The sequence below is a fragment of the Marinomonas sp. NPDC078689 genome (genome assembly GCF_044542435.1).
Taxonomy (GTDB): Bacteria; Pseudomonadota; Gammaproteobacteria; order Pseudomonadales; family Marinomonadaceae; genus Marinomonas; species Marinomonas arenicola.
Map to the genome: position 1 here is coordinate 545 of NZ_JBITUJ010000015.1, position 40,972 is coordinate 41,516.

Consider the following 40,972-nt stretch of genomic DNA (forward strand, 5'->3'; position numbering starts at 1 on the left):
GTAGGAACAGTAGGAACAGTAGGAACAGTAGGAACAGTAGGAACAGTAGGAACAGTAGGAACAGTAGGAACAGTAGGAACAGTAGGAACAGTAGGAACAGTAGGACATCAGAATAAGTTAGCTGAACCCCTTTCTCAAGCAGCTACCTAAGAAAAACATTCAACCAACCTAATCATTAGATGAGGCCAAAGAAAAACCGAATAATACAATGGAGTCTCTTTTGGCCTTATCTATTCACCCTATAAACGAAGCGTTTTACGCTTTACGCTCAGGACGACCTTCTTCTTGCCAGAAAGTATGGTATTTCTGACTCGGATCATCGTCTACTCGAGCATAAGTATGAGCACCGAAGTAATCTCGTTGCGCTTGCAATAAATTCGCAGGCAACACTTCTGAACGATAGCCATCGAAGTACGCTAGTGCAGAAAAGAATGAAGGTGTTGGAATACCTGATTGAGCCGCCAATACTACTGCTTTACGCAAGCCGACTTGTTTCTCAGCCATGGCATTCGCGAAATAATCGCTCACCAACAGATTGTCTAACGCTGGGTTCTCAATAAAGGCATCGGCGATCTTTTGTAAGAAAGATGCGCGAATAATACAACCACCACGCCAAATTTTGGCAATGTCCGTAAAGTTTAGCGTCCAGTCGTATTCTTTTTCTGCCGCTCGAAGCAATTGGAAGCCCTGCGCATAAGCACAAATCTTAGCGCAATAAAGCGCTTCTTCAATGGCCTTCTCTACGTCTGCCGCTTCAATATCACCACTTTCAACATCCGCCGTTAAAATACCAGCAGCATGTTCACGCTCAGCCGTTAACGTACTAAGTGCACGAGCATAAACAGATTCGCTGATAATGCCAGCAGGAACACCCATTTGCGTAGCGCTGATAGAAGTCCAACGACCTGTGCCTTTTTGTCCAGCACTGTCGAGAATCATATCCACCAATGGCGCACCGGTTTTATGGTCATATTGTTGAAGGATATCTGCGGTAATCTCAACCAAATAACTATTAAGAACACCCTGATTCCACTTTTCAAACAACTTACCAATTTCAGCAGGCTCGTAACCCAATAGCGAACGCAACAAATGGTAGGCTTCGCAAATAAGCTGCATGTCTGCGTATTCGATGCCGTTGTGCACCATTTTAACATAATGCCCAGCGCCATTTGGCCCAAGATAAGCAGTACAAGGCTCACCTTCAGTCACAGGTTTACCAGGGATATTGCTAACAATAGGCTTGCCATCTGCGTCAACTTTCGCCGCAACCGCTTCCCACATTGGCTGTAGATATTTCCAAGAGTCCGCATCACCACCTGGCATGAGAGAAGGTCCGAATCGCGCACCAACTTCACCACCAGAAACCGCCGTACCAAAGAACTTAAGGCGATCTTTATATTCTGATTCACGACGGATAGTGTCCGTCCATTGACTGTTACCACAATCAACAACAATGTCATCAGGTTCTAGGCCAGCTTCAATTAAACTGTCGCATACTGCGTCTACTGGTTTTCCGGCAGGCACTAGCACAACAATCACTCTAGGTTTCACTAAGTTATCAAGCAGTTCTGTTAAATTAGAACAACCAATGATACGGGCTTCATTCTGTGAGTCTGGACGCTCACGCTCCTCAGTATCAAGAACGTCTTTAATTTTACCTGCGTCAAGATCAAAACCTGCAACTCGATAGCCATGGTCTGCGACATTTAAAGCTAGGTTTTTACCCATTACGCCGAGACCGACAAATCCAATATTGCAGTTCTGATTCGTTTTTAACATAAGTTCGATCAACCTTTAAAAAGAGGGGGAATTCGAGAAATAATCTTACCATGAAGCACGGGGATTCAGGGGCAACTAAAACAAGAAAAATGCAAATAATTATGAATTTTTTGGGGGTTTTGTAGAAGATATCCTCACTTTAATGAGGGTTTTACCATAAACATCCCCCTATCCATATAATCAGGGTATTTCGATATTCCAAGTAATTATATTTCGCTTTAGAAAAATACCAACAAAATAGAAAGAAAATAACAGAAATGTAGCAACCTAATTATAGGAGCGCGTAAAAAAGAAGGCCGAAAATAGCACGAATTGCACTTTTCACTTTAAAATCAATAGGTTAATAGATATTAGTTTTTTACTAAAAAGTAATAAAATAACATATCGCTATAACAATATTTTTTTTTAGATTGTTTTGTTACTATCGATTTCAACCTAATTCCCCCATAAAAAACAACAATAATAATTAGACCATATTTTATAGATCTGAGGATTTTACGACATGCGTTCTGCATCTAAAGTAACAGCAATTCATTCAAATTTGACAACCCCACAACTTGTTGAAAAAGCGCTACAAAATGGCGAAGGCGTTCTCGCCGACAATGGCGCATTGGTTGTTGAAACCGGCGCCCGCACTGGTCGCTCTCCGATGGATCGCTTCATCGTAGAAGAAGCATCCAGCAAAGACAGCATCCACTGGGGGCCTGTTAACCGCCCTTTCCCAGAAGAAAAATTCGCACCTTTGTGGGATCGCGTTGAAGCCTATTTGAATGAAAAAGAATCCTTTGTATCAAACATTCATGTTGGTGCTGGTGACACGTATTACCTACCTGTCATCATGCGCACTGAAACAGCATGGCACCACTTGTTTGGTCGCAACCTATTTATCCGTCCTGAAACATACAACCCAGCCTCAAAAGGTGAGTGGCAAATTATCAACGCCCCTGAGTTCGTTTGTGAACCAGAGCGTGATGGCACCAACTCTGAAGGCTGCGTTATTCTAAACTTTGCTGAGCGCAAAGTGCTTATCGCTGGTATGCGTTATGCCGGTGAAATGAAAAAAGCCATGTTCTCAGTACAAAACTACTTACTGCCTGCTCACGACGTATTGCCAATGCACTGTGCGGCAAACGTTGGTCAAGACGAAGACGTTACTTTGTTCTTTGGTCTATCTGGAACAGGTAAAACAACATTGTCTGCAGACCCAGAACGCTTCTTGATCGGTGACGACGAGCACGGTTGGGGCAAAGACACTGTGTTCAATATCGAAGGCGGCTGTTACGCGAAAACCATCGATCTATCCCAGAAAAATGAACCTATCATTTGGGATGCCATTAAATTCGGCACGATTGTAGAAAACGTTGTACTAGATCCGGAAACTCGCATTGCCGATTACGCGGATACATCACTATCGCAAAACGGTCGTGCTGGTTACCCACGCGAGCACATTGAAAAACGTGCAGCTGGAAACCGTGCTGGTGAGCCAAACGCGATCATCTTCCTAACATGTGACTTAACCGGTGTTTTACCTCCTGTTTCTATCTTGTCTAAAGAAGCAGCGGCTTATCATTTCTTAAGTGGTTACACTGCGCTAGTTGGCTCCACTGAAGTGGGCGCAGGCAGCGGTATCAAATCTACCTTCTCTACTTGTTTTGGTGCTCCTTTCTTCCCTCGCTCTGCCGATGTTTACGCGGATCTATTGATCAAGCGCATCGAAGAGTTCGGTAGCAAAGTTTACCTAGTGAACACAGGCTGGACTGGCGGTGCGCATGGTCAAGGCGGCAAGCGTTTCAGTATTCCTACGACTCGCGCGGTGATTGCTGCGATTCAATCTGGCGCTCTTATTGACGCTGAAACAGAACACCTAGACGACGTAAACCTAGATGTTCCAACTCAGGTTCCTGGTGTAGACAGCGTTCTGTTGAACCCTCGTAACACCTGGTCAGACCAAGGCGCATACGCAGATCAAGCACAGAAATTGATTGCTCAGTTCGTGGAAAACTTCAAGAAGTTTGAAACAGTGTCTGAGACTATTGTGAAAGCAGGCCCAGCGCTTTAATCAGCCCGCGTTCAGAAATACGTAACCCCCGTATTTCCCTTAACCCAGTGTGTTTTCACACTGGGTTTTTTATGCTTTTCTCTTAACACCTTCAATCCACAAGCCACTTATTTTTACCCCAGATCGCTAAACCGATCCAAAAATGACTCAGTAGAGAAAACAAGCCAACAATATTCCGCAAAAAAAAGGCCTCTATTCTTTCGAATAGAGGCCTTTCAAGATCACGTTAACGTTAAGAACTTAGCCTAACCACTTTCTTGCGTTTTGGAACAAACGCAACCATGGTGCTTGTTCTTGCCACTCACTTGGGTGCCAGCTATGTTGAACGGTACGATAAACACGCTCAGGGTGAGGCATCATGATAGTCACACGACCATCTTCTGATGTTAAGCCTGTCACACCCTCTGCTGAACCATTCGGGTTGAACGGGTAACGTTCCGTTGCTTGACCGTAGTTATCCACATAACGCAATGCGATCTGCGATGAAGACGCCAGTGCCGCCATATCTTGATCATCACGGTATTCAGTTTGACCTTCACCGTGAGCCACAGCGATTGGCATACGCGAACCTTCCATACCTGCCAACAAAATAGAGTTCGATTTCTGAACTTCTACTTGCACAAGACGCGCCTCAAATTGAGCCGATTGGTTACGAACAAATTTCGGCCAATGAGCAGCACCTGGAATAAGCTCATGAAGATTAGACAACATCTGACAACCGTTACACACACCTAGAGAGAAGGTATCTGGACGATTAAAGAAGGCTTCAAACTGCTCGCGTGCAACTGGGTTGAAAAGAATAGACTTCGCCCAACCTTCACCTGCACCCAAAACGTCTCCGTAAGAGAAACCGCCACACGCCACTAAACCACTGAACTCATCAAGCGTAGTACGACCAGACAAGATGTCGCTCATATGAACGTCGATCGGAGTAAAGCCTGCTTTATGGAACGCTGCCGCCATTTCGACCTGACCGTTCACACCTTGCTCACGCAATACGGCAATCTTAGGTTTCACACCCGATGCAACAAAGGCTGCAACAATGTCTTCATTCTGATCGAAGCTTACCTTAGCAGACAAACCTGGATCCTTGGCATCCAACAAGTTATCAAATTCTTGTTGAGCGGATTCTGGATTGTCACGCAACGCTTGAATGCGGTAGCTGGTTTCAGACCAAACACGCTGCCAGTTGATACGTGTTTCTTCCAAAACAGTGTCACCAGCAAAACGAACACGAATGCTGTCATCGCCAGACAAGGTCGCAATAGAAGTGGCAGTAACGCCCACTTTCGCGTAAGCCGCAATAATATCCGCGACATCCGCTTCCTTGACCTGAACCACAGCACCCAACTCTTCGCTGAATAAAGCGGGCGCCACTTGAGCACGCTGGCTGACAGTCTCATCAAGATCGATGTTCAGACCCAAATGGCTGGCGAATGACATTTCTGTCAAGGTCGCAAACACACCACCGTCGGAACGGTCATGGTAAGCCAACAATTTGCCTGCGGCGTTCAATGCTTGAGTCGTATCAAAGAAACCAGCCAATGCCGCTGCATTATCAACATCTGGTGCTTGCTGCCCCAATTTGTTGTAAACCTGCGCAATAACAGAACCACCAAGACGGTTTTGACCCGCGCCTAAATCGATCAATAACAAACGTGTATCAGCGTTATTTTGCAATTCTGGTGTTAAGGTTTTACGTACATCTGCTACTGGAGCAAACGCGGTAATAACCAAAGACAATGGAGAGGTTACCGCTTTTTCTTCGCCGTCTTCTTTCCAAACTGTCTTCATCGACATGGAATCTTTACCGACAGGAATCGCAATATCCAACGCAGGACACAATTCCATACCAACCGCTTTTACGGTTTGGTAAAGTTTTTCGTCTTCGCCTTCATGGCCGGCCGCAGCCATCCAGTTAGCAGACAACTTAATGTGGTTACGCTTAGTGATTTGCGCTGCCGCTAAGTTCGTCAAGGCTTCACCGACCGCCATACGACCTGAAGCAGGCGCGTTTAACAATGCAATTGGCGTACGCTCACCCATGGTCATGGCTTCACCAGTGGTGCTGTCTAATGAAGACGTTGTTACCGCCACATCTGCCACAGGCACTTGCCAAGGACCAACCATTTGATCGCGCGCCACCATGCCAGTGATCGAACGGTCACCAATGGTGATCAAGAAGTTTTTGCTGGCTACCGTTGGCAAACTTAAAACACGTTTCGCCGCCTCAACAAGATCCACGTCTACTGCCGTGAAATCATCGCCTTCAATAACCGCTTTGGTCGCTTCACGATGCATTTTAGGTGGCTTGCCAAACAACACAGACATTGGCAAATCAACAGGCTTATTACCGAAATGCTCATCCGCTACTTCTAAATGAAGCTCTTCTTTTGCATCACCGACAATCGCAAATGGGCAGCGCTCACGCTCACAAATCGCAGTAAACTCTTCAATACGCTCTGGCGATACCGCCATAACATAACGTTCTTGAGATTCGTTACACCAGATTTCTAACGGCGACATACCAGGCTCATCATTTAGAACCTTGCGCAAATCGAAGTTGCCGCCACGATCACCGTCTTTCACCAATTCCGGTAAAGCGTTCGACAAACCACCAGCACCCACATCGTGGATAAAGCTGATTGGGTTGTTGTCGCCCAACTGCCAGCAGCGATCGATCACTTCCTGACAGCGACGCTCCATTTCTGGGTTGCCACGCTGAACAGATGCGAAATCTAAGTCTTCGTTGCCATCCGCAGAAGCCATAGAAGAAGCCGCACCGCCACCAAGACCAATCAACATCGCAGGACCGCCAAGCACAATCAGCTTAGCGCCTACTTTGATTTCTTTTTTCTCTACGTGCTCACGACGAATATTGCCCAGACCACCCGCCAACATGATTGGCTTATGGTAACCACGGACTTCTTCTTGTGTTGCACCTTGGATTTTTTGCTCGTAGCTACGGAAGTAACCCAACAAGTTTGGACGACCAAACTCATTATTAAAGGCAGCACCACCGATAGGACCTTCGATCATAATATCCAAAGGCGTGACGATACGAGAAGGTTTGCCATAGTCGCTCTCCCATGGCTGTTCAAAGCCTGGGATTTTAAGATCGGATACGGTATAGCCGCTCAAGCCCGCTTTTGGTTTTGAACCAATACCAGTCGCGCCCTCATCACGAATTTCACCGCCAGAGCCGGTTGCAGCGCCAGAAAATGGTGAAATTGCCGTTGGGTGGTTATGGGTTTCAACTTTCATCAAGATATCGATGTTTTCTTGGCTAAAGTCGTATTCACGCGTACCCGGTGCAGGGAAGAAACGTCCTGCAAAGCTACCTTCCATCACAGCCGCATTGTCTTTGTAAGCCGACAAGGTGCCATCTGGATTATGTTCGTGAGTGTTCTTGATCATTTTGAACAAAGAGCGTTCTTGCTCTTCGCCGTCAATGGTCCAAGACGCATTAAAGATTTTGTGACGACAATGCTCAGAGTTTGCTTGCGCAAACATCATCAACTCGATGTCGATTGGGTTACGGCCCAACTCAATAAAAGATGCCACAAGGTAATCGATTTCATCGTCTGCCAAGGCCAAGCCTAGCGTTTGGTTTGCCTCAACCAACGCCGCTCGTCCGCCCGCTAACACATCGACCGCAGTCATTGGTGCAGGCTCTGCATGAGAGAACATGTCAGACGCGTCGCTCAATGCCGGAAGCACGCTTTCTGTCATACGGTCATGCAACATTTCTGACAACAGATCCAGCTCATTCAGTGTCAATGGTGACGCACTGTGGATGAAATACTCCACACCACGTTCAACACGAGACACGGTCGCTAGACCACAGTTGTGAAGAATATCGGTTGCTTTTGAAGACCAAGGTGAAATCGTGCCTAAACGAGGAACGACTAATACACTTTGCTCAGATGAACTGACTTGGGAGGATTTAGGACCGTAGGCTAAAGCGCGCTGAAGAACGGTTTCTTGTTCTGTAGAAAGCGCTTGGCCGTCATGCAATTCAACAAAATGAAGAAATTGCGCATCTACGTCCGTTACGGATGGTACAGATGCTTTCATGTTGGCCAACAACTTTGCCTTGCGAAACGCTGATAGCGCTGCGGAACCATGCAGGGTTAGCATGTCGAGTATTGCCTCACTTGGTAGTTTTGGGGGAAATGGTGCGGGTATTTTAAATCAATGACCCAAATAGAGGCCAGCAGTGTCTGAATTTTCTGCACTAAATGCAGAAAAAAAACGACTATATGGCCTTTTTCGCCAATTGTTTGAGCTTCTTTTTTTGCTCACGGCGATATTGAAAGAACTGTGTTAGTTGCAGCGAGGCTTTTTCCGCCAATACACCACCACTCACTTCGACTTTATGATTCAAAAATGGCGCCTCAAAAAAAGCACCTTGGCTTTCTACAACACCACTTTTGGGTTCGGTGGCCGCGAACACGACGCGCGCCACACGAGAATGAACAATGGCACCTGCACACATAGAACAAGGCTCTAATGTGACGTACAGCGTTGCTCCAGTTAAGCGATAGTTATTCACCTTTTGACAGGCATCGCGAAGCGCTTGGATCTCAGCGTGAGCCGTTGGGTCGCATTGTGAGATAGGCGAATTATAACCCGCGCCAATCACCTCACCGTCCAAAACAACGATCGCCCCCACCGGAATTTCACTGTCGGCCGCCGCCTGCTCTGCTAATAATAGCGCTTTCGCCATCCACTCTTCATCGCTGATCATTTACTCGCCCTATTGTTGATTTGACTCATGGCAATATAATTGCTTTTGAAGACAGCTTGCACCACACTTGCTGGAATAAAAATTGGGAAAAAAGGAAGCTCAAACTATGATAACCGTTGCAGATTTGATGGTGACAAATTTAGCCACACTCGAAGCAGACAGCTCGTTAGCCGCAGCAAAAGAACTCATGCACGACAAAAACATTCGTAACTTGCCAATTGTTAATCAAAGCGGTGAATGCATTGGCATGCTAACGCAACGAGAATACCTTCGTTATGCCTTCTACTTAGTCAGTCAATTTGGCACTCAGCAACTGGCGAAAAAAGAAGAGCAAACACCTGTTTCCAAAGTAATGAATAAAGACATTCTTACTATTGAACCAGGTGTCAGTTTGGATACGGCAGCCGAATTTTTTATCGAAAATAAATATGGCTGCTTACCGGTTGTCGAAAACAACAAGCTACTGGGCATTTTAACGCCGGTAGACTTTGTTAAGCTTGCGCACAAAATGCTACTCGAAAAAAACCAGTAAGCCGTTACGCGTTCGCAGTCCGATACTCGTCTTCTTGCACAGCAGAAGACGACTCTTCTTCTAAACGGACTTCTATCGCCTGATGACCAAACTCAGTCGTAGCCAATTCAAAGGTCACAGATTGACCTTTCTTTAGCGTTTTATGGCCGTCCAATAAAATGGATTTGTAATGCACAAAGACATCACTGTCCGCTTCTCTTTTGATGAAGCCAATGCCTTTAGAGTCATTAAACCATTTTACTTTTCCAGAAATTCTTTCCATTACGTATTGCCTCTTTTTTTATTTTTATAGAATGCAACGAATGCCAGACACAAAACATGTCTGGCATTACTACTTACTTATAGCGATTCAATGCTCGCTTTTTGTTCTTCCAGTTTGCTTACTGTCAGACGAAGATCGTCGCACTTCGCACGCTCTTTATCGACCACAGCCGCTGGGGCTTTCGCCACAAAGCTTTCGTTTGATAATTTGCCTTCAATGCGTTCTAAATCTTTCGTCGCCTTATCTATTTCTTTTTGCAAACGGGCCAATTCTGCATTTTTATCAATCAGACCTGCCATAGGCACCAAGACTTCCATATCGCCGACCAACGCCGTCGCCGACATAGGTGCGTCATCGCCTACGTTCAACCAGGTTATGGTTTCTAGCTTGGCCAATTTTTGCAAGAAAGCCAGGTTGGCGTCTAAGCGAGCTTTGTCTTGTTCAGTGCCATTGCGGAATAATACATCCAGAGGTTTTGATGGCGCGATATTCATTTCTCCACGAATATTACGAACCCCTTCAATCACCCCTTTCAGCCATTCAATATCGGCTTCAGCTTGCGCGTCTTTTTTCGCTTCGTTGGCTTCTGGGTATTCCATCACCATCACAGTGTCACCTGCAACACCGGCCAATGGTGCCACACGTTGCCAAATTTCTTCTGTTAAGAACGGCATCATTGGATGCGCCAAACGCAAGAAGGTTTCCAACACACGAACCAAGGTACGGCGTGTTCCTGTTAACTGAGCGGCCGTGGCATTTTCATCCCAAAGTACCGGTTTAGATAACTCTAAGTACCAATCACAGTACTCGTGCCACATAAACTCATACAGGGCTTGTGAAGCAAGGTCATAACGATGAGTTTCAAACGCGCGATTTACCGCATCTTCCGTATGTTGTAAGCGAGAAATGATCCACTTATCCGCCAATGACAACTCAACATCCGCACCATTTTGACCACAATCTTGATCTTCTGTGTTCATCAGAACGTAACGGGTAGCGTTCCAAATTTTGTTACAGAAATTACGGTAGCCTTCAAGTCGATTCAAATCGAACTTGATATCACGACCGCCAGAAGCAAGAGAACAAAGCGTAAAGCGAAGCGCATCGGTACCATAAGCTTGAATGCCTTCTGGGTAGGTGTCGCGCGTATTCTTCTCTACTTTTTCAGCAAGACGCGGCTGCATCATGCCGTAAGTGCGTTTCTTAACAAGGGATTCAATATCGATACCGCCAATCAAATCCAATGGATCGATTACGTTGCCTTTCGACTTCGACATTTTATCACCGCGTTCATCACGGATTAGACCGGTAATGTACACCGTTTTAAAAGGTACTTTCTTCGTGAACTTCAGAGTCATCATGATCATTCTGGCCACCCAGAAGAAAATAATATCGAAGCCGGTGACCAACACATCCGACTCACTAAACTCTTTAAAGTCTTGGGTTTCTTCAGGCCAACCTTGAGTCGCAAAGGTCCACAATGCCGAAGAGAACCAGGTGTCTAATACGTCTTCGTCTTGGGTCAGTGTCACATCATCGGCTAGGCTGTACTTAGTACGGACTTCCGCTTCGTCTTTACCGACGTAGAACTTACCGTCTGCATCGTACCAAGCTGGAATTTGATGTCCCCACCATAACTGACGAGAGATACACCAGTCGTTCAGATCACGCATCCAAGCAAAGTAGGTATTTTCCCACTGCTTAGGCACAAATTGGATATCGCCGTTTTCAACCGCTTCAATAGCTGGTTTGGCCAAGGTTTCAACGGCCACATACCATTGCTGAGTCAGGTACGGTTCGATTACGGTATTGCCACGCTCACCGCGAGGCACTTTTAACTTATGGTCGGCTACTTTTTCCAACAAACCTAACGCATCAAAGTCTGCAACAACGGCTTTACGCGCTACAAAACGATCCATACCACGGTATTTTTCTGGCGCCGTGTCATTGATGGTCGCATCGTCCGTTAAGATGTTGATTAACGGCATGTCGTGACGCTTACCAACTTCGTAGTCATTAAAGTCATGGGCTGGGGTGATTTTCACGCAACCAGTACCAAATTCTTTATCGACATACTCATCGGCGACAATAGGAATACGACGATCAACAAGCGGCAATTCAACGAACTTACCAACAAGGTCTGTAAAACGCTCATCATCCGGTGCAACCGCCACCGCCGCATCACCAAACATGGTTTCTGGGCGAGTCGTTGCCACCACTATGTAGTCTTTACCATCGGTGGTTGTCGCGCCATCTGCTAATGGATAACGGAAATACCACATGAAGCCATTTTCTTCTTCTGAGATAACTTCCAAATCAGAAATGGCCGTGTGCAAAACTGGGTCCCAGTTAACAAGACGCTGACCACGGTAAATGATGCCTTCGTCGTACAAGCGTACAAACACTTCTTGTACCGCCGCAGACATACCTGGGTCCATTGTGAAGCGCTCTTTCTGCCAATCAACAGAATCACCCAAGACACGCATTTGATCAGAAATCGTGCCGCCTGACTGGTCTTTCCATTCCCATACTTTTTCTAGGAAATTTTTACGACCAAGGTCATGACGTGTGGTGTTTTGAGCCGCCAGTTGGCGCTCTACAACCATTTGCGTTGCGATACCAGCGTGGTCACAGCCTGGCTGCCACAAAGTGCGTTTGCCCTTCATTCGCTCACGACGAATCATAGCGTCCATTAAGGTATGCTGAAACGCATGCCCCATGTGCAGACTGCCAGTGACGTTTGGTGGCGGAATCATGATGGAGAAAGGGGTGCCGTTGCCTTGAGGAGCAAAATAGCCGCCCTCTTCCCAACGTTTGTAAATAGGTTGTTCAATACTCTGTGGTTGGTAGGTCTTTTCCATTATGGTGTCTTAAAGCTCTTGTAGAGAGGTAAATTGAATTTGGTGAATTATAGCGCGTCATCGCGAGATAAAGAATAACCTGAGGCTGGTCGATGGTCTCGAATCTGCCAATCGCGTCATTCATTTCTCTTGCGTCGATAATTCGTCCATCGCCTGAAGCACTTCTTGCACGAGATCCGGCAAGCGTTTCTCAAGCACGGCCGTCACTGCCTGTGCAATGAGCGCCTGCCTGTCGTCTGCTTCACTGTCTTGTTGTGTTGTTTCAACCATGCTTTCAAGCCTTGTTTCAGGCTCAATCAATGGTGTCGCTTGCTCTTCCTTCAATAATACTGGAATAGCGTCATTTTGAGCGCTACTAAAACCTTCCATTGCCTCAGAAAGCTGACCTTCCTGACTGGCTGATGCCGCCAATTTCTCAGCGACTATGTCCATAAGAATTGGAATATCGTCTTGGTTTCGCAGCGCCGTAATCAAGGTGTCTTCATCAGGCTCAAACTCATTGTCTGTGAATTCAGCGTCCTGAAAAGCACTGCCCTCTAAAACAGAGCCATCTATTGCAAGGTCGTCCAGAACACTCTCTTCAATTTGTGAGGCTAAATCAGGCATAAGACACTAACCAATAAAATAGTAAATAAAGAAACAGAAGCGATAACAAATAAACAACAAGGCTTAATTGATCGGAATTTATTCCATCAACTTTCGCACTCAAGGCTTAAAATGTCTACCCTCTCACGCTTAACAAGCCGCAAAGGACGCCTTTTAACCTGTCTCGAAAAACCCACTCGAACGCTTTACCTTACTGTTTTGACGCATAAAAAAAGCAACAATGGACACCATTGCTGCTTTTCAGAAAAGATTATCGTAGTAACAACGCTGTGCTTAGTTGGCTTTATCCAACAAGTAGCGAGTCAAGAGAGCAACAGGACGACCCGTCGCGCCTTTAGCCGCGCCGCCGCTCCACGCCACACCCGCGATGTCCAAGTGCGCCCAAGGGTAAGAACCGGTAAAGCGCGACAAGAAACAAGCCGCGGTCACAGAACCCGCTTCTGGGCCACCAATGTTGCCAATATCAGCAAAGTTACTATCAAGCTGTTGCTGGTATTCTTCGTTAAGAGGCATTTGCCAAATTTTATCGGCAGAAATCTGGCTGGCTTCTTTCAATGACGCTGCAACCGCATCATCGTTTGCGTACATACCAGAGTTCACACTGCCTAGTGCTACAACGCAAGCGCCTGTCAGAGTCGCGATATCCACCACAGACTTAGGCTTAAAGCGTTCGATGTAAGTCAGTGCATCACACAAGACAAGACGGCCTTCGGCATCGGTATTAAGCACTTCAACCGTTTTACCAGACATGGTTTTCACAATGTCGCCAGGCTTGGTCGCGCGCGCACTTGGCATATTCTCAGCCGCAGCAACAACCGCCGTGAAGTTAAGCTTAGGCTTCAATTCACAAATGGCTTTCATGGTGCCGAATACGCTCGCTGCACCGCACATGTCGTATTTCATTTCGTCCATTTTTGGACCTGGTTTCAACGAAATACCGCCCGTATCGAAGGTAATCCCTTTGCCCAGCAAGACGTGAGGCGCTTCATCTGCTTCGCCACCACGGTAATGCATCACGATCAAATAACTTGGCTGATCACTACCACGACCCACAGACAGTAGACAATGCATGCCTAACTCATCCATTTTGGTTTCATCTAGCAATTCAACATCAATGCCATATTCTTCGCCAAAGTGTTGTGCTTTCGACGCAAGGTAATTCGGTGTACATACGTTACCTGGCAGATTGCCTAGCTGGCGAGCAAACGCGGAACCGTTTGCCGTTGCCGTACCAATCGCTAGCGCCGCTTCGTCATCGCCTTCGATCAATAGATTGGTGACTTTCGTGCTTTTCTCTGCGTCGTCTTGCTTAAAGCCTAGGAAGTTGTAGAAACCTTCATTCAGCCACTGCGCGATCAATGCCGTTACTTCACTTTGTGAACGCTGCTTCAATACTAGAGCACGGCTAGCAAGCGCTACCGTAGCGTATGGCAGGGATTTGATTTGAGCCGCTACCGCTGCAATGACTTTGCGCGCTTGCATATCACTCAACTCAGCCTCTTTACCAATACCCACTAATAACACTGGCTGAGCAAAATCTTGGGTGACGCTTGGTAACAATAATGTTTGCGCTAAACCGCCTTTGAAAACGCCGCTTTCTCGCAATTGTGACAACTGGCCATCTGCATTGCCATCAACCCAAGCAGTAGACTCAGGGAACGCACCTTCACTTGGCACAAAGGTGACAAGTAGGTCTGCTTGAACCGCAGAGGCGCGATCAAATAATGTCGTATTCATGAGAGATTCCTCAAAATAATAACTTTTTAAAAAAAACTGGATAATGTCCTTCTTACCACGAGATAATGGGGGCTTTAGATTTGTAATCAACTCTCCGCACGTTGCGGCATCCAATTGAGGTGACTTTGAGACTATTCAGATACTTGGCGAAAGAAGTGTTAGTGTCAACTGCCGGAGTGACGCTAATTTTACTTCTCGTTATTTTAAGCAGCCGTTTTGTATCCTATTTAGGGCGAGCGACCGAAGGAAAAATGACCTTCGAGTTCCTTTTTACGATTCTCGGCTTTCATATCCCATCGTTTGTTCAAATCATTTTGCCGATTGCGTTTTTCCTATCGCTGCTACTGACCTTTGGCCGCCTTTATATTGAAAATGAAATGTCTGTGTTGTTTTCAAGCGGCATCAGCAAGTTAAAATTAGCCGGTTATACGTTAGGAATTGCAGGCATCGTTCTGGCCCTTAGCGCGGGATTAAACTTTTGGCTCACGCCAACCAGCGAATATCACGCCGTCAAAGCCGCCGATGAACAGGGACAACTCTCTACCTTCTCTTTCTTATTGCCGCGACGCTTCCAAGGCGATGGGCAACGCACCACTTATATTGACAGCTTTACCCCTGACGAAGGTTGGATGAACGATGTTTTCTTGTCCGACTTTGTGCGAGAAAATGGCAAATCCATTCCTGTTCAGATGCTCGCATCCTACGCCGAAGAAATCAAAATGGACTCCAAAAACGGCCAAAATTATCTGGTCTTTAAAAACGGCGTACGATACGAAGGCGTGCCCGGAACGGCCACTTATCGGGTAACAGAATTTGATACGTATGCGATGCGTATGGAAAGCGCCCCGCAAGCGTCGATAACCGATCCAGAAACACGCAGCACCTTGTCTTTATTAGGCAGCGCTGACCCAGAAGACCAAGAAGAACTGCAATGGCGAATCGCCTTGGTTGTGATGATCCCCATCCTTTCGATCATTGGTTTATCCTTGAGTCAGGTTAACCCAAGGCAAGGACGTTTCTTCAAAATGCTGCCCGCCATCTTACTCATGATTCTCTATATGGCCCTGTTAATTTGGGGAAAAACGGCCATAGGAAAAGGCAAAATCCCTGATTATTTGGGACTTTGGTGGATTCATGGCATATTCCTCTGCATCGCAATAGGACTGTTTGTCCAATACAATCAGATGTTTAGTCGAAAAAATGCGCGATTACCAAACGCGCAATCGCCGGACCCTCAAGATACGAGTCTAAGTAATGAATAAAATAGACAGATACGTCGCCACCAGTGTTCTCTGGTCCTTCTTAGTCGTTATGTTTGTACTTCTTGGACTGGATACCGCCATCGCGTTTATCGATCAAATCAAGAAAGTAAGCGATGACTATACTGTGCAGTCTATTCTTCAGGTGCTCTTATACCGCCTGCCAGGTAAGTTTGCAGAGTACGTTCCAATCTCATCGCTTATTGGCACTCTAATGGGCCTAGGGACATTGGCCTCAACGTCTGAATTAACGGTCATGCGCGCTGCCGGCATGCCGATTTGGCGCATTGGTCTGTCCGCCTGCCAACCGATTATCTTTGTTGCCTTATTTGGCATGGGACTGTCCGAATTTGTGGCCCCTGTCGCGGAACAAAAAGCCAACCTAGTGGAGAAACTACAAGATCAAAAAGAAGGGAATTTTGCCTTAACCGGTGGTGTCTGGCTCAAAGCAGACAATAACTTTGTCTACATTAACGCAGCAGATCGTTCTGGCAAGCTGTACGGCATTAAAATCTTTTCACCCGACGGGCAGCACTTAAAAAGCATTACCGATGCAAAATCCGCCATTCACATCAATGACACACAGTGGCTATTAGCGGACGTGAAAAAGACCGTGTTCTACCCAGACCACATTAAAGTACAAACACTTCCCTCTGAGAAGTGGTCGGTTAGCATCAAACCTGAGCATCTGTACCTAGCATCGCAAGAGCCTGACTTTTTGTCACTAAGCCAGCTGCGTACTTACCAGCTGTATTTGGAAACACAAAAGCAAGATGGCGCGCAATATGCCCTTGAATTCTGGAGCAAAGCCCTGCGCCCTATCGCCTGCATTGCTTTAGTACTGGTCGCGCTTTCTAGCGTTTTCGGCCCTTTACGATCATCCACCATGGGTGGGCGGATCTTTTCTGGCGTTATGATTGGTTTGGCGTTTCAAAACGGCCTCAACCTATTTGGCCGCATGAGCGTCGCAACAGGCTTTCCACCTGCCGTCGGTGTCAGTATTCCTATTGTTATTTGCTTGCTGTCCGGCATTCTCTTAATGAGAAGACGCGGCTAACACTTATTAGCCGCGTCTAAGCGCTTGCTAGGATTGGATAAAACGTTCAATTCTAGCCAGTGCCTCATTCAATCGCGATTCATCACAGGTATAAGCAAAGCGCACATATTTATGGGCGTTTTTAAGCCCGAAATCCGCTCCTGGTGTTAATGCCACCTTCTCTTCTTCCAGCAATTGCAAACACCATGACATGGCGTCATCCGTAATGCCTGAGACATCCACATAGGCATAAAATGCCCCTTGTGCTGGCGCCACAACAGGCAAACCAATGCGCTCCAGCCCTTCTAATAATGTTAAACGACGGCGATTTAATATTTGGCGTCGAGTTTCACACTCTTCAAGAACCGCAGGCTCAAAAGCCGAAATAGCCGCGTGTTGCGCCACACTAGAGGCCGAAATAAACAAGTTTTGCGCCAGTTTAGTCGCCCCTTCAATCGCCCATTCGGGCACCACGATCCAACCTAGTCGCCAGCCAGTCATGGCAAAATACTTAGAAAAACTATTGATCACAAAAATATCGTCATCAATCGACAAGGCCGTAAAATCGTCCCCTTCAAACACCAGCCCTTGGTATATTTCATCCACCAACAGATGACCACCTAGTGCTTGCGTCTGCTGCCAAGCCTGAGCGAGATATTCCTTGCTCAACACAGCGCCAGTAGGGTTTGACGGAGAAGCCAACCAAAGCCCTGATGTCTTTTCACTCCAGTAAGACGGCAGAGCTTCAAGATCCACTTCAAACGCCTGCTCAGGTAAGGTCTCAATCATCTTCGCTTGAGCGCCAGCCTGTATTAAAAAATGGCGGTTACATGGATAACAAGGATCAGGCATCAACACCTCATCCCCTTCGTTTACCATCAAGGACGCCATCAACAACAAGGCACCAGACGCTCCCGGTGTCACGATAATCCGCTCAGGCGCCACCTCGACTTGATAACGCGTTTGGTAATGCTGACTAATTTTGCGCTTTAATTCCGGTAGCCCAGTCGCTGAGGTATAACCTGTTTTAGCGTCTTCAATAGACTGAATACCCGCGTCATTGATCGCTTGTGGCGCGACAAAATCAGGCTCGCCTACTTCAAGATGTATTACATCGTTGCCATCCGCCTGTAACTGCTTTGCTCTCTCCATCACAGCCATGACTTGGAATGGTGAAATTTTCTCAACTCGCGAGGCTAACTTTTGCTTAGACATATCTGTTTCTCAACCTAATTCAACATTTTCATGAATATTTGCGCAAAAAATGTGGTTTAACGCCAAATTATCTGGTAAGTTTCCGGCCGAAAAATAAACCACTTAATCTTTATAGTTTACAGGTTACCATAAAGGGCAACCTGCGAAATGAGGCAATGCGTATGCCAAGTACGAACCCGGAATCATTAATGAAGGACTTCACACCTTACGTTGCTAAGGACGGTGAAGAATACATGAACGAGAACCAGTTGGCGCATTTCAAAAGCATTTTGCTTAACTGGAAGCAGGGGCTAATGGAAGAGGTTGACCGCACCGTTAACCACCTTAAGGAAGAAGCAGTAAACTACGCAGATCCTAATGACCGTGCCAGCCAAGAAGAAGAATTCAGCCTAGAACTGCGCGCGCGCGATCGTGAACGCAAATTGGTTAAGAAGATTTCTCAAACCATTGAGCGAATCAATGAAGATGACTACGGCTTTTGCGACGAATGTGGCATTGAAATCGGCATCCGTCGATTAGAAGCTCGCCCAACGGCGACCATGTGCATCGATTGCAAAACATTGGCCGAAATCAAAGAGAAACAAATCGGCGGTTAATTTGATTTCATCAAGTTACCGTGGCCGTTTTGCTCCCTCGCCAACCGGCCCACTCCACTTAGGCTCGCTTGTCACTGCACTCGCGAGCTATGTGGATGCAAGGAGCCATCACGGCACCTGGATAGTCCGCATAGAAGACGTCGATGCGATTCGCTGTCGCCCTGAATTCACACAACAGATTCTCGCCACGCTAACCAGTTATCAATTAATCAGCGATGAGCCGGTACGTTTACAAAGTGAGCATTCCGCCACCTATGAAACGTATTTAACCAAGCTTAAGCAGACCGCTCATGCTTTTCCCTGTAATTGCACGAGACAATCATTACAAGCCTTCTCCGGTTTACACCCGCAAATCTGTCAAAGCGATGTCGAGCACCCTCACTCTTGGCGACTCAAAATTAATCGCGAACAGTACCAGTACCAAGATCTTATTCAAGGCGACATGTTTTTTCCCGACGATCTGGATGGCAACCACCCCGTACTCAAACGTAAAGACGGTTATTTCTCTTACCAGCTCGCGGTTGTGGTCGACGATCATTTGCAAGGCATTACCCACCTAGTGCGTGGCGCTGACCTCATTGAAACCACCGCACAACAACTGCACCTCTACCGTTTATTCGGCTGGCAAGCTCCGGCCATTGGCCACATACCTCTTGTCGTCAATCAAGCGGCCGAGAAAATCAGCAAGCAAAATCATGCCAAAGCCATTTTAAACGGCGATTTAACCACCTTAAAACGCGCGCTAAGCTACCTAGACATCAACGCAGACAAAGCAAGCAATATAGAAGAAGCGCTGAACCTCGCGGTTCAACAATGGCAACCTCAGCGACTCGCTCAAAAAACCACCACCGTCATTGCACCAGAAGATCTTCACTTCTTATAAGGCTTCCAGCACAGACACACCTACTCTGCTCTAGCTGTTAACCGGCCGATGTGTATAATCGTTACATTGGTTACAAGAGGTGACACCTGAAATGCATCATATAATGATAATCTGTCCTGAAGACTCACCACTCAAAGACGCAGACCGCTGGCTTTCTCGCTACGGATTTCAAGTCAACTTAAGCTACTCCCTTGAGCAAGCGAACAAGTATTACGAGCTGGCAGACTTTGACCTTTTGCTGATTGATCAAGTCATTCTAGCCGCATTAGAAAACACCCAATCGGCACTAGCAGGCACACCGCCGCGCCTAGTCTTAGACGCTCGCCCTAGCCTCAATAACGGTATAGACGCGATGGCAATGGGTGCAAAATATTATCTCCCCTTGCCGACTGACTCAGAACAGCTTTTAAAACACGTTATTGATGCCTTAGAAAACACCACGCCACAACACAAACAAAACGCCGAATCAGAACCTGAGCTCGCGGCGCCACTCTTGTTTGCGCGCTCCGAAAAAGAAGAGGAAGCGGAAAACTTAGGCGCCTTAGACAGCGGCATTATAGGCAACTGCCCTCCCATGCAAGAACTCTTCAGCGACATCAGAAAAGTCGCTGGTACAGATGTGACCGTACTGATCCGCGGCGAATCAGGAACCGGTAAGGAGTTGGTGGCGAAAGCCCTGCATAATTTAAGCACCAGACATGACAACCCTTTGATCAGCGTAAACTGCGCCGCCATCCCAGAAAACCTAATAGAATCAGAGTTATTTGGTCATGAGAAAGGCGCCTTTACCGGTGCGGTTTCTGCCCGCGACGGGCTTATTTTCGCAGCGGACAATGGCACACTCTTCCTCGATGAAATAGGTGAGCTACCCCTTGAAGCCCAAGCTAGATTATTGCGCGTCCTGCAAGAAGGTGAAATACGCCGTGTGGGCGCCATTCAATCGACCAAGGTCAATGTCCGCTTAGTCACGGCGACACACAGAGATCTAATCGACATGGTCCGCAAGGGCTATTTCCGAGAAGATTTGTATTACCGCCTCTATGTCATGGAACTGCTTATTCCGCCTTTACGTGAGCGCAGCGACGACATTTCTATGATCGCCAAATTCCTGCTTGAAAAGGCCTGCAAAAAACACAATCGCGCCGCGTTGGATTACAACAAAGAGTTTGATAAAGCGATTCGCGCCCACAATTGGCCTGGCAATGTACGAGAGCTCGAAAACGCCATCGAACGCGCCGTTATTCTCAGCCCTACTCATAGAGTAGAGGCGGCCAACCTAAAGCTAGCAAGCCATTTAGCCAGCCCTAAAGCGAACACCACAAGCGCTGAACTATCTACACCATTAGATGGCACCACGCTGGACGATTACTTCAAACATTTTGTTCTGACGCACCAACACAAGATGACCGAGACCCAACTTGCACAATCTTTGGGCATCTCTAGAAAAAGCTTGTGGGAAAGACGACAAAAACTTGGCATACCCAAAAAAGTAACAAATAATAAGTAACACTTGTTACCAAATAACACAAAAAATAAGCAAGATATTGTAAAAAATATGAACAACAAAATGGCAAATCCTATACAATTCAATGAATTATCATTTTTGGCACAAGAAATGCCTTATATAGATCACAACGATAATAAGATTGACCAAGAATAAGAATAAGTTAGTCGTCGTGTGTAAGTTCTTAACAATAAAAATAAAATATAAGAACACCGTAGCCTCTTAAAACAAAAATAAAAACTTGAGGCTATGGATAGAAAATCGCTTTGGATAATTGATTTTTTTAGATATAGAAGCCTTCGGGCAATGAAAACATTGCAATAATAAAAATAAAACCTGAGTAGAACTGCATAAGCAGCACCCACTTTGTTTTCGGAACTAGTATCTTCATGTATCCAAAGCGATTATTTTGTTTTTGAATAATCGCTTCCCCCCTACGCTCGTCACACTAAAATCTTCCAATTTGAATACTCTAATACTCGTGTAACTTTTTAGCCACACGTGTAGAATACAGTTTTCGCTAACTAAAATTTGTCGTCTAATGCTTACAGGATTAAAATCTCTGGTACGTAAAGCCACCTCAATCTTTGCCTCCCCAAAGGCTCAGACTTACCCCATTATTATTCCGCGCAGCGATCACAGCTTATCTCGCCAAAATTTAAGCCCGAACGCAGTCAAAGTGCTCTATCGCCTAAACAAAGCTGGCTTCGATGCTTACCTTGTTGGTGGCTGTATTCGCGACCACCTTATTGGTGTTGACGCGAAAGATTTCGATGTCGTGACGAACGCGACCCCAGAAGAAATCCACGACCTTTTCTCAAATTCACGACTCATTGGCCGACGCTTTCGCCTTGTTCACGTGACATTTGGCCGTGAGATTATCGAAGTCTCTACCTTCCGAGCACCCTCCGCTCAAGAAGACAGTGCAAGCAAGCCACAAGAGTCCCTGAAAGGGAAAGACTCAGCCCGCTCTGCCCATGGCATCGTGCTACGTGACAACGTGTACGGCAGCATTGAAGAAGACGCCGAACGTCGCGACTTTACTTTTAACGCCCTGTATTACAATGTCCAAGATTTTAGCATCCACGATTATTGTGGCGGCCTAGAAGACATTGCGAATAAAAAAATTCGCATCATAGGCGACGCGAGACAACGCTACCAAGAAGACCCTGTACGCATGTTACGTGCGATTCGCTTCGCGGGTAAATTAGGCTTTGATATTGACGAAGAAACCGCCGCCCCGATCAAAGAAATGGCGCATTTACTAGACCATATTCCGCCTGCCCGTTTGTTTGAAGAAGTCCTCAAATTACTTGGCAGCGGCAACGGCATCAAAACCTTCCATCTGCTACGTCAATACGGCTTATTCAAGTACTTATTCCCTGACACAGAAGCACTGCTGGTTAGCGGCTGGAAACGTGACGATCTCAACCCTGAAGCGTTTATCCTTCAAGGTTTAGAAAATACCGACAAGCGACTTCAAACAGGCAAAACAACAGCGCCCTACTTCTTGTATGCCGTGATGTTGTGGCCAAGCGTTGTGCTGCGTCATGAAGAATTTCAGTCACAAGGCATGCCTGCGACTCCAGCACTTCATCAAGCCGCAAGCATGGTACTGGATAATCAAGTGGCTTCTACTGCGATCCCTAGACGCTTCTCAACGCCAATGCGTGAGATTTGGGATATGCAGTTCCGCTTACCAAAGCGCTACGGTAAACGTGCCTTTGTCTTGCTTGATCACCCTCGTTTTCGTGCGGCCTTTGATTTCTTGCTGATTCGCGAATTAAGCGGCACTGAACTAGGTGGCCTTGGCGCATGGTGGGAATCTTTCCAATTTGCCAATGAAAACGAACAAAGAGAACTAATTAAGAGCATTGACCTTCGTGCGAACGACAAAGAAGGGCCGAAGAAACGTCGCCCTCGTCGTCGTAAAAAGAGCAATGCACCGCAAAGAGAAACTCCTGAAGAATAAGAGGGACCAGAGTGAAACTGGCTTATATTGGACTTGGTAGTAATTTAGAAGAGCCAATAGCTCAAATGCACAGCGCTATTGAGCACTTGTCTGCACACCCAGATTTGGCCGATTTTCACGTTTCCACACTCTATTCCAGCAAACCGGTTGGTCCTCAGGATCAACCGGACTATGTCAACGCAGTGGCTTCCGTGCGAACCCAGCTAACCCCGATCGAACTACTCGACGTCTTGCAAAGTATTGAGCAAGCGCACCATCGCGTCCGAGAACGTCATTGGGGGCCGCGCACACTCGACCTTGATTTATTGCTATATAACAATGAGACCATTGATTTACCTCGCCTCACTGTTCCTCATCCTTACATGCTAGAAAGAGGGTTCGTCATCCGTCCCCTTATGGATCTGGCACCAGAAATGCTTCTGGCTAACGGCAAAACCGTGGCAGAGCATTTACGCCAACTTGATACCAGCGATTTGGTTTCTATAGAAGAAGAATGATCTATGTATTCAAACAACTCTGAAAAAAAGCTCGGCCGTCCAATCTCTTTGTCTGATCTTCAAAAAATGAAGGAAAACAAAGAAAAGTTCACCTGTTTGACCAGCTATGATGCCACCTTTACTCACGTCATGAACGAAGCAGGTGTTGAAACTATTCTGATTGGCGACTCTCTTGGCATGGTTATTCAGGGGCACGACAGCACGTTACCCGTCACCATTGAAGACATGTGTTACCACACGGCGGCAGTCAAACGCGGCAACACCAATGCCTTTATTCTGGCAGACATGTCTTTCATGACGTACAACTCCACCGAACATGCACTGGAAAACGCTGGCAAACTCATGCAAGCCGGTGCCAACATGGTAAAAATAGAAGGCGCTGCTTGGCTAAAAGACATCATTCAAGCGCTCAGTAATCGTGGCATCCCTGTGTGTGCGCATCTGGGTCTAACGCCTCAGTTTGTTAACAAACTCGGCGGCTACAAAGTACAAGGTAAAGGCCAGCAAGCGGCAGACTTATTACTCGCAGACTCGCTTGCTTTGGTCGAAGCCGGTGCCGATGTATTGCTTTACGAATGCATTCCAACTGAGCTTGGTAAAACCCTAACAGACGCGGTTTCCGTGCCGACTATCGGCATTGGTGCAGGCCCACACACAGATGGACAAGTGCTGGTTATGCACGACATGCTGGGGGCCAACATAGGCAAACGTCCTCGTTTCGTGAAGAACTTTTTAACCGACGGCCGTAGTATCCAAGACGCTTTTGAAGCCTATGTTTACGAAGTAAAAAACCAACAATTCCCTGCAGCAGAACACGGATTTAAATCATGAAAACCTTTCACACAGTTGCTGAACTTCGTGCCGCACTAAAAAAAGAACGCCTACAAGACAAAAGCATTGCGTTCGTGCCAACCATGGGCAATTTGCACGATGGCCACATGTCCCTTATTCGACGTGCGGTGACAGAAGGCGATGTAGTGGTCTCTTCCATCTTCGTTAACCCTATGCAATTTTCCGCAAACGAAGACTTAGAGCGCTACCCAAAAACACTAGAAGAAGACAAAAAAGTGCTTGAGGCCAATGGCTGTCAGTACTTATTTGCCCCAGACGCAAAAGAAATGTACCCAGATGGCAAACGCAGCCAAACACAAATCGAAGTTGTCGGTTTATCTGATATTTTGTGTGGCGCTTCTCGCCCAGGACATTTTGTTGGTGTTTCCACCGTTGTGACAAAATTGTTTAACATTGTTCAGCCAGACTGTGCCATATTCGGCAACAAAGACTTTCAGCAACTTAAAGTCATTGAAGATATGGTGCGCGACCTAAGTTCTAACGTTCGCATTATTGGCGTCGATATTGCGCGTAACGATGATGGCTTAGCCATGAGTTCGCGTAACGGCTACCTAACAGAAGAAGAAAGACGCATCGCCCCTGCCATGTACCAAACCTTGTTGTGGGCAAAAGACGCGCTATTAGAAAACCGTGCGAGTCACGAGGACATTCGCGAACAAGCTCAACAGAAGCTTGAAGCGGCTGGTTTCCGTCGTGATTATTTCGAAATCCGCGCACAAGATAATTTACAAACACCGTCAGAAGAAGAGAAAAGCCTGGTCATTTTGGCCGCGGCATACCTAGGCAACGCACGTTTAATCGACAATATACGCATTGAACTGGCCTAACTCACTTTAAGACCAAGGGAGATTGTAATGCATTCACCTACCCAACTTAGTGCTTGGCAAGCACTGGCAGAGCACCAAAAAGAAATCGACTCTGTTGAAATGAAATCCTTGTTTGAAAAGGATAAAAATCGTGCCGAGAAGTACACTACCAAAGCCGCTGGCTGGACATTAGATTACGCAAAAAACCGCGTTAATGAAAAAACCTTAGCACTGTTAATTGAACTGGTTAAAGAAGCCGGTTTAGAGACGGCGATTAAAGGCATGTTCAGCGGCGAACACATTAACAACACAGAAGACCGTTCTGTGTTGCACATTGCCTTGCGCGCGAGCCAAGCACAAGAATCGCTCATGGTAGATGGCGTTAATGTCCTAGCAGAGGTTCGTGACACCCTAGAGCAAATGGGCAAGTTTGTTCAGCAGCTACACAGTGGCGAATGGCGCGGCTACTCTGATCAGCGCATCACTGATGTGGTTTCGATCGGTATCGGTGGCTCTTACCTAGGACCAAAAGTCGTAGCGGAAGCGCTTACACCCTACAAAAAAGACGACATCAAGGTCCATTTCGTCGCCAACATTGATGGCTCCGATATCACTGGTAAGCTAAAACAGCTCAATCCAGAAACCACCGTTTTTGTGATCTCTTCTAAGACGTTTGGCACTCTAGAAACCTTATCAAACGCCAATGCAGCACGCGATTGGTTCTTAGCCAATGGCGGCTCCCAAGAGACCGTTAGCAAGCACTTTGCTGCGGTCAGCTCGAACGTCGAAAAAGCCGTTGCGTTTGGCATGGCCAAAGAAAACATCTTCCCGATGTGGGATTGGGTGGGCGGACGTTACTCCCTTTGGTCAGCAATTGGCTTGCCGGTTGCGATCGCCGTTGGCATGGATAACTTCTACGCGCTGCTAGACGGTGCTCACCAAATGGATGAGCATTTTCGCACCGCACCATTTGAAGAAAACATCCCCGTCATCATGGGCGCTTTGGGCGTGTGGTACATCAATTTCCACAACGCACAAACTCACGCTTTGATTCCTTATGACCACTACCTACGTGCAATGCCTGCTCATATTCAGCAGCTTGATATGGAAAGTAACGGTAAAGCGAATTTATTGAATGGCGATGGCGTTGAGACAGACACAGGGCCAATCATCTGGGGCGGCGCTGGCACCAACGGTCAACACGCTTACCACCAGTTATTGCATCAAGGCACGCGCCTTGTGCCTGTGGACTTCATTGCACCATTAGCATCGCATAACCCAATTAAAGATCATCACGCACAATTGTTCGCTAACTGCTTAAGTCAGTCGCAAGCCTTAATGGTCGGCAAAACGCTTGAACAAGCAAAACAAGAACTGCGTGATGCAGGCGCGACGCCTGAACAGGTCGAAGCCATTGCACCGCACAAAGTGATCAAAGGCAATCGTCCAAGTAATACGCTGCTTACCGATAAAATGACACCAGAAACCGTCGGTGCATTGATTGCCCTTTATGAGCACCGTACTTTTGTACAAGGCACCATTTGGGGCATCAACTCATTTGACCAATGGGGTGTTGAACTAGGCAAAGTATTGGGAACCGACATCTTCAACCGCCTTGTTAGCGACAGCGACAACAGCGCACTGGATGCCTCTACCCAAGCCTTGATCAATGCCTTCAAAAAAGCACAAGCTTAATGGCCTAATCATTAAGCCATAAACGCTCAGTTTTCTGATAGCACCACTAAAAACACCAGCCTCGGCTGGTGTTTTTGTTTATCGGGTTTACCTCTTACCGCTCCCTGCTAAAGATATGGCTAGGCTTTTTTCACGAACTTAGCGGTCACCATCATTTCGCCAGCACCATCCACCCGACAGTCGAGCTGATGATCTTTTTTATCAAAAATGCGCCTGATCACGGCTTTTGTGCCTATTTTCAGCACCAAAGAACTGCTTTTCACTTTGAGGTCTTTGGCAAGAGTGACCTTATCGCCTTCTGCTAACAGGGTACCGTTGGCGTCTTTGACCGCCAGGCTTTCTTGCTCTGTGGCAACTTCTTCAGGATTCCACTCATGACCACATTCTGGACACAGTAAATTCGTTTGATCTTGGTAAACATACTCAGACTGGCACTTTGGACAAGGAGGATAAGACATAATCTGTGGTTTCTACTTTCCTAAATAACGGGGTGATAGCGTCAGCTTTCATTTTGAAAGGAACCGACCTAAGGCCTCTATTTTGCCACATAATTCTCTTCTCCCCCATTAATTACACTATTTGTGCGTCAGGTAAACATTACTGACAAAGCTAGAAATTACACATCATGCAATTGACGCAGATCACCGCGAAGCAGGAGAATCAACAATCGTACTGATAACAATTATCACTACTCATTTACTTTGGACAAAGCCTTCGCTTTTCTAAAACAAAGAGAGAAACCTCATGCTATTACGTTGTTTGCTTTTAGCCTCTATCTTTTCAGCACTTAGCTTACCGGCTTACGCAGAAAGACTTACCCTTCAATTGCAACTCAATGCTGACGGATTTTCTCCGAAAACACTCACAGCCCCACCAAATAAAGCCATCAAAATCGAACTAATCAACAACACAAACAAGGTGGCAGAGCTTGAAAGCTACGACATGAAGTTTGAAAAAATCATCGTACCTAAGGGAAAAATATCTGTGTATACCGGACCGTTAAAAGTAGGTAAATACCACTTTTTTAATGACTACGCCTCCAACGTAGTCGGCATAGTTAACGTTAAACTCCCATAAGGACACCCGCAGGCATGGTTGCTGTTTTACTCATCGTATTTAGAGAAGTACTCGAAGCTGGATTGATTATTTCCATCGTCGCCGCGGCCTGTAAAGGCTTAACCATTCGCCTTCAGGTGGTCTCTGGCATCGTTCTTGGCTTACTTGGCGCAGTGCTGCTAGCAAAATTCACCAGCTTAATAGAAGACTCTCTGTCAGGCTACGGACAAGAAGTTTTTACCGCGTCTATTCTAGCCGTTGCTACCTTGATGCTCGCTTGGCAAAACATCTGGATGTCGGTAAAAGGCCGCGAAATGGCCGAAAAAAGTCGTCAGAACATCAAGGGCCTACTGTTGGAAGGAAAAGGCAGCTTCGCCATTGTGATCGTGATTGCCATTGCGGTATTACGAGAAGGGTCTGAAGTGGTGCTGTTTTTATACAGCCTCTTTTTATCGTCTGGTTTAACCGAAAATTCCATGCTGCTTGGTGGCTTACTTGGCACCGCTCTGGGCGTTTTAGTCACCTACTCCCTGTACCGCGGCATAGTGATGATTCCTCTGCGTTACATTTTTTCGTCCAGCAACATAATTTTATCCTTGATTGCAGCCGGTTTATCCAGCCAAGCCGTTGGTATTCTAGCGAACATAGGCTTTTTGCCCCAGTTAGGCTCGCAAGTTTGGGACAGCTCTTTTCTCTTATCCAGTAACGGTTGGGGCGGTGTATTAGCCCATTCTGTTATTGGCTACACCGCAACCCCTATGGGGGTGCAAATACTCACCTGGTGTGCCGTTTTGTGCGTTATTTCTCTAACCACTCAACGACTTAAACAAAGCCACAACCAAAATAAGGACACTCTAAATGCAACTCACTAATAATGTGAAAAAAACGCTCTCCTTCACAGCGTTACTTTGCAGCGCCGCCCTCATGAGTCAATACGCAAGCGCCCGAGAATACCCAGTTGGTGGTCCCATCCATAAAGATGGCATGGAAATCGCCTCGTCTTATCTAGTTGATATTAAGACTGATCCTTCTCCAGCATCAATGATAATGGGCAAGGACGTAGTGCATCTCGAATCTGATGTGCATGCAACTCAAGACAACCAATGGGGCTTTCCTAATGGCGCTTGGATTCCTTACATGAGCATAGATTATGTCGTGACGAAAGTTGGTGACCCAAGCTTTATGGAATACGGTCAGATGCTGCCAATGACCGCTGGCGATGGTCCACACTATGCGCATTCGGTACAGCTTAAAGGCAAAGGCACTTACATTGCCCACCTTCAATACACGGCACCAGACGAAAAAGGCTTCTTACACCACGTAGACAAAGCCACTGGCGTACCCTCTTGGTTCAAACCATTCAAAGTCGATTTTAAATTCAAATACCCACAGTCTTAACCATTACTTAAATAAGACGCTATAAACAAAAACACCGGCGAGGCCGGTGTTTTTGTTTAGTCAGCTCACTTGGCGCTACTCTACTCAGATAACATCAAGCCTGACTCAAACAGAAGACTTAATAGTGATATCTTAGCTGCGCTATCAATATGACATCGTCTTGATATTTATAAACAATTCGGTGTTCATCATTAATCCGGCGAGACCAATAGCCCGCAAGACCATGCTTTAAAGGTTCAGGCTTACCAATCCCTTCATAGGGTTCGCGCTGAATATCTTTAATCAGTAAGTTAATACGCTTTAGTACTTTTTTATCCGTGCTCTGCCAATAAAGATACTGATCCCAAGCCGCAGTTGAAAACGTCAGCTTCACTCAATCAATTCTCTTTCAATGCCTTTACCTGCTTCCAGCTCGGCAATGGATTCCAGCAATACTCTTGCGTTTGCTGGTGAACGTAGTAAGTAGGTGGTCTCTTGCATGGCCTCATAATCTTCTAGCGACATCATGACAACTGGGCTCTCGCTTTTACGCGTAATAATGACTGGCGAATGATCATCACAAACCTTAGCCATCGTCTTCGCTAAGTTGGCCCGAGCTGTGGTATAACTGATAGCATCCATTACTTATTTCCTGTACTTAATTCTGTACCACTGAGTATAAAGTAAACACTCAAAGCAAATCAACAAATCACACTCAGGACATGATCAGCGGACTCCCTTAATCAGGTAACACCGCCCCATACCTCGTATTTCTGCCGCCACCTTCAAAACAGTCGGACCCTGCATTCAGACAAGCGACCAGCCTCTAACGCGTACTGATACAAAGCATCTCGGCATTGCGTTTCGTCAAAGGTGAAATTTGGCCAATCAGGGTTCTGCCAGCTGTATTTCATAGTAAAACAAAAAGCCACCTTGCTTTCACAAGATGGCTTTCTATATTCGCGAGAAGTGTCTAACGGTTCGATTAGGCTGTAGCGATAATATCGTCCATCGCTAGGCGGGCTTTTGGTAGACCGTGGTTCCAGTCGTCGCCGTCTTTGTGGTAACCCATTGCCAAGGCTACTTCACACACATGACCGTCTAATTCTGCTGCAAATTTTTCGCCAATCAAGTCAGGATCAACACCTTCCATTGGCGTAGAGGCAATACCTAGGCGCGCTAGAGTGTGCAGTATGTTTCCTAATGCTAAGTAGACCTGTGCTTTAGTCCAGCTCGCGTTATTACCTGCTTCATCCATGTTCATTTCAGCGAATGCATAAGCGCCCATGAAGGTATCGTACATTTCAGCAGGCAGGTGACCTGAGCTTACTTCAGCGTCTACACGTTTTCTAAATTTGTCTTTGGTAAACGCAGGATCGTATGCCAGTAATAAAGTATGTGAGGCTTCTTTCGCATGCAGTTGATTGAACTGATGTTTATTGGCAAAAGTATCATGTAAACGCTGTTTACCTTCATCACTTTCTACCAAAACAAATTTCCATGGCTGAGAGTTGATCGAAGAAGCTGACAAGCGGATCGCTTCTTTAATCACATCCAAGTTTTCAGGCGAAATGCGCTTATCCGCATCGTATTTTTTAGCCGTATAGCGGTTGTTCAAGTCTTGAATAATTTGGTGAGCCATCATCTTCTCCAACGAGTCATAAGGGTAATAACGAATTGGAGCCATTATAAATACATCACTATACATTGATAATTAGGCATAAAGACTAAACTCTTTAAGTTTTTTGTTAATAATCTACGTTCTCGTTAGATACACAAAAAGGCCACGATGTTTTCACACCGTGGCCTTTTTAAAGAGAAGCTATGAGCCTAATACAGATTAAATGTATTCGACTTTTTCGATCTCATACGTTGCTTCACCGCTTGGAATTTTAACAAGGACTTCATCACCCTCTTCTTTCCCAATGATGGCTTTCGCGATTGGTGAAGCGTAAGAAATCTTCTTCAACTTCACGTCTGCTTCGTCATCCCCTACGATTTTGTAGGTTACCGTTGCTTCTGTATCCACATTGAAAAGTGTCACGGTAGTACCGAAAATCACTTTGCCAGAAGCAGGTACAGATTTCACGTCGATAACTTGCGAATCAGACAGCTTGCCTTCGATCTCTTTAATACGACCTTCAGCAAATCCCTGTTCTTCACGTGCAGCGTGATATTCCGCATTTTCTTTTAAATCGCCGTGTTCACGAGCGGTTGCAATATCAGCAATCACTCGTGGACGAACTACGGTTTTAAGGTGATTTAGCTCTTCGCGTAAGCTAGCTTCACCTTCTACCGTCATTGGTACTTTTTTCATTATTTCCCCAAGTGCAAATCTTGCAGTCTTCTAACTTTGGTTTCACCCTTCAAGCTGATCGCCATGCTAGTCGCTTCAGCGCCGGCCAATGTAGTAGTGTAACAAACCTTGCGCTGCAATGCTGTGCGGCGAATGACCGAAGAGTCAGCAATTGCCTGAGTGCCGGAAGTAGTGTTGATAATATAATCAATTTCACCATTTTTCAGCATATCGACAATGTGTGGACGACCTTCATTCACCTTGTTGACTTTATTTACCGCTACGCCATGCTCTGCTAAGTATTTCGCAGTACCTTCGGTACCAACGATATCAAAACCTAGCTCAGAAAGACGACGCGCTACGTCAACCGCCCCTTCTTTGTCCATGTCACGAACACTGATAAAGGCACGTCCAGACGTTGGCAACACAGTACCACCACCTAGAACCGCTTTGCCAAAGGCTTCAGCGAACGTATCGCCAACACCCATGACTTCACCAGTCGATTTCATTTCAGGGCCAAGAATAGGGTCAACACCTTGGAATTTATTGAACGGGAAGACCGCTTCTTTCACGCTGTAGTAAGAAGGAATGATTTCACTTGTGAAACCAAGCTCTGCTAGCGTTTTACCAGACATAACCAATGCCGCGACTTGCGCTAAAGAGCGGCCGATGCACTTAGAAACAAACGGTACAGTACGTGAGGCACGAGGGTTTACCTCGATCACATAGATTTCGCCATCTTGTACAGCAAGCTGAGTGTTCATCAAACCGATAACACCAAGCTCAAGCGCCATGTTTTTAATCATTTCGCGGATGTCATCTTGAACATTCGCAGGCAATGAGTAAGGAGGCAAAGAACACGCAGAGTCACCAGAGTGAACACCCGCTTGTTCGATATGCTGCATGATGCCGCCGATAACCACTTGATTACCATCACTGATACAGTCGATATCGATCTCAATCGCCGCATTCAAGAAGTGATCCAACAACACTGGGCTGTCGTTTGACACTTTCACAGCCGTGGTCATGTAGCGCATCAATTCTTTTTCGTTATACACGATTTCCATTGCGCGTCCACCCAGTACATAAGATGGGCGAACCACTAGAGGGTAACCGATTTCAGCGGCTTTCATTGCGGCTTGGTCAACGCTACGAACGGTCGCATTATGCGGCTGTTTGTAACCCAAGCGCTGAATCATGCTTTGGAAACGCTCACGGTCTTCTGCACGGTCAATCGCTTCTGGCGTCGTACCAATGATAGGCACGCCTTCATTTTGCAAGGCACGAGCAATTTTCAGTGGTGTTTGACCACCGAACTGAACGATGACACCTTTTGGTTTTTCTTTGCGAACGATTTCAAGCACATCTTCCAGAGTAACTGGTTCGAAGTACAAACGATCCGAGGTATCGTAATCGGTAGAAACGGTTTCTGGGTTACAGTTCACCATGATGGTTTCGTAGCCCGCTTCGCGTAAGCCTAGCGCCGCGTGTACACAGCAGTAATCAAACTCGATACCTTGACCGATACGGTTTGGACCACCACCTAGAATGATGATTTTTTCTTTGTCTGTTGGCGCCGCTTCACACTCATCTTCATAAGTGGAGTACATGTACGCTGTGTTGGTTGCGAATTCAGCCGCACAAGTATCAACACGCTTGTAGACAGGATGCACGTCAACCAAGTAACGACGCTCACGCAATGACTTCTCAGTCACTTGCAACAAGCTCGCTAGACGTGAGTCAGAGAAGCCTTTGCGTTTCAAACGACGCATCACGTCGTAAGTCATGTCGACGAGACCTTTGTCAGCCAGACCCGCTTCTTCTTTGATCAAGTCTTCGATCTGAACTAGGAACCAATGATCAACGCCAGTCACCGCGTAAATCTCATCGATTGTCATGCCAGAACGGAACGCATCGCCAATGTACCAAATGCGGTCTGCACCTGGATTTTGAAGCTCATACGCCAGTTTTTCTTTGCTGTTTTCTTCTGCGAAATCCAATTGAGGATTAAAGCCATCCGCGCCCACTTCCAAACCGCGCAATGCTTTTTGCAAAGACTCTTGGAAAGTACGGCCAATCGCCATTACCTCACCAACCGACTTCATTTGCGTCGTTAGGCGATCGTTCGCTGTTGGGAATTTTTCGAATGTGAAACGTGGGATCTTAGTCACAACGTAGTCAATTGCTGGCTCGAAGCTCGCTGGTGTTTGACCGCCAGTGATGTCGTTTTGCAATTCGTCTAGGGTGTAACCAATCGCCAATTTCGCTGCGATTTTCGCGATAGGGAAACCCGTCGCTTTGGATGCCAAGGCAGAAGAACGAGACACACGTGGGTTCATCTCGATAACAACCAAACGGCCTGTTTTCGGATCCATACCAAACTGTACGTTTGAACCACCAGTCTCAACACCAATCTCACGCAATACCGCTAAAGAAGCGTTACGCATGATTTGGTATTCTTTGTCTGTTAGAGTTTGTGCTGGCGCAACCGTAATGGAGTCACCAGTGTGAACCCCCATTGCGTCGAAGTTTTCGATCGCACAAACAATGATGCAGTTGTCTTTTTTGTCACGGACAACTTCCATCTCGTACTCTTTCCAACCGATCAAAGATTCATCGATTAGCAATTCGTTGGTTGGCGACAAGTCCAAACCACGAGTACAAATTTCTTCAAACTCTTCCATGTTGTACGCGATACCGCCACCGGTGCCGCCCATGGTGAAAGAAGGTCGAATGATACAAGGGAAGCCAAGCTCTGATTGAACTTGCAATGCTTCTTCCATGCTGTGTGCAATGCCGGCACGCGGACATTCAAGACCAATGGCTTTCATTGCTTGGTCGAAACGATTACGGTCTTCCGCTTTGTCGATGGCATCCGCCGTCGCACCAATCATTTCAACATTGTATTTTTCTAGTACGCCATGACGCTCAAGATCCAACGCACAGTTCAGCGCCGTTTGGCCACCCATGGTTGGTAGCACAGCATCTGGACGCTCTTTCTCGATGATTTTTTCAACGGTTTGCCATTCGATCGGCTCGATGTACGTTGAATCCGCCATCACAGGGTCGGTCATGATAGTGGCTGGGTTAGAGTTCACTAGAATGACGCGGAAACCTTCTTCGCGCAGCGCTTTACACGCTTGAGCACCAGAATAGTCAAATTCACAGGCCTGACCGATAACGATAGGACCTGCACCCAAAATTAAGACGCTTTTTATGTCAGTACGCTTTGGCATAGTATTTCGTTCCTGCTCAGGCTTTGGTGGCTTTGATGTTTTCGATGAACTGATCAAACAGTGGCGCAACGTCGTGCGGCCCTGGGCTCGCTTCCGGGTGACCTTGGAAGCTGAACGCGCTCTTATCAGTACGGGAAATCCCCTGCAAAGAACCATCGAACAAGGATTTGTGCGTCATCTTAAGATTGGCAGGCAAAGTATCTTCATCTACCGCGAAACCGTGGTTCTGGCTAGTAATCATCACAGTGCCTTTTTCAATGGCTTGTACTGGATGGTTAGCGCCGTGGTGACCAAATTTCATTTTCTTCGTTTTCGCGCCAGAGGCCAAGGCCAATAGCTGATGACCAAGACAGATACCAAAAACAGGGATGTCTGTTTCTAGGATCTCTTTGATCGCTTGAATCGCGTAATCACATGGCTCTGGGTCACCAGGGCCGTTAGAAAGGAAAACGCCATCTGGATTCAAGGCAAGCACGTCACTTGCTGGTGTTTGTGCAGGCACAACCGTTAGACGGCAGCCGCGCTCAACCAACATGCGCAAAATGTTTTGCTTCACACCAAAGTCATAAGCCACAACGTGGAAGTCGAATGATTCAGGCGTGGTATGACCTTTTACCAGATCCCAAGTTGACTCGGTCCACTGGTAAGACTCTTTCGCAGACACTTCTTTCGCTAAATCCATGCCTTTTAGGCCAGGAAAACCTTTCGCTGCGGCAATCGCTGCTGCTTCATCTAGGTTCTCACCTGCCATGATGCAACCCGCTTGCGCGCCTTTTTCTCGTAGAATACGAGTCAATTTACGCGTATCAATGTCAGCGATGCCCACTACGCCTTTGCGTTTTAGATAAGAGTCTAACGACTCTTCTGAACGCCAGCTGCTAGCAACTAAAGGAAGATCACGAATGATCAAACCTTCACACCAGACATTGTTGGATTCTTCATCTTCAGAGTTAACGCCAGTATTCCCAATATGGGGATAGGTCAAAGTGACCATTTGTCGAGCATAGGAAGGATCTGTAAGAATTTCTTGATAACCAGTCATCGAAGTGTTGAAAACCACTTCGGCTGTTGAGGAGCCATCCGCTCCGATCGACACCCCTTTAAATACAGTGCCGTCTTCCAGAGCCAGAATCGCTGATGTTGCCAAAGGAACCTCCCGTTTAGAGCCTATCAGGTTGCAAAAAAGCGAGAGAACCATCGGCTCATCTCGCTTTTAAGAAATTGCGTTTTTGCCGTTCATCTATTGATCAATTGCCAATAGATCTCGCGTTCAAAAAATCTGCCCAATTTTACTCTTATACGCCGTGAGCGTCCACCGCAAAGCCGCCCAAATACGGAAAAAGTATGGCTTTAGGGCTGATTTTAATTGACTTTTTGGTCAAGAATAACTATTCCACCACAATCTATTAACACAAAAGACCATTGGCTACTTCTTGAGCGCTTTCATATCCATTTAGGTTCGCCAATACCGCCAACGAAAACGTCATGGCAGCGGCCGGTCCTTGCCCAGTAATAATATTATCATCCATAACGACCGGTTGATCCGCCATGTATTGCGCGCCCGTCAAACCAGACTCAAATCCTGGGTAACAGGTTGCTTGTTTGTCTACGACAAAACCATGGGTCCCAAACACTACGGCAGGAGAAGCACATATCGCACACAACAAAGCATCTTGAATATCATGTTTTTCCAGCATATCGATTAACAACTCGCAATCGCGTAAATGCTCAGCCCCTGGCATGCCGCCGGGAAGAACAATCGCATCGTATTGCACATCAGCCACGTCGGTTAGTAGTACATCGGCTTCAATTTTACAGCCATTGGCACCTGTGATGTTTTTCACCTCGTGAACACTGGCAACGGTCACTTCAACGCCGCCACGGCGCAGCACATCAATAATAGTGATGGCTTCAATGTCTTCATTACCATTGGCAATAGGGACTAATACCTGACTCATAATATGATTCCTTATTTTCTGTTTGTGCTATTCAATGAGATTTAACAGGGCGTGCGCCTACTTTTAGACGCTTAAGGTAAACAAACACGCGGCTTCTTTACCTTGATCTGTCACATAATAATTTTTGCGGCGCCCTACTTCCTCAAAACCTAGCGAACGATAAAGCTGGATGGCGCCCAGATTAGACTCGCGTACTTCTAATAGGTATTCCACCACCCCTTTGCTCGCCATTTCTTCCGTCCAAGCGGACAACAGCTGCTTCGCGAAACCTTGGCGACGTTGCGCCCGATCCACCACGATAAGCTCAAGCTCCGATTGCTCGAACAATAAAGACGCGGTCAGCCAGCCAAGCAATGTGGTTTCATCTTTCTGCGCGATGGTGTCATCTGCTTCTAGCGTCGCTTCGATGACCCAGTTAGCGCGTGACATAAGCGCCTCTTCAATCAGCGATGCATTCCAAGGATGAGGATTTGATCCTTGATCAAGCTGCACAATGGCGTTGAGATCGTCGAGTGTGGCGTGGCGAATAAGAAACGAGGCCATGACTGAATGATTTCCGTTATAAAGTAAAAGGTGAGACAACACCGAGTAACGCCCGCTGCTACGAACAGAAGGGCGAATACAAAAGCATTAAAACAAGGCACGCTGCATAATTTGCCAAGCGTCTTTGCGTAACTCAGGAATACGGAACAGCTCAGGCAGACTCACAATGCGTGCCACAGGGAAGGCTTTTAGTTCGCACTCTGCTGGCAGTTCGTCAAAAAGTGTGGCGATATTATCGCCTGCCAGCACCACTTTTGGCGTGCCAGTAAAGGTCGATGTTAGCCCTATAATAAAACGCTCGAGCGCGCCTAACAGCCAATCTTGTCGTGTTAAAAAGTGAGGATTTCGCAAGGCACCAGGCCAGGATAAGCCACGACTCGTCCATTCTTCAATCGGTGTTTTTAATAGTGCCTGCCCCATTTTAACCGCCAAACGGTCAATGTCTTCTTGCTGCGAGAAAGACACAGGCACTTCGCTCACAATCAGTAACTGATTGGCGAGCGCGTAGGCTCTTAACTCAATGTGAGTGATCGATGAGGTTAGCGGCGCAACATGGACGGGGACATCGATATCGACGGCCAGCTCTTCGATCGGTTGTAAGTCCTCGACAATGATTTCAGGGCCAGCATTCAATTGCTCGCGCAAATACGCCACCGACTGCTCTTTTTCTTCTGGCGCGACAGGTTTCGCCATAGGCTCTGGCAAACCAGACTCAAACCCTTGAGTCGGCGCAACCCGACTCGCGGTTGGCACTGCGCTGGGCTCAAATGCCTGATCCATCGCCCAAGGCTGAGGCGCGTAAAACACAGTCCCCGCCACACCGCTCGGAGCGGACAACCATGAGGTCACCCCCATCTGCGCCAAGCAATGTGTCTGAAAAGCTTGTTTTTGATCCAATTCGCGCGTCATAGCACCCTTATATTCTCAGAAAAAAACGCCGCTATCTGACCAATCAGCGTCGCGATGTTACGAACCTTAATAAAGCAGGGAATATACGCTTTTAGCCAAAAAGTTGCCACTTCACCCCTACTTAATCCTCGTTTAAACTCGCAATATAACGATCATTGATTAACTCTCATTAGGATGGCGTAGTCGACTATTATTGACCTGTGTATAATCTCACCAAAATGATCGATCATTCCATTAATTATTTGCCTTCGAAGGACAACCATTCATGAAATCTCTTATTTCATGTCTTGCTCTTACTGTCGCTGTTACGTTCAGTGGACTAAGCCAAGCAGACAATTTACCAGATTTAAAAGGTCGCACCATTGTCGCGGTAACCGAAAATGCTTACACGCCACTAAACTTTGCAGACCCAGAAACAGGTAAAGGCATTGGTTGGGAATACGATGCAATGAACGAAATAGCTCATCGCCTAAACGCCAAAGTCGATTGGCAATTGAGCAGCTGGGACACCATGATCCAAGGGGTGAAACAAGGCCAATATGACATTGGTATGGATGGCATCACGATCAATGCAGAACGAGCGCAGCAAATCGACTTTTCGATTCCATATATGACCTCACAACAATTTATGCTGGTAAGAGCCGACGAAAATCGCTTTGATGATGCCAAATCCTTTGCCGCCAATAAAGACCTTCAATTTGGCGCCCAACCTGGCACCACAAACTTTTACGTGGCGGTGTACGATGTTTTGGATGGCAACGAAAATAACCCAAGAATCACCTTGCTCGAAACCTTTGGCGCGTCCGTTCAAGCGCTAAAGACTGGCGATGTAGACTGCGTATTAATGGACGCGACATCTGCTCGTGGTTACATCGGCGCCAACCCAGGCGCTTTTAAAATCGTTGGCGGCCCACTTGGCTCAGAAGATTTTGGCTTTATTCTGACGCCGGGATCTGATCTGCGACAACCCATTAACGCCGCGATTAAGAGCATGCAAAAAGATGGCACAATGGATGCGCTAAATCAAAAATGGTTCTTTGATTACAATCAACACCACTAAGCCTTCTGAGCCATCGTGTTATTCATAACGCGATGGCTCTGTTTGAATTCATCCGATCGCCATCCGGCGGTCTAGCTATTTTGATCATTATGCCCTTTAAAAAGACCTTAGAACGCACGCCTTGGTGGCTAGTCGCAACCATTATCATTTCTGTAACGCTACTTTGGCACATGGTCGCAGACCAAAGCTATCAGCGTATTGCTGGGGTATTAAGTAAAGGCCTATTAACCACACTGGGCGTCACCCTTAGCGCCTTTTTACTGGCCAGTATTATCGGCTTGCTGATTGCCTTAGCGGGCTTTTCTCGGTGGCGAGCCATACGAGAATTTAGCCGTTTTTATGTGGAAATCATTCGTGGCATTCCGGTTCTTGTTTTATTGTTTTATATCGCTTTTGTGGGCGCACCTGAACTGGTTAAACTCTATAACTGGGTGTTGCAAATACCCATTGATGCGGGCGTATTAGAAAAAGCGCGCACCCGTGATTTCAGTATGTTGTGGCGAGCTATTTTTGCGTTATCCATTAGCTACAGTGCGTTTATTGCAGAAGTGTTCCGAGCGGGTATCCAAGAAGTAGGTAAAGGGCAAATCGAAGCGGCACAGGCGCTTGGGTTGTCTAACTGGCAACGCTTCCGCTTTATTACCTTTCCACAAGCCATTCGAAAAATCCTGCCGCCACTGGGCAACGACTTTGTGGCCATGATCAAAGACTCTGCCTTGGTATCGGTACTGGGTGTGCAAGACATCACACAGCTAGGCAAGATATTCAGCGCATCATCGTTTCAATTTTTTGAGACTTATAATGTCGTGGCCTTTATGTATTTGGTGCTAACCCTGACCTTATCGCTGATTATTCGCGGCTTTGAAACGCACTTAAAACGCAATGACCATCATTGACTAAAGACGGCGCGCTGTTCCAACTAGGCATAAAAAGCCCCCTGTCATTGGATAGTCAAACTATGGGGGGGCACTGCAAGATTGGCTTTTTATACCTGAATTCAGTCGCGCACCACTCGCTACTATATTAAGCCAGCAGCTTGGTAAAACGAGTTTGAATGGCGTAATCTTTTTTCGGCCCCACCACACTAAAACTCAGCGCAAACTCATGCTCTGAGAGAAATTCAAAGGTGGCGTCGTAATGATCTTTAATGCATAAGTGATGAGACGTTAATGTACTGGCTTGGGTAAAAGCAAAGCTCAAAAACAAGTCCCCTTTTGTTGCCCCATCTGAGAAAAATATATCAAAGCCAGACGCCGTCATCCGGTAACTGTAGCGGCGAAATGCATTGGGCTTTTGCTGATCTGAATTCGGCAAAACCATGGCTTCTTGATAGTCCAGCCATTGTTTATTGTCCGCATGGCGATGAAAACTGGCTTCCCCAGGGATCTCCCCAAATCCCGAAATCGTGCGCTGTACTTTCCAGTCCCCCAAAAAATACCTCAAAACGTCTTTTGCTTCTATTGCATACATTTAGATAAACACTCTGTTTAATATCATGATGATGTGAATTAAAACATAACTTGCCTTTAAATAGCGCTCTAACCCTGAGGTATCCCCACAAATTTAAACCATAAAACCTTCTCCTTTGAACAGATGTTCGGCGAATTTCCTAATTCCTTCTCGCCATTGTTTGAGG

37 protein-coding genes are annotated in these 40,972 nt (G+C 46.5%); 17 read left to right on the forward strand and 20 right to left on the reverse strand.

Features of this window, described 5'->3' with window-relative positions; translation table 11 throughout:
- Positions 1-255: 255 nt before the first annotated feature.
- Positions 256-1,779 (reverse strand): NADP-dependent phosphogluconate dehydrogenase, encoded by a 1,524-nt coding sequence (gene gndA / locus ACIGBN_RS16745; protein ID WP_133004393.1) that lies wholly within the window; start codon positions 1,777-1,779, stop codon positions 256-258.
- A gap of 502 nt (positions 1,780-2,281) precedes the next feature.
- Here gndA and ACIGBN_RS16750 point away from each other — a divergent pair.
- Complete coding sequence (locus ACIGBN_RS16750; protein ID WP_133004392.1) at positions 2,282-3,838, forward strand: phosphoenolpyruvate carboxykinase; 1,557 nt, start codon at positions 2,282-2,284, stop codon at positions 3,836-3,838.
- Between the two features lie 240 nt (positions 3,839-4,078).
- On the opposite strand, the gene purL is transcribed toward ACIGBN_RS16750, so the two are convergent.
- Positions 4,079-7,978: a phosphoribosylformylglycinamidine synthase gene (purL, locus tag ACIGBN_RS16755; protein WP_396666696.1), complete on the reverse strand. Its 3,900-nt coding sequence runs from the start codon at positions 7,976-7,978 to the stop codon at positions 4,079-4,081.
- A 118-nt stretch (positions 7,979-8,096) separates the two neighbouring features.
- A complete protein-coding gene (tadA, locus tag ACIGBN_RS16760; RefSeq protein WP_396666698.1) occupies positions 8,097-8,588 on the reverse strand; it encodes a tRNA adenosine(34) deaminase TadA in 492 nt (163 codons plus the stop codon).
- Between the two features lie 106 nt (positions 8,589-8,694).
- Between tadA and ACIGBN_RS16765 the strand changes: the two genes are divergently transcribed.
- Positions 8,695-9,120, forward strand: a complete 426-nt coding sequence (locus ACIGBN_RS16765) for a CBS domain-containing protein (protein WP_396666700.1) — start codon at positions 8,695-8,697, stop codon at positions 9,118-9,120.
- Between the two features lie 4 nt (positions 9,121-9,124).
- On the opposite strand, the gene ACIGBN_RS16770 is transcribed toward ACIGBN_RS16765, so the two are convergent.
- The 4 genes from ACIGBN_RS16770 to ACIGBN_RS16785 all read right to left on the reverse strand — a co-directional run bounded on the left by ACIGBN_RS16770 (position 9,125) and on the right by ACIGBN_RS16785 (position 14,586).
- Entirely contained in the window at positions 9,125-9,382 is a 258-nt protein-coding gene (locus tag ACIGBN_RS16770) for a cold-shock protein (RefSeq protein WP_133004388.1), read from the reverse strand.
- 77 nt (positions 9,383-9,459) lie between these two features.
- Positions 9,460-12,243 carry a valine--tRNA ligase gene (locus ACIGBN_RS16775; protein WP_396666703.1) on the reverse strand — a complete coding sequence of 928 codons (2,784 nt, stop codon included), beginning with the start codon at positions 12,241-12,243 and terminating at the stop codon, positions 9,460-9,462.
- A gap of 120 nt (positions 12,244-12,363) precedes the next feature.
- The gene (locus tag ACIGBN_RS16780; RefSeq protein ID WP_396666705.1) at positions 12,364-12,849 is read right to left on the reverse strand and encodes a hypothetical protein; all 486 of its coding nucleotides are present in this window, start codon (positions 12,847-12,849) and stop codon (positions 12,364-12,366) included.
- Between the two features lie 273 nt (positions 12,850-13,122).
- Positions 13,123-14,586, reverse strand: a complete 1,464-nt coding sequence (locus ACIGBN_RS16785; protein ID WP_133004385.1) for a leucyl aminopeptidase — start codon at positions 14,584-14,586, stop codon at positions 13,123-13,125.
- A 155-nt stretch (positions 14,587-14,741) separates the two neighbouring features.
- Here ACIGBN_RS16785 and lptF point away from each other — a divergent pair, with 155 nt between their 5' ends.
- Both lptF and lptG read left to right on the forward strand, forming a co-directional pair.
- Entirely contained in the window at positions 14,742-15,848 is a 1,107-nt protein-coding gene (gene lptF, locus ACIGBN_RS16790) for an LPS export ABC transporter permease LptF (RefSeq protein ID WP_243712066.1), read from the forward strand.
- A complete protein-coding gene (gene lptG, locus ACIGBN_RS16795; protein ID WP_133004383.1) occupies positions 15,841-16,902 on the forward strand; it encodes an LPS export ABC transporter permease LptG in 1,062 nt (353 codons plus the stop codon). Before lptF ends, lptG begins: the two co-directional genes overlap by 8 nt.
- Before the next feature lie 27 nt (positions 16,903-16,929).
- On the opposite strand, the gene ACIGBN_RS16800 is transcribed toward lptG, so the two are convergent.
- Entirely contained in the window at positions 16,930-18,096 is a 1,167-nt protein-coding gene (locus ACIGBN_RS16800; protein WP_396666708.1) for an aminotransferase class I/II-fold pyridoxal phosphate-dependent enzyme, read from the reverse strand.
- Positions 18,097-18,257: 161 nt separating this feature from the next.
- On the opposite strand from ACIGBN_RS16800, the gene dksA reads away from it, so the two are divergent.
- From dksA to pgi, 8 genes are all read left to right on the forward strand, one after another.
- On the forward strand, positions 18,258-18,692 hold the full coding sequence (gene dksA / locus ACIGBN_RS16805) for an RNA polymerase-binding protein DksA (protein WP_133004381.1): 435 nt from the start codon (positions 18,258-18,260) through the stop codon (positions 18,690-18,692).
- A gap of 1 nt (position 18,693) precedes the next feature.
- Entirely contained in the window at positions 18,694-19,575 is an 882-nt protein-coding gene (gene gluQRS / locus ACIGBN_RS16810) for a tRNA glutamyl-Q(34) synthetase GluQRS (RefSeq protein ID WP_243712065.1), read from the forward strand.
- A gap of 91 nt (positions 19,576-19,666) precedes the next feature.
- On the forward strand, positions 19,667-21,082 hold the full coding sequence (locus ACIGBN_RS16815) for a sigma-54-dependent transcriptional regulator (RefSeq protein ID WP_396666710.1): 1,416 nt from the start codon (positions 19,667-19,669) through the stop codon (positions 21,080-21,082).
- A gap of 538 nt (positions 21,083-21,620) precedes the next feature.
- The gene (gene pcnB / locus ACIGBN_RS16820; protein ID WP_133004379.1) at positions 21,621-23,051 is read left to right on the forward strand and encodes a polynucleotide adenylyltransferase PcnB; all 1,431 of its coding nucleotides are present in this window, start codon (positions 21,621-21,623) and stop codon (positions 23,049-23,051) included.
- 11 nt (positions 23,052-23,062) lie between these two features.
- A complete protein-coding gene (folK, locus tag ACIGBN_RS16825; RefSeq protein ID WP_133004378.1) occupies positions 23,063-23,548 on the forward strand; it encodes a 2-amino-4-hydroxy-6-hydroxymethyldihydropteridine diphosphokinase in 486 nt (161 codons plus the stop codon).
- A 3-nt stretch (positions 23,549-23,551) separates the two neighbouring features.
- Positions 23,552-24,379: a 3-methyl-2-oxobutanoate hydroxymethyltransferase gene (panB, locus tag ACIGBN_RS16830; protein ID WP_133004377.1), complete on the forward strand. Its 828-nt coding sequence runs from the start codon at positions 23,552-23,554 to the stop codon at positions 24,377-24,379.
- A complete protein-coding gene (gene panC / locus ACIGBN_RS16835) occupies positions 24,376-25,227 on the forward strand; it encodes a pantoate--beta-alanine ligase (RefSeq protein WP_133004376.1) in 852 nt (283 codons plus the stop codon). Before panB ends, panC begins: the two co-directional genes overlap by 4 nt.
- A gap of 27 nt (positions 25,228-25,254) precedes the next feature.
- Positions 25,255-26,901, forward strand: a complete 1,647-nt coding sequence (pgi, locus tag ACIGBN_RS16840; RefSeq protein ID WP_133004375.1) for a glucose-6-phosphate isomerase — start codon at positions 25,255-25,257, stop codon at positions 26,899-26,901.
- Positions 26,902-27,020: 119 nt separating this feature from the next.
- Here the strand turns inward: pgi and ACIGBN_RS16845 are convergent, their stop codons facing one another.
- Entirely contained in the window at positions 27,021-27,359 is a 339-nt protein-coding gene (locus tag ACIGBN_RS16845) for a zinc ribbon domain-containing protein YjdM (protein WP_133004374.1), read from the reverse strand.
- 286 nt (positions 27,360-27,645) lie between these two features.
- Here ACIGBN_RS16845 and ACIGBN_RS16850 point away from each other — a divergent pair, with 286 nt between their 5' ends.
- From ACIGBN_RS16850 to ACIGBN_RS16860, 3 genes are read left to right on the forward strand one after another with little or no spacing between them, the layout of a single operon-like run.
- Positions 27,646-27,978 carry a cupredoxin domain-containing protein gene (locus tag ACIGBN_RS16850; RefSeq protein ID WP_396666713.1) on the forward strand — a complete coding sequence of 111 codons (333 nt, stop codon included), beginning with the start codon at positions 27,646-27,648 and terminating at the stop codon, positions 27,976-27,978.
- A 14-nt stretch (positions 27,979-27,992) separates the two neighbouring features.
- Positions 27,993-28,829 carry an FTR1 family protein gene (locus ACIGBN_RS16855; RefSeq protein WP_396666715.1) on the forward strand — a complete coding sequence of 279 codons (837 nt, stop codon included), beginning with the start codon at positions 27,993-27,995 and terminating at the stop codon, positions 28,827-28,829.
- Positions 28,816-29,355 carry an iron transporter gene (locus tag ACIGBN_RS16860; protein WP_396666717.1) on the forward strand — a complete coding sequence of 180 codons (540 nt, stop codon included), beginning with the start codon at positions 28,816-28,818 and terminating at the stop codon, positions 29,353-29,355. The genes ACIGBN_RS16855 and ACIGBN_RS16860 overlap by 14 nt, the downstream gene beginning before the upstream one ends.
- A gap of 118 nt (positions 29,356-29,473) precedes the next feature.
- On the opposite strand, the gene ACIGBN_RS16865 is transcribed toward ACIGBN_RS16860, so the two are convergent.
- The 10 genes from ACIGBN_RS16865 to ACIGBN_RS16910 all read right to left on the reverse strand — a co-directional run bounded on the left by ACIGBN_RS16865 (position 29,474) and on the right by ACIGBN_RS16910 (position 38,276).
- The gene (locus tag ACIGBN_RS16865) at positions 29,474-29,728 is read right to left on the reverse strand and encodes a Txe/YoeB family addiction module toxin (protein WP_396666719.1); all 255 of its coding nucleotides are present in this window, start codon (positions 29,726-29,728) and stop codon (positions 29,474-29,476) included.
- On the reverse strand, positions 29,725-29,976 hold the full coding sequence (locus ACIGBN_RS16870; protein ID WP_396666721.1) for a type II toxin-antitoxin system Phd/YefM family antitoxin: 252 nt from the start codon (positions 29,974-29,976) through the stop codon (positions 29,725-29,727). The genes ACIGBN_RS16865 and ACIGBN_RS16870 overlap by 4 nt, the downstream gene beginning before the upstream one ends.
- A 143-nt stretch (positions 29,977-30,119) precedes the next feature.
- The gene (locus tag ACIGBN_RS16875; RefSeq protein WP_396666723.1) at positions 30,120-30,248 is read right to left on the reverse strand and encodes a DUF4172 domain-containing protein; all 129 of its coding nucleotides are present in this window, start codon (positions 30,246-30,248) and stop codon (positions 30,120-30,122) included.
- Between the two features lie 71 nt (positions 30,249-30,319).
- The gene (locus ACIGBN_RS16880) at positions 30,320-31,021 is read right to left on the reverse strand and encodes a nitroreductase family protein (protein WP_396666725.1); all 702 of its coding nucleotides are present in this window, start codon (positions 31,019-31,021) and stop codon (positions 30,320-30,322) included.
- A gap of 153 nt (positions 31,022-31,174) precedes the next feature.
- The gene (gene greA, locus ACIGBN_RS16885) at positions 31,175-31,651 is read right to left on the reverse strand and encodes a transcription elongation factor GreA (protein WP_396666727.1); all 477 of its coding nucleotides are present in this window, start codon (positions 31,649-31,651) and stop codon (positions 31,175-31,177) included.
- The gene (gene carB / locus ACIGBN_RS16890; protein ID WP_133004368.1) at positions 31,651-34,866 is read right to left on the reverse strand and encodes a carbamoyl-phosphate synthase large subunit; all 3,216 of its coding nucleotides are present in this window, start codon (positions 34,864-34,866) and stop codon (positions 31,651-31,653) included. The genes greA and carB overlap by 1 nt, the downstream gene beginning before the upstream one ends.
- 16 nt (positions 34,867-34,882) lie before the next feature.
- The gene (carA, locus tag ACIGBN_RS16895; protein WP_133004367.1) at positions 34,883-36,013 is read right to left on the reverse strand and encodes a glutamine-hydrolyzing carbamoyl-phosphate synthase small subunit; all 1,131 of its coding nucleotides are present in this window, start codon (positions 36,011-36,013) and stop codon (positions 34,883-34,885) included.
- A 259-nt stretch (positions 36,014-36,272) separates the two neighbouring features.
- On the reverse strand, positions 36,273-36,824 hold the full coding sequence (locus ACIGBN_RS16900) for a DJ-1 family glyoxalase III (protein ID WP_133004366.1): 552 nt from the start codon (positions 36,822-36,824) through the stop codon (positions 36,273-36,275).
- A gap of 63 nt (positions 36,825-36,887) precedes the next feature.
- Positions 36,888-37,367: a GNAT family N-acetyltransferase gene (locus ACIGBN_RS16905; RefSeq protein WP_133004365.1), complete on the reverse strand. Its 480-nt coding sequence runs from the start codon at positions 37,365-37,367 to the stop codon at positions 36,888-36,890.
- Positions 37,368-37,454: 87 nt separating this feature from the next.
- The gene (locus ACIGBN_RS16910; protein WP_133004364.1) at positions 37,455-38,276 is read right to left on the reverse strand and encodes a hypothetical protein; all 822 of its coding nucleotides are present in this window, start codon (positions 38,274-38,276) and stop codon (positions 37,455-37,457) included.
- A 265-nt stretch (positions 38,277-38,541) separates the two neighbouring features.
- On the opposite strand from ACIGBN_RS16910, the gene ACIGBN_RS16915 reads away from it, so the two are divergent.
- Positions 38,542-39,336 carry a transporter substrate-binding domain-containing protein gene (locus ACIGBN_RS16915; RefSeq protein ID WP_133004363.1) on the forward strand — a complete coding sequence of 265 codons (795 nt, stop codon included), beginning with the start codon at positions 38,542-38,544 and terminating at the stop codon, positions 39,334-39,336.
- Between the two features lie 32 nt (positions 39,337-39,368).
- On the forward strand, positions 39,369-40,232 hold the full coding sequence (locus tag ACIGBN_RS16920) for an amino acid ABC transporter permease (protein WP_396666732.1): 864 nt from the start codon (positions 39,369-39,371) through the stop codon (positions 40,230-40,232).
- A gap of 127 nt (positions 40,233-40,359) precedes the next feature.
- Here the strand turns inward: ACIGBN_RS16920 and ACIGBN_RS16925 are convergent, their stop codons facing one another.
- Complete coding sequence (locus tag ACIGBN_RS16925; protein ID WP_133004361.1) at positions 40,360-40,806, reverse strand: DUF6314 family protein; 447 nt, start codon at positions 40,804-40,806, stop codon at positions 40,360-40,362.
- Positions 40,807-40,972: the final 166 nt, after the last annotated feature.

Bases quoted from the DNA above. Each gene is read 5' to 3' on its own strand.
- gndA (WP_133004393.1), bottom strand. From the start codon at position 1,779: ATGTTAAAAACGAATCAGAACTGCAATATTGGATTTGTCGGTCTCGGC.
- ACIGBN_RS16750 (WP_133004392.1), top strand. From the start codon at position 2,282: ATGCGTTCTGCATCTAAAGTAACAGCAATTCATTCAAATTTGACAACC.
- purL (WP_396666696.1), bottom strand. From the start codon at position 7,978: ATGCTAACCCTGCATGGTTCCGCAGCGCTATCAGCGTTTCGCAAGGCA.
- tadA (WP_396666698.1), bottom strand. From the start codon at position 8,588: ATGATCAGCGATGAAGAGTGGATGGCGAAAGCGCTATTATTAGCAGAG.
- ACIGBN_RS16765 (WP_396666700.1), top strand. From the start codon at position 8,695: ATGATAACCGTTGCAGATTTGATGGTGACAAATTTAGCCACACTCGAA.
- ACIGBN_RS16770 (WP_133004388.1), bottom strand. From the start codon at position 9,382: ATGGAAAGAATTTCTGGAAAAGTAAAATGGTTTAATGACTCTAAAGGC.
- ACIGBN_RS16775 (WP_396666703.1), bottom strand. From the start codon at position 12,243: ATGGAAAAGACCTACCAACCACAGAGTATTGAACAACCTATTTACAAA.
- ACIGBN_RS16780 (WP_396666705.1), bottom strand. From the start codon at position 12,849: ATGCCTGATTTAGCCTCACAAATTGAAGAGAGTGTTCTGGACGACCTT.
- ACIGBN_RS16785 (WP_133004385.1), bottom strand. From the start codon at position 14,586: ATGAATACGACATTATTTGATCGCGCCTCTGCGGTTCAAGCAGACCTA.
- lptG (WP_133004383.1), top strand. From the start codon at position 15,841: ATGAATAAAATAGACAGATACGTCGCCACCAGTGTTCTCTGGTCCTTC.
- ACIGBN_RS16800 (WP_396666708.1), bottom strand. From the start codon at position 18,096: ATGTCTAAGCAAAAGTTAGCCTCGCGAGTTGAGAAAATTTCACCATTC.
- dksA (WP_133004381.1), top strand. From the start codon at position 18,258: ATGCCAAGTACGAACCCGGAATCATTAATGAAGGACTTCACACCTTAC.
- ACIGBN_RS16815 (WP_396666710.1), top strand. From the start codon at position 19,667: ATGCATCATATAATGATAATCTGTCCTGAAGACTCACCACTCAAAGAC.
- pcnB (WP_133004379.1), top strand. From the start codon at position 21,621: ATGCTTACAGGATTAAAATCTCTGGTACGTAAAGCCACCTCAATCTTT.
- panB (WP_133004377.1), top strand. From the start codon at position 23,552: ATGTATTCAAACAACTCTGAAAAAAAGCTCGGCCGTCCAATCTCTTTG.
- panC (WP_133004376.1), top strand. From the start codon at position 24,376: ATGAAAACCTTTCACACAGTTGCTGAACTTCGTGCCGCACTAAAAAAA.
- pgi (WP_133004375.1), top strand. From the start codon at position 25,255: ATGCATTCACCTACCCAACTTAGTGCTTGGCAAGCACTGGCAGAGCAC.
- ACIGBN_RS16845 (WP_133004374.1), bottom strand. From the start codon at position 27,359: ATGTCTTATCCTCCTTGTCCAAAGTGCCAGTCTGAGTATGTTTACCAA.
- ACIGBN_RS16850 (WP_396666713.1), top strand. From the start codon at position 27,646: ATGCTATTACGTTGTTTGCTTTTAGCCTCTATCTTTTCAGCACTTAGC.
- ACIGBN_RS16855 (WP_396666715.1), top strand. From the start codon at position 27,993: ATGGTTGCTGTTTTACTCATCGTATTTAGAGAAGTACTCGAAGCTGGA.
- ACIGBN_RS16860 (WP_396666717.1), top strand. From the start codon at position 28,816: ATGCAACTCACTAATAATGTGAAAAAAACGCTCTCCTTCACAGCGTTA.
- ACIGBN_RS16870 (WP_396666721.1), bottom strand. From the start codon at position 29,976: ATGGATGCTATCAGTTATACCACAGCTCGGGCCAACTTAGCGAAGACG.
- ACIGBN_RS16875 (WP_396666723.1), bottom strand. From the start codon at position 30,248: ATGAAATACAGCTGGCAGAACCCTGATTGGCCAAATTTCACCTTTGAC.
- ACIGBN_RS16880 (WP_396666725.1), bottom strand. From the start codon at position 31,021: ATGGCTCCAATTCGTTATTACCCTTATGACTCGTTGGAGAAGATGATG.
- greA (WP_396666727.1), bottom strand. From the start codon at position 31,651: ATGAAAAAAGTACCAATGACGGTAGAAGGTGAAGCTAGCTTACGCGAA.
- carB (WP_133004368.1), bottom strand. From the start codon at position 34,866: ATGCCAAAGCGTACTGACATAAAAAGCGTCTTAATTTTGGGTGCAGGT.
- ACIGBN_RS16900 (WP_133004366.1), bottom strand. From the start codon at position 36,824: ATGAGTCAGGTATTAGTCCCTATTGCCAATGGTAATGAAGACATTGAA.
- ACIGBN_RS16905 (WP_133004365.1), bottom strand. From the start codon at position 37,367: ATGGCCTCGTTTCTTATTCGCCACGCCACACTCGACGATCTCAACGCC.
- ACIGBN_RS16910 (WP_133004364.1), bottom strand. From the start codon at position 38,276: ATGACGCGCGAATTGGATCAAAAACAAGCTTTTCAGACACATTGCTTG.
- ACIGBN_RS16915 (WP_133004363.1), top strand. From the start codon at position 38,542: ATGAAATCTCTTATTTCATGTCTTGCTCTTACTGTCGCTGTTACGTTC.
- ACIGBN_RS16920 (WP_396666732.1), top strand. From the start codon at position 39,369: ATGGCTCTGTTTGAATTCATCCGATCGCCATCCGGCGGTCTAGCTATT.
- ACIGBN_RS16925 (WP_133004361.1), bottom strand. From the start codon at position 40,806: ATGTATGCAATAGAAGCAAAAGACGTTTTGAGGTATTTTTTGGGGGAC.